The 55,262-nt window shown below is 69.9% G+C and carries 56 protein-coding genes and 10 pseudogenes (2 of these 66 running past the window's edge); 33 read left to right on the forward strand and 33 right to left on the reverse strand.

The window, feature by feature from the left end; all coding sequences use genetic code 11:
* Both nadA and QUE79_RS20360 read right to left on the reverse strand, forming a co-directional pair.
* Positions 1-123, reverse strand: the 5' end (the start) of a protein-coding gene (nadA, locus tag QUE79_RS20355) for a quinolinate synthase NadA (RefSeq protein ID WP_286344655.1). Its footprint begins 1,188 nt before the window's first position; the window shows 123 of its 1,311 coding nt (coding positions 1-123); its start codon is at positions 121-123; its stop codon lies beyond the left edge, outside the window.
* A gap of 34 nt (positions 124-157) precedes the next feature.
* Positions 158-874 carry an NUDIX hydrolase gene (locus QUE79_RS20360; protein WP_286344656.1) on the reverse strand — a complete coding sequence of 239 codons (717 nt, stop codon included), beginning with the start codon at positions 872-874 and terminating at the stop codon, positions 158-160.
* A 241-nt stretch (positions 875-1,115) separates the two neighbouring features.
* Between QUE79_RS20360 and QUE79_RS20365 the strand changes: the two genes are divergently transcribed.
* From QUE79_RS20365 to QUE79_RS20400, 10 genes and pseudogenes are all read left to right on the forward strand, one after another.
* The gene (locus tag QUE79_RS20365; RefSeq protein WP_286344657.1) at positions 1,116-2,063 is read left to right on the forward strand and encodes an LLM class oxidoreductase; all 948 of its coding nucleotides are present in this window, start codon (positions 1,116-1,118) and stop codon (positions 2,061-2,063) included.
* On the forward strand, positions 2,060-3,394 hold the full coding sequence (locus QUE79_RS20370; protein ID WP_286344658.1) for an NtaA/DmoA family FMN-dependent monooxygenase: 1,335 nt from the start codon (positions 2,060-2,062) through the stop codon (positions 3,392-3,394). The genes QUE79_RS20365 and QUE79_RS20370 overlap by 4 nt, the downstream gene beginning before the upstream one ends.
* Positions 3,391-4,743, forward strand: coding sequence for an O-acetylhomoserine aminocarboxypropyltransferase/cysteine synthase family protein (locus QUE79_RS20375; RefSeq protein ID WP_286344659.1), 1,353 nt, complete (start codon positions 3,391-3,393; stop codon positions 4,741-4,743). Before QUE79_RS20370 ends, QUE79_RS20375 begins: the two co-directional genes overlap by 4 nt.
* Positions 4,744-4,798: 55 nt before the next feature.
* Complete coding sequence (locus QUE79_RS20380; RefSeq protein ID WP_286344660.1) at positions 4,799-4,972, forward strand: hypothetical protein; 174 nt, start codon at positions 4,799-4,801, stop codon at positions 4,970-4,972.
* Positions 4,969-5,328 (forward strand): annotated as a pseudogene (locus QUE79_RS25905) (alpha/beta hydrolase fold domain-containing protein); the annotation flags it as partial. The gene QUE79_RS20380 and the pseudogene QUE79_RS25905, both read left to right, overlap by 4 nt.
* A 44-nt stretch (positions 5,329-5,372) precedes the next feature.
* Positions 5,373-5,678 carry an alpha/beta hydrolase gene (locus QUE79_RS20385; protein WP_286344661.1) on the forward strand — a complete coding sequence of 102 codons (306 nt, stop codon included), beginning with the start codon at positions 5,373-5,375 and terminating at the stop codon, positions 5,676-5,678.
* A 116-nt stretch (positions 5,679-5,794) separates the two neighbouring features.
* Positions 5,795-6,631: a shikimate dehydrogenase gene (locus QUE79_RS20390; protein ID WP_286344662.1), complete on the forward strand. Its 837-nt coding sequence runs from the start codon at positions 5,795-5,797 to the stop codon at positions 6,629-6,631.
* 115 nt (positions 6,632-6,746) lie between these two features.
* Positions 6,747-6,881: pseudogene (locus QUE79_RS25910) on the forward strand (type I 3-dehydroquinate dehydratase); the annotation flags it as partial.
* A gap of 37 nt (positions 6,882-6,918) precedes the next feature.
* Positions 6,919-7,454 (forward strand): annotated as a pseudogene (gene aroD / locus QUE79_RS20395) (type I 3-dehydroquinate dehydratase).
* Between the two features lies 1 nt (position 7,455).
* The gene (locus QUE79_RS20400) at positions 7,456-8,364 is read left to right on the forward strand and encodes a cation diffusion facilitator family transporter (RefSeq protein ID WP_286344663.1); all 909 of its coding nucleotides are present in this window, start codon (positions 7,456-7,458) and stop codon (positions 8,362-8,364) included.
* 53 nt (positions 8,365-8,417) lie between these two features.
* Here QUE79_RS20400 and QUE79_RS20405 read toward each other — a convergent pair whose 3' ends face one another.
* From QUE79_RS20405 to QUE79_RS20450, 9 genes and pseudogenes are all read right to left on the reverse strand, one after another.
* The gene (locus QUE79_RS20405; protein ID WP_286344664.1) at positions 8,418-9,554 is read right to left on the reverse strand and encodes a Gfo/Idh/MocA family protein; all 1,137 of its coding nucleotides are present in this window, start codon (positions 9,552-9,554) and stop codon (positions 8,418-8,420) included.
* A 126-nt stretch (positions 9,555-9,680) separates the two neighbouring features.
* Entirely contained in the window at positions 9,681-10,745 is a 1,065-nt protein-coding gene (locus QUE79_RS20410) for a GNAT family N-acetyltransferase (RefSeq protein WP_286344665.1), read from the reverse strand.
* Positions 10,746-10,856: 111 nt separating this feature from the next.
* Positions 10,857-11,633: an HpcH/HpaI aldolase family protein gene (locus QUE79_RS20415; RefSeq protein ID WP_286344666.1), complete on the reverse strand. Its 777-nt coding sequence runs from the start codon at positions 11,631-11,633 to the stop codon at positions 10,857-10,859.
* A 26-nt stretch (positions 11,634-11,659) separates the two neighbouring features.
* Positions 11,660-12,576, reverse strand: a pseudogene (locus QUE79_RS25915) (aldo/keto reductase).
* A gap of 65 nt (positions 12,577-12,641) precedes the next feature.
* Complete coding sequence (locus QUE79_RS20430) at positions 12,642-13,472, reverse strand: ATP-binding cassette domain-containing protein (RefSeq protein WP_286344667.1); 831 nt, start codon at positions 13,470-13,472, stop codon at positions 12,642-12,644.
* Entirely contained in the window at positions 13,465-14,337 is an 873-nt protein-coding gene (locus QUE79_RS20435; protein ID WP_286344668.1) for an ABC transporter ATP-binding protein, read from the reverse strand. The genes QUE79_RS20430 and QUE79_RS20435 overlap by 8 nt, the downstream gene beginning before the upstream one ends.
* Positions 14,334-15,293, reverse strand: coding sequence for an ABC transporter permease (locus QUE79_RS20440; RefSeq protein ID WP_286344669.1), 960 nt, complete (start codon positions 15,291-15,293; stop codon positions 14,334-14,336). The genes QUE79_RS20435 and QUE79_RS20440 overlap by 4 nt, the downstream gene beginning before the upstream one ends.
* Positions 15,290-16,222, reverse strand: a complete 933-nt coding sequence (locus QUE79_RS20445) for an ABC transporter permease (protein ID WP_286344670.1) — start codon at positions 16,220-16,222, stop codon at positions 15,290-15,292. Before QUE79_RS20445 ends, QUE79_RS20440 begins: the two co-directional genes overlap by 4 nt.
* A 3-nt stretch (positions 16,223-16,225) precedes the next feature.
* Positions 16,226-17,800: an ABC transporter substrate-binding protein gene (locus QUE79_RS20450; protein ID WP_286344671.1), complete on the reverse strand. Its 1,575-nt coding sequence runs from the start codon at positions 17,798-17,800 to the stop codon at positions 16,226-16,228.
* 122 nt (positions 17,801-17,922) lie between these two features.
* Between QUE79_RS20450 and QUE79_RS20455 the strand changes: the two are divergent.
* The 4 genes and pseudogenes from QUE79_RS20455 to QUE79_RS20470 all read left to right on the forward strand — a co-directional run.
* Positions 17,923-18,258 (forward strand): annotated as a pseudogene (locus QUE79_RS20455) (four-carbon acid sugar kinase family protein); the annotation flags it as partial.
* 80 nt (positions 18,259-18,338) lie between these two features.
* Complete coding sequence (locus QUE79_RS20460) at positions 18,339-18,722, forward strand: hypothetical protein (protein ID WP_286346873.1); 384 nt, start codon at positions 18,339-18,341, stop codon at positions 18,720-18,722.
* Entirely contained in the window at positions 18,719-20,242 is a 1,524-nt protein-coding gene (gene pdxA / locus QUE79_RS20465) for a 4-hydroxythreonine-4-phosphate dehydrogenase PdxA (protein ID WP_286344672.1), read from the forward strand. The genes QUE79_RS20460 and pdxA overlap by 4 nt, the downstream gene beginning before the upstream one ends.
* A pseudogene (locus QUE79_RS20470) lies at positions 20,239-21,038 on the forward strand (DeoR/GlpR family DNA-binding transcription regulator). The gene pdxA and the pseudogene QUE79_RS20470 overlap by 4 nt, the downstream one beginning before the upstream one ends.
* 30 nt (positions 21,039-21,068) lie before the next feature.
* Here the strand turns inward: QUE79_RS20470 and QUE79_RS20475 are convergent.
* The 7 genes and pseudogenes from QUE79_RS20475 to QUE79_RS20505 form a co-directional block, all read right to left on the reverse strand.
* Positions 21,069-21,341, reverse strand: a complete 273-nt coding sequence (locus tag QUE79_RS20475; RefSeq protein WP_286344673.1) for a hypothetical protein — start codon at positions 21,339-21,341, stop codon at positions 21,069-21,071.
* Positions 21,342-21,397: 56 nt separating this feature from the next.
* Complete coding sequence (locus tag QUE79_RS20480; protein ID WP_286344674.1) at positions 21,398-21,556, reverse strand: hypothetical protein; 159 nt, start codon at positions 21,554-21,556, stop codon at positions 21,398-21,400.
* Between the two features lie 65 nt (positions 21,557-21,621).
* Positions 21,622-21,939, reverse strand: a pseudogene (locus QUE79_RS25920) (ABC-2 transporter permease); the annotation flags it as partial.
* A 102-nt stretch (positions 21,940-22,041) separates the two neighbouring features.
* Positions 22,042-22,926 carry an ABC transporter ATP-binding protein gene (locus tag QUE79_RS20490; protein ID WP_286344676.1) on the reverse strand — a complete coding sequence of 295 codons (885 nt, stop codon included), beginning with the start codon at positions 22,924-22,926 and terminating at the stop codon, positions 22,042-22,044.
* Entirely contained in the window at positions 22,923-23,297 is a 375-nt protein-coding gene (locus tag QUE79_RS20495; protein WP_286344677.1) for a GntR family transcriptional regulator, read from the reverse strand. The genes QUE79_RS20490 and QUE79_RS20495 overlap by 4 nt, the downstream gene beginning before the upstream one ends.
* A 109-nt stretch (positions 23,298-23,406) precedes the next feature.
* Positions 23,407-24,444 (reverse strand): medium chain dehydrogenase/reductase family protein, encoded by a 1,038-nt coding sequence (locus QUE79_RS20500; RefSeq protein ID WP_286344678.1) that lies wholly within the window; start codon positions 24,442-24,444, stop codon positions 23,407-23,409.
* Positions 24,445-24,520: 76 nt separating this feature from the next.
* The gene (locus QUE79_RS20505; RefSeq protein ID WP_286344679.1) at positions 24,521-25,093 is read right to left on the reverse strand and encodes a TetR/AcrR family transcriptional regulator; all 573 of its coding nucleotides are present in this window, start codon (positions 25,091-25,093) and stop codon (positions 24,521-24,523) included.
* Positions 25,094-25,359: 266 nt separating this feature from the next.
* Here QUE79_RS20505 and QUE79_RS20510 point away from each other — a divergent pair, with 266 nt between their 5' ends.
* The 7 genes and pseudogenes from QUE79_RS20510 (at position 25,360) to QUE79_RS20540 (ending at position 34,608) form a co-directional block, all read left to right on the forward strand.
* Positions 25,360-26,349, forward strand: coding sequence for a LacI family DNA-binding transcriptional regulator (locus QUE79_RS20510; RefSeq protein WP_286344680.1), 990 nt, complete (start codon positions 25,360-25,362; stop codon positions 26,347-26,349).
* A 145-nt stretch (positions 26,350-26,494) separates the two neighbouring features.
* Positions 26,495-27,754: a glycoside hydrolase family 99-like domain-containing protein gene (locus tag QUE79_RS20515; RefSeq protein WP_286344681.1), complete on the forward strand. Its 1,260-nt coding sequence runs from the start codon at positions 26,495-26,497 to the stop codon at positions 27,752-27,754.
* Positions 27,751-29,382 (forward strand): DUF5060 domain-containing protein, encoded by a 1,632-nt coding sequence (locus QUE79_RS20520; protein ID WP_286344682.1) that lies wholly within the window; start codon positions 27,751-27,753, stop codon positions 29,380-29,382. The genes QUE79_RS20515 and QUE79_RS20520 overlap by 4 nt, the downstream gene beginning before the upstream one ends.
* An 86-nt stretch (positions 29,383-29,468) precedes the next feature.
* Entirely contained in the window at positions 29,469-30,971 is a 1,503-nt protein-coding gene (locus QUE79_RS20525; RefSeq protein WP_286344683.1) for an ABC transporter substrate-binding protein, read from the forward strand.
* Between the two features lie 54 nt (positions 30,972-31,025).
* A complete protein-coding gene (locus QUE79_RS20530) occupies positions 31,026-31,970 on the forward strand; it encodes an ABC transporter permease (protein ID WP_286344684.1) in 945 nt (314 codons plus the stop codon).
* A 91-nt stretch (positions 31,971-32,061) separates the two neighbouring features.
* A complete protein-coding gene (locus QUE79_RS20535; RefSeq protein ID WP_286344685.1) occupies positions 32,062-33,774 on the forward strand; it encodes a dipeptide/oligopeptide/nickel ABC transporter permease/ATP-binding protein in 1,713 nt (570 codons plus the stop codon).
* Positions 33,767-34,608 (forward strand): annotated as a pseudogene (locus QUE79_RS20540) (ATP-binding cassette domain-containing protein). Before QUE79_RS20535 ends, QUE79_RS20540 begins: the two are co-directional and overlap by 8 nt.
* A gap of 55 nt (positions 34,609-34,663) precedes the next feature.
* Here the strand turns inward: QUE79_RS20540 and QUE79_RS20545 are convergent.
* Together QUE79_RS20545 and QUE79_RS20550 are read right to left on the reverse strand one after the other, a co-directional pair.
* Positions 34,664-35,212 carry an HAAS signaling domain-containing protein gene (locus QUE79_RS20545; protein WP_286344686.1) on the reverse strand — a complete coding sequence of 183 codons (549 nt, stop codon included), beginning with the start codon at positions 35,210-35,212 and terminating at the stop codon, positions 34,664-34,666.
* On the reverse strand, positions 35,209-35,541 hold the full coding sequence (locus QUE79_RS20550) for a PadR family transcriptional regulator (RefSeq protein WP_286344687.1): 333 nt from the start codon (positions 35,539-35,541) through the stop codon (positions 35,209-35,211). The genes QUE79_RS20545 and QUE79_RS20550 overlap by 4 nt, the downstream gene beginning before the upstream one ends.
* Positions 35,542-35,701: 160 nt before the next feature.
* On the opposite strand from QUE79_RS20550, the gene QUE79_RS20555 reads away from it, so the two are divergent.
* The gene (locus QUE79_RS20555; RefSeq protein ID WP_286344688.1) at positions 35,702-36,139 is read left to right on the forward strand and encodes a VOC family protein; all 438 of its coding nucleotides are present in this window, start codon (positions 35,702-35,704) and stop codon (positions 36,137-36,139) included.
* An 88-nt stretch (positions 36,140-36,227) separates the two neighbouring features.
* On the opposite strand, the gene QUE79_RS20560 is transcribed toward QUE79_RS20555, so the two are convergent.
* The gene (locus QUE79_RS20560) at positions 36,228-36,851 is read right to left on the reverse strand and encodes a superoxide dismutase (RefSeq protein WP_286344689.1); all 624 of its coding nucleotides are present in this window, start codon (positions 36,849-36,851) and stop codon (positions 36,228-36,230) included.
* 103 nt (positions 36,852-36,954) lie between these two features.
* On the opposite strand from QUE79_RS20560, the gene QUE79_RS20565 reads away from it, so the two are divergent.
* The 6 genes from QUE79_RS20565 to QUE79_RS20590 are packed head-to-tail and all read left to right on the forward strand — an operon-like array spanning position 36,955 to position 39,779.
* Entirely contained in the window at positions 36,955-37,272 is a 318-nt protein-coding gene (locus QUE79_RS20565) for a MerR family transcriptional regulator (RefSeq protein ID WP_286344690.1), read from the forward strand.
* A complete protein-coding gene (locus QUE79_RS20570) occupies positions 37,224-37,403 on the forward strand; it encodes a MerR family transcriptional regulator (protein ID WP_286346794.1) in 180 nt (59 codons plus the stop codon). Before QUE79_RS20565 ends, QUE79_RS20570 begins: the two co-directional genes overlap by 49 nt.
* A 41-nt stretch (positions 37,404-37,444) precedes the next feature.
* Positions 37,445-37,879 (forward strand): acyl-CoA thioesterase, encoded by a 435-nt coding sequence (locus QUE79_RS20575; RefSeq protein ID WP_286344691.1) that lies wholly within the window; start codon positions 37,445-37,447, stop codon positions 37,877-37,879.
* Positions 37,880-37,935: 56 nt separating this feature from the next.
* Entirely contained in the window at positions 37,936-38,298 is a 363-nt protein-coding gene (locus QUE79_RS20580) for an antibiotic biosynthesis monooxygenase family protein (RefSeq protein WP_286344692.1), read from the forward strand.
* A gap of 40 nt (positions 38,299-38,338) precedes the next feature.
* Entirely contained in the window at positions 38,339-39,025 is a 687-nt protein-coding gene (locus tag QUE79_RS20585) for a GAF and ANTAR domain-containing protein (RefSeq protein WP_286344693.1), read from the forward strand.
* A gap of 40 nt (positions 39,026-39,065) precedes the next feature.
* Complete coding sequence (locus QUE79_RS20590) at positions 39,066-39,779, forward strand: GAF and ANTAR domain-containing protein (RefSeq protein WP_286344694.1); 714 nt, start codon at positions 39,066-39,068, stop codon at positions 39,777-39,779.
* On the opposite strand, the gene QUE79_RS20595 is transcribed toward QUE79_RS20590, so the two are convergent.
* Complete coding sequence (locus QUE79_RS20595; RefSeq protein ID WP_286344695.1) at positions 39,776-41,113, reverse strand: glycosyltransferase family 39 protein; 1,338 nt, start codon at positions 41,111-41,113, stop codon at positions 39,776-39,778. The genes QUE79_RS20590 and QUE79_RS20595 overlap by 4 nt on opposite strands.
* Positions 41,114-41,438: 325 nt before the next feature.
* Here QUE79_RS20595 and QUE79_RS20600 point away from each other — a divergent pair.
* Positions 41,439-42,610 (forward strand): annotated as a pseudogene (locus QUE79_RS20600) (N(5)-(carboxyethyl)ornithine synthase).
* Positions 42,611-42,646: 36 nt separating this feature from the next.
* Here QUE79_RS20600 and QUE79_RS20605 read toward each other — a convergent pair.
* Positions 42,647-43,762 carry a MalY/PatB family protein gene (locus tag QUE79_RS20605; RefSeq protein ID WP_286344696.1) on the reverse strand — a complete coding sequence of 372 codons (1,116 nt, stop codon included), beginning with the start codon at positions 43,760-43,762 and terminating at the stop codon, positions 42,647-42,649.
* 187 nt (positions 43,763-43,949) lie between these two features.
* Here QUE79_RS20605 and QUE79_RS20610 point away from each other — a divergent pair, with 187 nt between their 5' ends.
* From QUE79_RS20610 to QUE79_RS20620, 3 genes are all read left to right on the forward strand, one after another.
* Positions 43,950-44,432 (forward strand): SUKH-4 family immunity protein, encoded by a 483-nt coding sequence (locus QUE79_RS20610; RefSeq protein ID WP_286344697.1) that lies wholly within the window; start codon positions 43,950-43,952, stop codon positions 44,430-44,432.
* Between the two features lie 125 nt (positions 44,433-44,557).
* Entirely contained in the window at positions 44,558-46,798 is a 2,241-nt protein-coding gene (locus tag QUE79_RS20615) for a hypothetical protein (protein WP_286344698.1), read from the forward strand.
* Entirely contained in the window at positions 46,783-47,091 is a 309-nt protein-coding gene (locus QUE79_RS20620; RefSeq protein WP_286344699.1) for a hypothetical protein, read from the forward strand. The genes QUE79_RS20615 and QUE79_RS20620 overlap by 16 nt, the downstream gene beginning before the upstream one ends.
* 7 nt (positions 47,092-47,098) lie before the next feature.
* Here the strand turns inward: QUE79_RS20620 and QUE79_RS20625 are convergent, their stop codons facing one another.
* The 9 genes and pseudogenes from QUE79_RS20625 to QUE79_RS20670 all read right to left on the reverse strand — a co-directional run bounded on the left by QUE79_RS20625 (position 47,099) and on the right by QUE79_RS20670 (position 54,203).
* Positions 47,099-47,506: a hypothetical protein gene (locus QUE79_RS20625; protein ID WP_286344700.1), complete on the reverse strand. Its 408-nt coding sequence runs from the start codon at positions 47,504-47,506 to the stop codon at positions 47,099-47,101.
* 80 nt (positions 47,507-47,586) lie between these two features.
* Positions 47,587-49,245: an alkaline phosphatase family protein gene (locus QUE79_RS20630; RefSeq protein WP_286344701.1), complete on the reverse strand. Its 1,659-nt coding sequence runs from the start codon at positions 49,243-49,245 to the stop codon at positions 47,587-47,589.
* Positions 49,242-50,002, reverse strand: a pseudogene (locus QUE79_RS20640) (RibD family protein). The gene QUE79_RS20630 and the pseudogene QUE79_RS20640 overlap by 4 nt, the downstream one beginning before the upstream one ends.
* On the reverse strand, positions 49,999-50,946 hold the full coding sequence (locus QUE79_RS20645) for a lysylphosphatidylglycerol synthase domain-containing protein (RefSeq protein ID WP_286344704.1): 948 nt from the start codon (positions 50,944-50,946) through the stop codon (positions 49,999-50,001). The pseudogene QUE79_RS20640 and the gene QUE79_RS20645 overlap by 4 nt, the downstream one beginning before the upstream one ends.
* Entirely contained in the window at positions 50,943-51,599 is a 657-nt protein-coding gene (locus QUE79_RS20650; protein ID WP_286344705.1) for an SAM-dependent methyltransferase, read from the reverse strand. The genes QUE79_RS20645 and QUE79_RS20650 overlap by 4 nt, the downstream gene beginning before the upstream one ends.
* Positions 51,600-51,893: 294 nt before the next feature.
* Entirely contained in the window at positions 51,894-52,835 is a 942-nt protein-coding gene (locus tag QUE79_RS20655) for a glycosyltransferase family 4 protein (protein ID WP_286344706.1), read from the reverse strand.
* Entirely contained in the window at positions 52,832-53,230 is a 399-nt protein-coding gene (locus QUE79_RS20660) for a 6-pyruvoyl trahydropterin synthase family protein (RefSeq protein WP_286344707.1), read from the reverse strand. The genes QUE79_RS20655 and QUE79_RS20660 overlap by 4 nt, the downstream gene beginning before the upstream one ends.
* Complete coding sequence (locus QUE79_RS20665; protein ID WP_286344708.1) at positions 53,230-53,526, reverse strand: MDR/zinc-dependent alcohol dehydrogenase-like family protein; 297 nt, start codon at positions 53,524-53,526, stop codon at positions 53,230-53,232. The genes QUE79_RS20660 and QUE79_RS20665 overlap by 1 nt, the downstream gene beginning before the upstream one ends.
* Positions 53,523-54,203: a zinc-dependent alcohol dehydrogenase gene (locus QUE79_RS20670; RefSeq protein ID WP_286344709.1), complete on the reverse strand. Its 681-nt coding sequence runs from the start codon at positions 54,201-54,203 to the stop codon at positions 53,523-53,525. Before QUE79_RS20670 ends, QUE79_RS20665 begins: the two co-directional genes overlap by 4 nt.
* 95 nt (positions 54,204-54,298) lie before the next feature.
* Here QUE79_RS20670 and QUE79_RS20675 point away from each other — a divergent pair, with 95 nt between their 5' ends.
* Positions 54,299-55,033 (forward strand): CDP-alcohol phosphatidyltransferase family protein, encoded by a 735-nt coding sequence (locus tag QUE79_RS20675; protein ID WP_286344710.1) that lies wholly within the window; start codon positions 54,299-54,301, stop codon positions 55,031-55,033.
* On the opposite strand, the gene QUE79_RS20680 is transcribed toward QUE79_RS20675, so the two are convergent.
* Positions 55,021-55,262, reverse strand: the final stretch of a protein-coding gene (locus QUE79_RS20680; RefSeq protein WP_286344711.1) for an amino acid ABC transporter ATP-binding protein. It continues 520 nt past the right edge of the window; only the last 242 of its 762 coding nucleotides appear in the window; its start codon lies beyond the right edge, outside the window; it ends in the stop codon at positions 55,021-55,023. The two genes, QUE79_RS20675 and QUE79_RS20680, sit on opposite strands and share 13 nt — an antisense overlap.

Raw genomic sequence — 55,262 nt, forward strand, 5'->3', positions numbered from 1 at the left:
CGGGCCGTAGGAGGGAATGCCGACGTCGAATGTCCACGGCGCCTCCCGGAGGTCGGTGGTGCAGACGTCGCCCGGCGCTTCACCGTTGGTGATGCGACGGATCGTGGTGTCGACGGAGGTCATGGCTTCCGGCTTTCTGTCGTGACGGTCGTGCTGGTCAGGCTCGGGCGAGAGGGCTCGGGTCGGGGTCGATGGCGGAGTTGTACCGGTAGAGCCGCGGTGGCCGGTGCTTGGTGCCGGTGAGGTACTCGCCGGTCGGCACGACGGCGTCGCTCGACTCGACCATGCGACGGAAGTTGGCCGGGTCGAGCTCGCGACCGAGGACGGCCTCGTGGACCTCGCGGAGCTGGCTGAGCGTGAAGGTCGAGCCGATGAAGGCGCCCGCGATGCGGCTGTACTCCATCTTCGTGCGGAGGCGCCAGAGGGCGTAGTCGACGATCGTGCCGTGGTCGAACGCTAGCGGCGGGAGATCGTCGGCGTCGAACCAGCACACGTTGGGGTCACCCTGCACCAGAGCGTTGGCCGGCCCCTCGACGGCGTTGGATCGCGAGACGAGAGCCCAGTAGACGATGGAGACGACGCGCTCGGCGAGGGAACGACCTCGCGCGCCGAAGGCGTAGAGCTGCTCGAGGTACGTCGGCGAGAGCGCCGTCGTGTCGAGGAGGTGGCGCCTGGCCGCCTCCGAGAGGTCTTCGTCGGCGCCGAGCGGGCCGCCGGGGAGGGCCCAGAGCCCGCGGTACGGCTCGCGGATGCGGCGGACCAGCGGGATGTGCAGGGCCATGCGGCCCGTCGAGTCGGACGCCATCAGCGAGAAGATCACCGTCGACACGGCGAGCGCCGGTGGCACGCCGACGCCGCCAGGCGATACTGCCATCGGGTGCTGCTCGGTCACGGGTGCCTCTCTCGGCTTAAGGTCAGATTGACTCTAACCCTTAAGGTCATTTAGACCTAGTACTTTTTCTCCCCGCTCGTCGTCGTCATTCTCGGACGCACGTGACACGGGGAGTAACTCGGAGTCGCCCGGGGTTCCCTTCGCCCGGAAGAAGGCAGCATGGAAGCCACCGCCGCCGACACGATCGGCGGAGCGGTCGCGACCACGAGGAGGGTGACACGAAGTGACCGACACGACACGGTTTCCGGCCATCGGCCTCCTGCTCGACGACGAGGCAGTGCTCGAGGCCGTCGCCCCGCGAAGCACCGGCGTCGGCACCACCGCCCGCGCAGCGCTGGCCCGCCTCGTCGCGCACGGCGTCTCGTTCGTCGTGCTCGGGCACCGCGACCCGTCGTCGCCACGCCGCGTCGAGCCCTCGGTGGCGGCCGGCGAGGTGGCCCGGCTCCACCGAGACCTCGGGGTGGTCGTCGCGGCCGACCCCGACCGCGACCACCCCTACAACCTCGCCAGACGGCTCCTCTCGATCGACAGCCTGACCGGCGGTTTCGCCGGCCTGCTGCTGGATCCCGCCCCGGTCGCGACGCCTCACGCGCGCCAGACGCACTGGGCGGGCGATGTCACCCGCGACGACGTCGCCGAGTACGCCGATCTCGTCACGACGCTGTGGGGCACATTCGCGCGCGAATCCCTCGTCGGCGACCGAGCGACGGGGCTGTTCGCTCGTTCCGAGCTCCTGCGCCGAGCCGATCACGAGGGCCGTTGGCCGGTGCGCGGCGGCCTCGGCACCCCGTCCAGCGTTCAGGGGCTCCCGCCCGTGCTGTGGTGGGCGGTCGACCCGTCGCGTGGCGGCGGTGACGTGCCCGCCCAGGCGGACGCCGCGATCGTCCGGCACCTGTCGCAGACACCGGTCCTGCCCGAATACCTCCTCACCGACGTCGCGGGCGTGAGGCGCGACCTGTCGACCGTGTCCGACGGCGTCGTCGTCCGTCTGCGCAGCGGCGAGTGGGCCGCGGCAGTCGAGGCGGTGCTCGAGGCCCGGCCGGCGTCGACGGCACCTCCGGCGCCGTCACTCCGCGCCGCACTCGGCCTGCCGCCGCGCAGCGCCGACATCTCCGGGCTTTCCCCGGCGTTCCCCGCCGCGGCACCGACCCCGCAGGGAGTCCGCTCATGAGCCCCGGCAATCAGCTCGTCCTCGGCGTCAACCTGCAGGGCTTCGGCCAGCGGCCTGCCGCCTGGCGCGTACAGGACGTCGCGCCCGCCGATCTGATCGGCCCCGATTTCTGGCAGAACCTGGGCCGTATCGCCGAGCGCGGGCGGCTCGACGCCGTCTTCTTCGCCGACAACCCCAGCGCCGGAAACCCCAACCTCCGCGCCCTCGGCCTGCTCGAGCCCTTCACCGCCCTGCAGTCGATCGCACAGGCGACCGAGCACCTCGGACTCGTCGGCACCGCGTCGACCACGTACAACGACCCCGTCGAACTGGCGGAGCGACTGCTGTCGCTCGACCTCGTCACGGGCGGGCGGCTGGCGTGGAACGCCGTGACGACCTACAACCCGGCCGTCTCGGGCAACTTCGGTCTCGACGGCAACCCCGACCGCCCCAGCCGGTACGCCAGGGCGGCGGAGTTCGTCGACGTCGTCACGCGGCTCTGGAGGAGCGCAGGATCCGGCGCCACGGTCGACCACGTCGGCGACCAGCTCGAGGTGCACGCGCGGCTCGACCAGCCGCCGTCGGCTCAGGGGCACCCCGTCGTCTTCCAGGCCGGAGGCTCCGACCAGGGACGCGATCTCGCCGCCCGCTTCGCCGAGGGCGTCTTCAGCGTGGAGCTCACCCTCGACGCGGCGGTCCAGAACCGCCTGGCGCTCCGCGACGCGGCAGCCCGCATCGGCCGTCACCCCGACTCGGTGAAGGTCGTGCCCGGCCTGTCGGTGGTGCTGGGCAGCACCGAGCGAGAGGCGACCGCGCTCTACGACAGGCTCGAGGAGCTCGCTCCCGAGGGCTACGCCGAGGCGACCCTCGGCTCGTACCTCGACGTGGACGTGACCACGCTCGATCCTGCTCGCCCCGTCCCGGACCACGTGCTCGACCGCACCATCGACGAGGCGTCCTACTCGAAGTCGCTCGGCTACCGCCGCACCGTCGTCCGCTGGGTCCGGGAGAACAACACCTCGGTGCGCGACCTCGTGCGCGCCTTCGGCGGGTACGGCGCGCGGATCGTCGTGGGCACGCCCGAGCAGGTGGCCGACTCGATCGAGCAGTGGTTCCTGGCCGGCGCGGCCGACGGCTTCAACCTGATGATCGACCGCTTCCCCACCGGGCTCGAGGAGATCGTCGACCACGTGATTCCGATCCTGACCGATCGCGGGCTGTTCCGCCGCGAATACGGCGAGAGGACGCTGCGCGGTCGCTTCGCCGAGACCCACCCCGACTCCCCGCACCCCGACACGGACTCCGTGTCCGTCTCGCTCTCCGTCTCCGAACGGGAAAGGTCCGCCCGATGACAGGCTTCAGTACCGATCAGATCCACGCCGGCGCAGGCCCGGAAGGAGAGTTCGGTGCCCGCATCACCCCCATCTACCTGAGCGCCGGATTCGTGTTCGACGACTTCGACCACGCCGAGGCGCGCTTCGCAGGCACGGAGGCCGGCTACGTCTACTCGCGCATCAACAACCCGACGAACGCCGCCGTCGAGAAGAAGATCGCACACCTCGAAGGCGGCACCGGCGCGATCCTGGTCGGCAGCGGTCAGGCCGCCGTCACGGTCGGACTCCTCGGGGTGCTGAAAGCGGGCGATCACTTCCTGTCCGCCCCGAGCATCTACGAGGGCACGCGTTCCCTCTTCCGCGACAACTTCGGGCGGTTCGGCATCGAGGTGGAGTTCATCGAAGACCCACTCGACCTCGACGAGTGGCGGGCGAAGATCCGCCCGGCGACGCGGCTGCTGTACGGCGAGGCGATCCCGAACCCGAAGAACGACCTGATCGACTTCGAGGCCATCGCGGGCCTCGCGCACGAGCACGGCCTTCCGTTCGCGATCGACAGCACCGTGCCGACCCCGTACCTGTTCCGCCCCATCGACTTCGGGGCCGACATCGTGGTGCACTCGGCATCGAAGTTCCTCGCCGGGCAGGGCGCCTCGCTCGGCGGCGTGGTCGTCGACGCCGGACGCTTCGACTGGGCAGCCCGACCCGACCTCTTCCCGCACCTGGCCGAGTCGGTCGACGGCGCCGACGGGCCGAGCTTCACCGAGAAGTTCGGCAAGCAGGCGTACTTCGCCTTCACCCGCGGGGTCATCGCGTCCCGTCTCGGACCCAGCCTGTCGCCCTTCAACGCGTTCCTCCTGCAGCAGGGACTCGAGACGCTCTCCCTGCGCCTCGAGCGGCACGCGAGCAACGCCCTCGCGATCGCCCGCTGGCTCGAGTCGCGCCCCGAGGTGGAGTCGGTCGACTACCCGGGCCTCGAATCGAACCCCTCGTACGCGCTGGCTCAGAAGTACCTGCCGCGCGGCGCCGGAAGCGTCTTCGCCTTCACCCTCGCCGCCGGAAAGCCGGCAGCCAGGGCGGTGATCGACAGCGTCGAGGTGTTCACCCGCATGACGCACATCGGTGACGTCCGGTCGTTGATCCTGCACCCCTCGACGACGACACACCACCGACTTCCGCGCGAGGAGCGCGAGAGCGCCGGAATCACCGACGGCCTGGTGCGCCTCTCGGTCGGCCTCGAGGACGCCGACGACCTGATCGCCGACCTCGAGCAGGCCCTCGACGCGCTCGCGACCGGCTCGACCGGTGCGAAGGCGCCGACCGGGCGCAGGATCACGACGACGGACGAAGCGGTGCCGGTCCTGTGACCGAGGAGACCGCAGGCTCCGTCCGACAGCCGTAGGCATGCCCTAGGGTCGGACCATGTCGCTCCTGCTGACCGCCACGCGCCGGCTGCTCGTGCTCCGCAGGCGGACGACCACCAGCGAGGGCTCCCTGCTGAAGGCGATCGAGAAGCGCGGGAACCCCGCACCGGTCAGCCGGGGGTCAAGCGGGTCGCCCACGTCGACGAGCGCCTGGTCGACGGACGCCGCGTGATCCGGCTCACTCCCCACCGACGGGCTACCGGCAACCACCTGATCTACACGCACGGCGGCTGTTACACCTTCCCGATGATCGGGGCGCACTGGGGCATCCTGGCACGGCTCGTCGCGCTGAGCGGAGTCAGCGTCGACGTCCCGCTCTACGGTCTGGCACCGGAGCACACGGCCACCGAGGCGTCCGAGTGGCTCGAGAAGGTCTACGACGAGGCCGTCGCCGAATTCGGCCCCCGCATTTATCTGGCCGGCGATTCGGCGGGCGGTGGCCTGGCGCTCGGACAGGGTCAGCGCTACCGCGACCGCGGGCTCGCGCAACCCCTGGGGATCCTGCTCGTCTCCCCCTGGGTCGACGTCACCATGACGAACCCGGGCGTCGGAGCCCTCGCCCCCTCGACCACATGCTCGGCGCCCCGGGCCTCGCAGCCGCCGGCCGGCTGTGGGCCGGCGACCTCGACCCGCGCGACCCGATCGTCAGCCCGCTCTTCGGCGACCTCTCCGGGCTGCCGCCGGTCCACACGTACCAGGGCGACCACGACCTCCTCTACGCCGACGCCGAAGAGCTGACCCGCAGGATCCTGCGCACCGGCGGCCTCACGGAACTCCGGGTCACGCGCGGCGGCTTCCACGTCTTCCCCGGAGCCCCGTGGATCCCCGAGGCGCGGCTGACCCTGCGCCGCATGTCGCGGGTCCTCCGCCAGCCCTGACCGTCTCCCCCCCGGAAATCGAAGGGGATTTTCGGCGGAAGGCCCCGCGATCCGCATGCGTGCAGGCCGGCTGGGCGAATCCCCTTCGATTTCGGGACAGGCAATAGGGTGGGCTCGTGCACCATCTCGCTGTACTCGGCTCGCCCATCGCCCACTCGCTGTCGCCCGTGCTGCAGAGCACGGCCTACCGCCTGCTCGGGCTCGACTACGAGTACGGGCTTGCCGACGTGTCCAGCGGCGGCCTGCAGGCCTTCGTCGAGAACCTCGACGACAGTTGGATCGGCCTGAGCCTCACCATGCCGCTGAAGCGCGAGGTCGTCCCGCTCCTCGACGAGGCCTCGCCGCTGGTCGAGAGCCTCGGAGTCGCCAACACGCTCGTGCTGTCCTCCCGTGACGGGAGGCGCACCCTCGCCGGACACAACACCGACGTCGACGGCATCGTGCGCGCCATCGAGCGCGGGCACGACGTCCGCCACGAGCACGCCGCCATCATCGGCGGCGGCGCGACGGCCGTCTCCGCTCTGGCCGCCGCAGCCGACCTGGGCGCGACCCGCTGCTCGGTGTTCCTGCGCGACCCCGCGAAGGCCGGTGCGCTCACCCAGCTCGCCGACCGGCTCGGGGTGACGCTCGAGGTCAGCGGGCTCGACTCCCTGGACGACGCGGAGCCGCTCGACTTCGTCATCAGCACGCTGCCCGGCGGAGTCGCGTTGCCGCCCGTCCTCCCGTCGTCGCCCGAAGCGGTCCTGCTCGACGTCGCCTACGACCCCTGGCCGAGCCCGCTCGCCGCCGGCTGGGAGGACGCGGGAGGCGCTGCGGTCAGCGGACTGGACATGCTCCTGGAGCAGGCGATCGGGCAGATCCGACTCTTCACCGGGCGCGCGCAGGACGAGCCGCTGCCCGACGAGGCGACCATCCGCGCGGCGATGCGCGAGGCCGTCGGGCTGCCCGAGTAGGTCGCCGGAGCACTCGCTGCGCGCGGATACGGGTAACCTCGCAGTCGTGACCGAGACCTTCCGCCCCGCAGTGATTCGCGGCGTCGAGTTCGGAACGGGCCGCCCGAAGATCTGCGTGCCGCTGACCGGCAACACCGTCGACGCCCTTCGCGAGGGCACCGCCGCGCTCGACGTCGACATCGTCGACCTCGTCGAGCTCCGCATCGACCACTTCGACGCCGTCGACGACCACGACGAGGTGCTCCGCGCCATCGAGACCGTGCGCGAGGGCTCTCCCCGCGACGCCGCTGCTCTTCACGTTCCGCTCGAAGCCCGAGGGCGGCAAGCGCGATATCGAACCGGGCGACTACGAGCGCCTCCTGCTGCTGGCCGCCCGCTCCGGGGCCATCGACGCGCTCGACGTCGAGATGTTCACCGAGCTGGGCTCGCTCGAACGCCTGGTCAACGGCGCCCACGAGCTGGGCATCGCCGTCATCATGTCGTCGCACGACTTCGAGCACACGCCTCCGCTCGAGCAGATCGTGGCACGGCTCACGCTCCAGCAGGATCTCGGCGCCGACATCGTCAAGATCGCCGTCATGCCGGAGGCCCCTCCGACGTGCTCACGCTGCTTCAGGCCACCGAGGTCTTCGCCGAGAAGTCGTCCCGACCCGCCATGACGATGTCGATGGGTCCGCTGGGCGTCGTGAGTCGCCTCGCCGGCGAGACCTTCGGATCCTGCGCGACCTTCGGGTCGGTGGGCGAGGCGAGCGCCCCCGGTCAGGTCGAGGCCGGAGCCCTCCGGGTCACCCTCGATCTGCTGCACGACGCGCAAGAGGTCTGAGATGTCGCACGATCACGCCGGTCCGTCGTCGTCGACCGCGCGCCTCGGCATCGCCCTCGGCATCACCTCGCTCATCCTCGTCGCCGAGATCGTCGGCGCCGTCGTCACCGACAGCCTCTCGCTGCTGGTCGACGCCGGCCACATGCTCACCGACGTCGGCGGCCTCACCGCCGCTCTCGTGGCCGCGTGGCTGATCCGGCGACCGGCGACCTCCTCCCGTACCTGGGGCTACCGCCGCGCCGAGGTGCTGGCCGCGCTCGGACAGGCGACGGTGCTCCTGGCCGTCGGCATCTACGCGTTCGTCGAAGGGATCCAGCGCCTGTTCGCGCCGCCGTCGGTGCCGTCCGGGTCGCTGCTCGTCTTCGGTCTGATCGGCCTGGTCGGCAACGTCGTCTCGATCGCGGTGCTCTCGGCCTCCCGCGATCACAACCTCAACCTGCGCGCGGCCTTCCTCGAAGTCGTCAACGACGCGCTGGGCTCGGTCGCCGTCATCGTCGGCGCCCTCGTGATCAGCGCCACCGGCTGGCTGCAGGCCGACGCCGTGGCCGGCATGGTCATCTCGGTGCTGATCGTTCCCCGCACCATCGCTCTCCTGCGCGAGACGACCGGAGTGCTGCTCGAGTCGACGCCGAAGGGCCTCGACCTCGACGCCGTCCGCACGCACATGCTCGAACTGCCGCACGTGCGCAGCATCCACGATCTGCACGCGTCTCAGATCGCCACCGGGCTCCCCATCATCAGCGCGCACGTCGTGATCGAGCAGGGCTGCTTCGAGGACGGTCACGCGCCCCGGATCCTCGACGACCTTCAGAACTGCGTGCTCGAACACTTCGCCGTGCAGATCGAGCACTCGACGTTCCAGCTCGAGCCCGAGACGCACCAGCAGCACGAGCACGTCGAGCACGTCTGAGGGGCGACCCGACCGCATCGGCGGTCACTCGGCGCCGAGGTGCGGATGGGGAGTCAGTCCTCCTGGATGTCGACCCAGGACGACGACGACGCGCTCTCGAGGACGGCGTCGATGATGCGCGCGGCACGAAGCCCGTCGGCGAAGGTCGGCAGCCCGTCGGGCGCCTCGCCGCGCACGGCCGCGTAGGTGTCGGCGAGGAAGGCCGAGAAGGCGTCGCGGTAGCCCATCGGGTGCCCGGCCGGCACGAGGTTGAGGCGCGCCTGGTCGGACGAGACGTCGCCCTCGCCGCGGTTGAGGATCGTCGACCCCCGGTCGTGCCCGAGCCACACCGTCTCCGGAGCCTCCTGGTCGAAGACCGCCGAGCCGCGCGACCCGTCGACCTCGACCCAGAGCCGGTTCTTGCGGCCGGCCGAGACCTGCGAGATCACGGTGTTGCCGACGCCGCCGGAGGCGGTACGGAAGGTGGCGGTGGCGGTGTCTTCGGTGGTGACCTCGAGTCGAGGGGCGTCGGCCGATGATCCTGCTCCCCCGAACGACGGCCCGCTCGGAGCCGGGCGGGTCGGATACGCGATCGTGGTGACCGCGCTGACCGCCGTGAAGCGCTCGCCCGAGATGAACTCTGCGAGGTCGCACCAGTGGGAGCCGACGTCGGCGAACGCCCGCGAGGGGCCGCCGAGAGCGGCGTCGACGCGCCACGACGAGGCCAGCGGATCGAGCAGCCAGTCTTGAAGGTACGACCCGTGCACCAGGTGGATGTCGCCGAACTCGCCGGCGATGCGGCGGGCCCGGAGCTCGCGGACCAGCGGGTGGTAGCGGTAGGCGAAAGGGATGGTCGCGACGACGCCGGCGGCCTCGACGGCCTCCACGAGCTCGAGCGCCTCGGAAGCCGTGATCGCCAGGGGTTTCTCGCACACGACGTTGAGTCCGGCGCGGATCGCGCGAAGGGCGTAGTCGTGATGGCTGCCGTTGGGAGTGCAGATCTGGACGACGTCCGGACGATCGGCGAGGACCTGCTCGAACGAGCCGTAAGCGGAGGCCGTGCCCCAGCGCTCGGCGAAGTCGGCGGAGCGGCTCGGCGAGGATCCCAGGACTCCCACGACGTCCGCTCCGGCATCGCGCGCGGCCCGTCTGTGCACCGCACCGATCATGCCCGTGCCGACGATGGCGACGCGCAGAGGCGTGTGCTCCATGGAACTCCCTAGCGGTTCAGGATCTCTCCCGAGTCGATCTAACCGAGGCTTTTGACGAGTGTCAAACAAAAGTCCGACCAGCCATGTCAGAAGTAGGTCACGACAGCAGAGAAGAAGGAGAAGGAGTCAGGGAACCCGCACGAAGCGAAGCGCCGGTCGCTTGCGCTGACGGAAGCCGAGGTGCTCGTACAGGCGGACGGCGCCGGTGTTGGTCGCCGCGGCGTGCAGGAGCGGGAGATCGCCGCGCTGCCGGATGCCGTGGACCACGTCGAGCACGAGCCGGGTCGCCAATCCGCGCCCCCGGTGCTGCGCATCCGTGGAGACGGCGCTGATCTCGGTCCATCCCGGCGGGTGAAGGCGTTCTCCGGCCAGGGCGATGAGACGGCCGTCCTCGCGGAAGCCGACGTAGCGACCGAGCTCGATCGTGCGGGGCAGGTATGGCCCGGGTTTGGCGTGGGCGACGAGGTCGAGGATGTCGGGGACGTCGTCCGGCGTGAGCTCGACGGCCTCGGGATCCGGCCGCCCCTCGACCGCTTCGCCCGTGAGCTGGAAGCCGCCGCCGCCCTCGAGCTCCGTCCATCCCTCGGGAAGGGTCGCGCCCGCTCCGACACCGGCGAAGGCGCCCGAACCCAGGAGCGCTGCGGCATCGACCCAGTCGATTGCGGTGGGCGCGTCCGGGAACCCCGTCCACGGCGACACATCGGGCTGGTAGCGGACGATCTCGCCGCGGCGCTCCGCGAAGCGCGCGTGGTGCCCGTTGAGGGAGGCCAGCGCGGGGTTGTCGAGAACGCGGCTGCGGGTCCCGTCGGCGGCGAGCGTCAGGTCGCGGATGAACACGGCCGGTCCGCGGCTGGTCTCGGGCCGGAAACCGAGCTCTCTCAGCAGGAGACGAAGTCCGTCGGACGCGCCGGCCGTGTCGAGGATCACACCGGACGCGTAGCGCGCCGTGGCGCGCACGACCACGTTCTCGAGCAGCGTGCGCGTCACGTCGGCGCCGACGACCGCGATGTCCGGCGCCACGACGTCGACCTCGCCGGGAGCGGCGAGTCGGGTGAGTCGTTCTCCCGGAGCGGCCGCGTCGATTGTGCCCAGCACGGCGCGGGTCTCGGCGTCCACCGCCTCGATGCGTTCCGCGCCGTCGGGCGCTTCGATGTCGTGCAGGTCGACGGCGGCGTGGGTTCCGATGGTCATACCAGCAATCTTCGGACGCGATGCCGGCCGGATCGGCGAATGTTGCGTCCGAAGACGTCCCGGGCGGCCTCGGAAGCGACGGCCGTCGAGCTGCCGGATCGGCCGCACGCCCTACGCGCCGGCCCGCGCCCTCGTCAGGTGGTCGGCGGCGGCCTGCTCCAGGTGGTTGAGGTCGCCCGCGACGGTCGCGAACGTGTAGCCCTCGCCGAGGCGGCGTGCGGCCACGTCGCCGTGAGGCGTGTGGATTCCCGCGGCGACTCCTGCGGCGGCTGCCGCGGCCGCGACCCGGACGAGCGCCGCCTCGAACTCGGTCTCGACGGCGGGATCGCCCGGGAACGCGGCCCCGACGGCGATCGCGAGATCGGACGGGCCGACGTAGACGCCGTCGAGCCCCGGGGTCGCCGCGATCGCCTCGACGTTCGCGAGTCCCTCGGGGGTCTCGATCATGGCGAAGACGAGCGTGGTGTCGTTCGCCTCGGCCGGAACGGGACCGACCCGCAGGGTCGAGCGCATCGGGCCGTAGGAGCGGCGCCCCACCGGCGGGTACTTCGCGCTGGCGACGGCGGACGCGGCGTCGGCGGCACTGTCGACGAGCGGAACGATGATGCCCGAGGCGCCGGCATCGAGAGCCTTGCCGATCGGCGTGATGTCGTTCGCCTCGACGCGGACCAGCCCGACGGAGGTAGCACCCGCGTCGATGGCTGTCAGGCCGCCCAGCATGCCCGAGTAGCCGAACAGGCCGTGCTGCGCGTCGAGGCAGACGTAGTCGTAGCCGAGGCGCGCGATGCGCTCCGTCGACGGCGGTGAATCGAGGGTGATCCAGTAGCCGACGATGCGCTCACGGGCTCGGATCGCTCGGGCGAATTCGGTGGCGACGGGGGAAGTCATGGGTTCTGCTTTCTGAGGTGGGTCGGTCAGCGGTTGTAGGCGGGCATCGGGCCGCGAAGCCCTGAGCCGACGTCGTCGAGGGCCTGCACGAGATCGGCGGGGAGCGGTCCGCGGCGGATGGTCTCGATGTTGGCCGAGACCTGAGACTCGCGCGACCCTCCGAGCAGGATGCTCGTCACTCCGGGCCGGTAGGCCACCCAGCGCAGGGCCGCTTCGACGAGCGGGATCCCCGCATCGCCGGCGAGCGCGTTCATCCGGTCGATCGCGTCGAACAGCTGCTCGTTCCAGTACCGCTGCGTATACATCGCTGCCAGTCGTGAGTCGCCGAAGCGCCCGTCGGACGGCGCCTCCGCGAAGCGGTGCCGACCGGTGAGGAGTCCTCCCCGAGCGGGTTGTAGACCATCGTGTCGATCCGGTGCGTGCTGGCGAACTCGAGGTACTCCTCCTCGATCCGGCGGGCGACGAGGTTGTAGAGCTGCTGCGCGACGACAGGGGTGGGCGCCCCGGCGACGGCTGCCTCGCGCTCGACGTCGGCGATCTGCCAGGCGGCGAAGTTCGAGACGCCGAGTGACAGGATCTTGCCTTCGGAGACGAGTTCGGCGATGGCTCCGAGCGTCTCCCCGAGCGGGGTCCGCCGATCGGGCTGGTGCAGGTAGAAGAGGTCGAGGCGGTCCGTGCCGAGGCGTCGGAGGCTGCCCTCGACCGAGGCCCGCAGGGCGGAGGAGGACAGGGGGCCGGCGGAGCCCGCGTCGGGATGCGGCATCCCGGCCTTCGAGGCCAGACGGACGCGATCCCGTCTCCCGTCGAGAAGGGTCCGGAGCAGCTCCTCCGTGGCCCCGCCGGCGTACGCGTTGGCCGTGTCGATCTCGGTGATCCCCGCGTCGAGCGCGACGTCGAGCATGCGGCGAGCGCCCTGCTCGTCGACGGTGTCGGCGAAGGTCATCGTGCCCAGGACCAGCGCGGGGACGACCGCGGGTCGCGTCGCCTCCGCGGTGCCTTCGGCGACGGTCACGACGCCTCCCCCAGAGCCAGCGAGGAGACCAGGTAGCGGGGTTTCAGTCCACGCATGCCGGCGGGGTCCAGGGCCGCACGTCGCAGTCGTCTCGTGTAGTCGGCCGTCGGCGCGGTGAGGACGTCGCCCGTCTCGCCGGTCTCGACCACGGCACCCCGGCGCATCACCATGACCGTGTCGCTGATCTCCTGGACGACACCGAGGTTGTGCGAGATGACGACGTAGGTGAGCCCGGTGTCTCGCTGGATCTCGCGCAGGAGAGCCAGCACCTGCGCCTGCACCGAGACGTCGAGGGCGCTCGTCGCCTCGTCGCAGATCAGCAGCTCCGGCTTGGACGCGAGAGCTCTGGCGATTCCGATCCGCTGGCGCTGGCCGCCGGAGAACTCGGACGGGCGACGCTCGAGGGCGGTCGACGGCAGGCCGACCCGGTCGATCAGGCGTGCGGCCTCGACCCTGCGCTCGCTCGACGACCGGACGCCCTGCTGCCGGAGCGGCTCGCCGACGATCTCGCTCGCGGTCAGATGAGGGTCGAGCGAGCCGTACGGATCCTGGAAGACCATCTGGAACGTGCGGCGAAGGGGCCGCAGGCGACGCTCGGAGAGGTGCGCGAGATCGGTCCCGTTGAGCAGGATCCGGCCCGACGTCGGCTCGAGCAGCCTCATGACCGCTTTGGCGATCGTCGACTTCCCGCAGCCCGATTCGCCGACGATGGCGAGGGTCCCGCCTCGAGGCACGTCGAACGACACGTCGTCGACGGCACGCGTGGTGCCGCCCTTGACGCCGTAGTCGACGGTGAGGTTCTGGACGGAGAGGATCGGTTCAGGCACGCTCGTGCTCCTTGTCGTGCGCGGGGGCCGAGAGGGTGTCGACGGCGTGGGCGATCGTCTCGTCCCAGTCGCCCAGCGTCGGGACGGCCCCGAGCAGGTTCTTGGTGTACTCCTCGCGCGGGTTCTCCACGATCTGGCGGACGTCACCCGACTCGACGAAGGTTCCGTCCTTCATCACGTGGATGCGGTCGGAGACGAGGCGCGCGACCCCGAGATCGTGGGTGATCATCAGGATCCCGATGCCCCGCTGCTCCTGCAGCTCGAGCAGCAGGTCGAGGATTCCGGCCTGCACGGTCACGTCGAGCGCCGAGGTCGGCTCGTCGGCCACGAGGAGCTGCGGTTCGCACGCGAGGGCGGCGGCGATGAGCACGCGCTGGAGCATGCCGCCGGAGAGCTGGTGCGGGAACTTCGCAAGGACCGCCGTCGGCTCCGGGATGTGCACCTGTTCGAGCAGGCGGACGGCCCGGGCCTGCACGGCGGTGCGCCCGGAGGCCGCACCCGCGATCCTGATCGCCTCGCCGAGCTGCCCGCCGATGGTGTGCACGGGGCTGAGCGCGGTCATCGGATCCTGCGGGATGAGAGCCGTCGTGCGGCCGCGGATCTTCCGGATGGCACGGCGGTCGCCGAGGACGTCGAGCCCGGTGATCGAGACCTTCCCGGTGAGCACGGCGAGGTCGTCCGGCAGCAGCTGGAGGATCCCCATGGCGGTCGTCGACTTGCCGGAACCCGACTCGCCGATGATCGTCACGGTCTCGCCGCGATCGATGTGGAGCGAGACGCCGTCCACGGCGCGGACGATGCCGCTCGTGGTGATCAGCTCGATCGTGAGGTCCTCGACGTCGAGGAGTCGTTCGGTGTCGGTCAACGGTTCTTTCCCTTCGAGAGGAGGGCGACGAGGCCCTTCGTCCGGCGTGGCCGGTCGCGCAGCCCGTCACCGAGGAGGTTGACGCCGATGACGAGCAGCACGATGAAGATGCCGGGGACCGTCACCATCCACCACGCCGTCGTGACGTAGTCCTGTCCGTCCGAGATGATCCGGCCCCAGGTGGCGAACGGCCGCTGGGGTCCGGCGCCGAGGAAGCTCAGGGCGCTCTCGAGCAGGACGGCCTGCGCGAGCAGCAGCAGGATCACGAGGCTGGCCTGTTTGAAGACGTTGGGGACGACGTGGCGGAGCAGGATCAGCATCCGGTGCAGACCGAGGGTCCGGGCCGCCGCGACGTACGGCTTCTCGCGCTCGACCAGCACCAGGGATCTCGTCAGCCGCGCGACTTCCGGCCACTGGGCGATGGCGATCACGAAGGTGATCACCGGGATGCTGGGGCCGAAGAGCGCGACCACGAGCAGGAGCATCATCAGCAGCGGGAGCGACATCTGCGCCTCCAGCAGGCGCGAGATGACGACGTCGACCCATTTTCCGTAGAAGCCGGCGATCGATCCGAGGACGACTCCGATCAGGCCCGACACGATCACGGCCAGGATGCCGATGGTCAGCGAGATCTGGCCGCCGTGCAGCACGCGCGAGAGGAGGTCGCGTCCGAGCTGGTCGGTGCCGAACAGGTGGCCGGCCGAGAACGGTGCTTCGAGGCGGTTGCCGAGATCCTGCGCATTGGGATCCGGGAGCGGGAGCAGCTGCGCGAGGAGGATCGGGATGATCACGACCAGGGCGCTGATGGCCCCGATCCACAGTTTGAGCCGCGAGGCGGAACGGCGTCGTGCCGCCTCCGACCGCTTGATGCGGCGGCGGTCGAGAGTGCTCGCCCGAGCCGAAGGGGTGTCGGACCCGTGGGGGCCGGAACCGAGGGTGACGCTGGGGGTGCTCATGAGGCACTCGCCTTTCCGAGTCGCACGCGGGGATCGAGGAGGGGGTAGGCCAGGTCGACCACGAGCTGCACGGCGACCGCGAGGAGAGCCGTGATGAGCACCGTGGCCTGGATGAGCGGGTAGTCGCGAGTGGCGAGGGCCCGGACGATGAGGGATCCCACACCCGGCCACCCGAAGACGACCTCGACGACGACGACGCCGTTGAGCATCGCGGCGAACCGGGTTCCGAGGGCGGTGAAGACCGGGATCGCCGAGTTGCCCATCGCGTACTTCCAGGTCAGCGCCCGCTCCGAGACGCCGCGGGATCGGGCGATCGTCAGATAGGGCGCCGCGAGGTTGGCGGCCATCTCGCGCCGGACGAGCCGCGAGATCAGCGCGACCTGGAGGATGGCCACGGTCACCGTCGGGAGGACGAGGCCCGCCCAGGTGGCGAAGCCCGACGCCGGCAGGATCGGAAAGACCACCGCGAAGACGCTGAGAAGCAGGATCCCCGTCCAGAAGTCCGGCATCGACTGCCCGGCGATCGACACGACGTTGACGCCGAGCTCCTTCTTGGTGTCGGTTCGACGGGCCATCCACACACCGAGCGGGATGGAGACGATCGCCGCGAGCAGGATCGACGCGAAGGCGAGCGTCAGAGTGAACGGGAGCCGCTCGAGGACGACCTGGATCGCCGGCGCCTGGAACGAGTACGACGTTCCGAGGTTGCCGCTCAGGAGCTGCCTGATGAAGGTGCCGTACTGGACGATCAGCGGTTGATCGAGTCCGAACTGCTTCCGCACCTGGGCGAGCTGGGCGCTCGTGGCGAGAGGACCCGCGTAGGCGACTGCCGGGTTGCCGGGTGCCAGTCGGATCAGGATGAAGACGGTCGAGACGGTGAGGAAGACCGTGAGGACGCCCTGCCCGAGTCGTTTGACGATGTAGGTCATGCGTCAGCCCTCCAGGTGCACGTCGGTGAGCGGGTACGAATTGGAGTCGCTGAGCGCGAGATCCTGCACGCGGGTTCTGCGCGCGAGAATCGATTTGGGGACGAACTGCCACACGCACGGCCAGGTGTCCCAGGCGGCCTGCTGAGCCTTGACGACGATGGCGTCTCGAGCTTTCTCGTCGGGTTCGCTCGAGGCCTGGGCGATCAGCGATGCCACGGCGGGCTGCACGTAGCCCTGGTAGGTGTCGCGCGTGCGCTCCTTCTCGGCCGTGCCCGCGTACATGCCCTGCAGCACGTTGATCGCCTGGCCGGTCGGACCGCCGAAGCCGTTGCCGAGCAGGTCCCACTCGCCGCCCCTGCCCTGGCGCCAGGTCGAGATGTCGCCGCCGGCCTCGAATTCCTGCAGGGTCGTCTTGACGCCGACCTGGCCGAACATCTCCGCGAGAGCCTCCATGATCGAGGCGTCGCTGGCGAACTCACCGGTCTCCCAGATGATCTTCAGCGTGAGGCCCGTGGCCCCGAGCGACGCGAGACGGCGGCGCGCTTCGGCCGGGTCGTAGACGTACTCCCCGGTCTTGACATAGCCCTTGGTGCTCGGCGGCACGACGCCGTCGGCCTGGATGACGCTGCCGACGAGGACGTCGTGGACCAGCGCGTGTCCGTCGACGGCCATGGTCAGCGCCTCGCGGACCTTCGCGTTGGCCAACGGATGCCCGGCGGGTTTTCGGAAGTTGAAGAAGATCTGATTCATCCGAAGAGCGGAAGCGCGCTGGATCGTGATGTTGGGAAGTCCCTGGAGCTGCGTGGCGGAGTCGGGCGTGATGGAGTCGATGACGTCGACCGCGCCGCTCCGCAGAGCGATGACGCGGCTCGACTCCTCCGCGAGGAACTGGACCTCGACCCGGTCGACACCCGCCGCCTCGCCCCAGTAGTTCTCGTTGCGGCGGAGACTGTACGTCCCCGCGCCGCGATTGAACTTCGTCACCAGGAAGGGGCCGCTGCCGACGCCGCCCTGCAGCTCCGCCGGCTTGTTGGCGGCCGCCGGGGTGATGAGGATGTTGGCCATGAGCGCGTCCAGCACGGGCAGCGGCTTCTTCGTGTCGAGCGTGAAGGTGCTGTCGTCGATCTTGCCGACCGTCGGGAACTCCGGGAAGAAGCTGGCGACGAACCCGCCCTGCACCTTCGAGTACATCTCGAGAGCCGTCGCGACGTCCTCCACGGTGACCGGGGTCCCGTCGGAGTAGCGGATGCCGGGCCGCAGGTGCACCGTCCACTGCGTGGGCGCTGTCAGCTCGAACCGGTCGGCGAGCACGAGTCGCGGTGTGATGTCGGGCCCGATCTCGGTCAGGCCCTGGCGGACGGCCCGTTGAACGGTCACGGCCGCATCGAACTGGTTCAGCTTGTTGTCCAGGCTCACGAGCGACCGGTTCAGGGCGAGCGTGAGCGTGCCCTTTCCGGGAAGCCCGGTCGGGCCGGCACAGGCCGTGAGCGAAGTCACGGCGACGAAGGCGCCGGCCGCTGCACCCCATCGGAGGAGGCTGCGCCGGGACACCTGGTGGTCCGCAAAGGGAACGGTCATCGTTGACCTCTCGTACGTCGAGTCGTGGGCCCACGAGCGGGCTCCGTGGACCACTGTGGCACGGCTGCGTGTTTCGCGCAATAAGAATGGCGCGAATCACGCAGACGTGACAGGATGGCCTCATGATCACCGTCATCGCCGACGACCTCTCCGGCGCCGCCGAGACTGCCGAGCAGTTCCGGCTGCGCGGTTTCGCCGTGGTCGTCCGGCTCGCCGGGCAGGCTGGATCGCACCTCGCGAGCGAGCCGGCCACGATCGCTGTCACCGTGATCGACACCGATTCGCGCGGCCTCGACGCCGCCGAGGCCCAGGCCGCCGTGCGTGCGCACCTCGATGCGACCGCGCGCGTCTCCGATCCGAAAAATCTGCGCGTAACGCGCGATGTGGTGGTCAAGAAGATCGACTCGCTCTGGCGCGGCAACATCGCGGCCGAAGTCTCGGCCCTTCGTGCGGCGGGATTCGACCTCGTCGTCGCCGGGGCGCTTCCCGCTCTCGGCAGGAGCGTCGTCGGAGGTCTCCCCTCGCTGACGGTGCACCGTTGCACGAGTCGTCGCACTGGCGACTCGAACGACGGCCGGCGCCTCGATCGGTCGCCGAGGCCCTCGGGCTCGCCGGGTCGAGCCACATCGGCCTCGACATCGTCCGCGGCCCTGAGCTCGCGGCCGCGCTCCGGAGCGGCCTGGTCGCCGGCGGAGCCGCGGTGGTCGACGGCGAGAACGACGCCGACCTTCTGGCCACCGTCGCCGCCGCCGACTCCCTCGCTCTCGAAGCTGCCCGTGATCGTCCCGTCGCCTTCGTCGGGACCGCAGCGCTGGCCGCCGCCGTCGCCAGGCACCACGCCCCCGGGGCCGGGAACCTCCCCGGCGACACCCCTCTCACTCTCGACCGACGCCGGCCGGCCACACCGGGCCCCTCGTCGTGATCGGCTCCGGATCGGCGCCGGCCGAGCGGCACGCGGCTGCCCTCCGAGCGTCGGGAGTCGAGGTCGTCGACCTCGACCCGGGTGACGGAGCAAGCGGGATCGACGGCACGTCGCGTCGCCTCTCCGCCGCGCTGCACCGGGGATCACCCGCGGCGCTCGCCCTGCGAAGCGCCCGACGCGCCGATCCGCGCGACGCCCTCCGATCGATTCGCGAGGTCGTCTCCCGAGTGCTCGGACGCGATCCCGGCCTCGATCTCGTCATGACCGGTGGCGAAACGGCCCGGGTCGTGCTCGACCACCTGGGCATCGACTCCCTGACCCCGCTGGGGCAGGTCGAACACGGCGCGGTCGTCTGCCGCGCCTCCGACGGCCGTCTCGTGGCCACCAAGCCGGGAAGCTTCGGTGGCCCGGACGTCCTCGTCAAGCTCGTGGCACGCGTCTCCGAGCTTCGCCCGCCCAGCCTTCCCGTTCCCCCGACTCCAGGAGACCCCATGGACACCGTGCCCGCCGCCGCCAGCGACAACCGCCCCTACATCGCCGTCACCATGGGTGACGGGGCCGGTGTCGGACCCGAGATCACCGTCGGAGCGCTGGTCGACGAGGCCGCCTACCGGGACGCGCGTCCGGTGGTGATCGGAGACGCGCACCGGCTGCGCCTCGGCGCCGAGGCGCTCGGGATCACCGTCGAGGTCGTCGAGGTGAACGACCCGTCCGAGGGCGTCTTCGTCCCCGGCCGCATCAACGTGATCGATCCGCACCTGCTGTCGACGGACCTGCCGTGGGGACAGGTGTCGGCGGAGGCCGGCAACGCCGCATTCCACTACGTCCGCATCGCCAGCGAGCTCGGGATGGCCGGCAAGGTCCAGGGCATCTGCACGGCTCCGCTCAACAAGGCCGCGCTGCACGAAGCCGGACACGTCTTCCCCGGGCACACCGAGCTCCTCGCCCACTTCATGGGCGTCGGCGAGGTCTCGATGATGCTGTCCACCCCCAAGATCAAGGTCATCCACGTCACGACGCACATCGGCCTCATCGACGCGATCGCCAAGATCGAGCCCGGCCTCGTGGAACGGACGGTCCGCCGCGGCTGGGAGGCCCTCCGCCGGGCGGGCGTCGAGAACCCGCGGATCGGCGTCTGCGCGATCAACCCGCACGCCGGCGAGAACGGTCTGTTCGGATACGGGGAAGAAGCCGAGAAGATCACGCCGGCCATCGAGATCCTGCAGGCCGAGGGGATGCTCGTGGCCGGTCCGCTCCCCGCCGACACGGCGTTCTTCCTCGGCGGCCGGGGTGACTACGATCTGATCGTGGCCATGTATCACGACCAGGGACACGGTCCCGTCAAGGTTCTCGGCATCGAAGCCGGAGTCAACATCACCGTCGGCCTGCCCGTCATCCGCACCTCGGTCGACCACGGCACGGCCTTCGACATCGCAGGCACCGGCACCGTCGGCGTCGGCAGCATGATCGAGGCGCTCCGCCAGGCCGTCGAGATGTCTCCGAGGCCGGTCGCCGCATGAGCGGTGGCGCCACGGCCAGACGGCTCGACATCGTCGAACTCGCACACACCTCGGGGCTCGCGAGCGTCGAAGAGCTGTCGGCGCGCTTCGACGTCACCGCCTCGACGATAAGGCGCGACCTCGCGATCCTCACCGCCGACGGCAAGATCGCCCGCACCTACGGCGGGGCCATGGCGATCAACCCCACCGGCGGCGAGTCGTCCCTCAGCCAGCGGAACCACGAGCAGGCCGAGGCGAAGGCGGCCATCGCCCGGTACGCGCGGAGCCTCCTCCGCGACGGCGAGACGATCCTGCTCGACGCCGGTTCGTCCGTGGCCGCCCTCGCCCGAGAGATCCGCTCGGACATCTCGCTCACGGTGGCGACCACGTCGGTCGCGGTCGTCGTCGAACTGGCCGAGAGCGATCTGCTGCACGTCGAGTGCCTCGGGGAACCCTCCGGCAGACGTCCAGCGGCTTCGTCGGCCCGCTCACGGAAGCGGCCCTCGAACGGTTGACCTTCGACAGCGTCTTCCTCGGAGCGGACGGGGTGACCACGGTCGGCGGCGGAGAGATCTGCGAGGCCGACCTCCAGCAGACCCGGCTCAAAGAGCTCATGTGCCGACGCGCCGACACCGTCTACGTCCTCGCCGACTCGTCCAAGCTCGGCCGCGAGCTCTTCCACGCGCGCGCCCGACTGCCGCGCGGGTGGGTGCTCGTCACCGACTCCGAGGCGTCCGTGTCGTCGCTGGCGGAGTTCGCCGCCGCCGACGTCGACGTCCGGGTCGTCGGAGCCGGTGGACGGCTCGTCGGCGACTGACTCGTCGGCAGGCCGGGGCGCCCACCGGCCTCAGCGGGGTGCTCGCCAGACGGCCGTGTAGCGCCAGAAGAGGCGCCGGCGCACGACCACCCCGGGGAGTTCACGCCTCATGGTCCGGGCGATCTCGACGAGAGTCTCCTGCGGGAGAGCCGTCGGCGCCGACATGTTGGCGGGCGACGACGTCGCGACGCGCGGATGCGCCAGGAGCCCGACGAGCGGGTTCAGGAACAGGGAGACGAGAGCCGCCGGCAGGTCGCCGCGAGTCTCGCGGGCGAGCCCGACCACGACCCCGAGAACCGACACGCCTCGAACAGTAGCCGAGGGTGCGCTCCGCGGGAGGATCTCCGGCCTTCGGTCGGTCAGAGTTCTCGGCGCCGGTAGAGGGCGACCGCGACCGCCGCCGAAGCACCGACCAGCGCCACCCCGAGAACCAGGACGACCACGGTGAGCGCCCCACCGGGCGCACTGCCGACGGCCACCGCAGAGGTGCCGTCGAGCACGCCGGCCTGCGCCGCCACGAAGCCCCCACGCTGAGCGCGGCGACCGGGAGGAACATCATCGGCCGAGCGCGCGTGAATCCGAGGGCGAAGAACCAGGGCAGTTGGACGGCCACGCACACGACGACGACACCGAACGCGATCAGGAGCATCACCGCGGTCAGCGGCCAGCCGAACCCGTGGTGGCGGGCCGCTCCGGCAACGACCGAGACGACGAACCCGAGGCCGACGTAGACGGCCGACAGGACGAGGAGCATCGCGTACCGCCCCAGGACCACGTCGCGCCGCGAGATCGAGCTCGTCGCGTAGAGCGTGTCGAGCACGCCCCGTTCGTCGGCCTGGAAGGGATACGACACCGAGGCCGCGGCGACGACCGCGCCGACCACGATCGACGCTCCGGGCACGGGGCGCGGCCCCGACGACCAGGATGAACAGGAGCGGGATGAGCACTCGGCGGGCCTGCGTGGTGGCGACGTTGCCGATGTCGAAGCGGACGAACGTGGCGATCATGCCCGCACCAGTCCCCGCTGGTCGCCGCGAACCCTGGCCTGCTCGGCGAAGTGCACCACCACGTCGTCCGTCGAGGCGTCGTCGATGACGACGTCGGCGTCGAACAGCGCGGTGTCCGCCGACCGGATGAGGACCTCGTAGCCGCCGCTCGAATCCGAGAGGAGGCCGATGCCCGACGCGCGGGCGCGCTCGGAGAGAGCACCGGAACCGCGCGCGACCGCGAACCGCTCGTGGAGCTCGTGGAGCATTCCGTCGTAGGCGACCGTGCCGTCGTTCACGACGATGATCCGGTCGGCCAGGTCGTCCAGCTCTGCGGTGATGTGCGTGGAGAACAGGACGGTGTGCCCCGGATCGAGCATGAACTCGCGGACGATGTCGGCGAGCTCCCGACGAGCCACCGGGTCGAGCCCGCTCGTGGGCTCGTCGAGGACGAGGAGCTCGGGGCGTCTCGCGAGCGCCATGGCGAGCGACAGCTTCACGGTCTGGCCGCGCGAGAGCGCGTCGACACGGTTCCGCTCCGGGAGGCCGAACCGGGCGACGAGAGTCCGGAAGAAGGTTTCGTCCCAGCGATGGTAGAGACGTCCGATCCGGCGCCCGACCGACCGGACGCGCCATTCGGGCGCGGCCGAGATGCGATCGAGGACGACGCCGACGCGATTGTTGACGGCATCGCCGCCCGCGGCATCGCCCAGCACGGTCACGTCGCCGGTGTCCGGGGCGAGGAGGCCGAGGACGCTCTTGAGGAGCGTCGTCTTGCCGGCCCCGTTCGGCCCGACGAGCCCCGTGACGTACCCGGTCGGAACGCTAAGGTCGACGTCGCGGAGCGCGAACGAGTCGCGCCGGATCGAGAGCTGCCGGATCACGACGGCGTCGTCGGTCATTCCTGATTCCATTGTCGTTCCACTCTCCTCAGGAGGTCGTCTCGGCTGACCTGGGCCGCTCTGGCCGCCGTGACCACCTCGTCGATGCCTCGATCGACCCGCTCCTGCAGAGCCGCTGTCGCGACCGCCCGGTCGACGGGAAGCACGGCGAACCCTCGGCCGTGCTCGTTGGCGACGAGCCCCTCGGCGACGAGGTCGTTGTAGGCGCGCGTCACCGTGATGATGCTGACCCGCAGCTGCGCCGCGAGCTGTCGGAGCGACGGCAGCAGCGCCCCGTCGCGGAGGTCTCCGCCGTGGATCGCGGCGCGGACCTGCGTCTTGATCTGCTCGTACAGCGGCACGCCGCTCGTCGTCGACACGATGATCTGCACTCTGCCCCGAACCGTTCACTGTTCATGTACACCGGTACAGTAGGCGCATCGTATGCCGCGGTCAAGGCCGCTTCGCCCGCGTCGCGGACGCCAGACGGCCCGACGCGGATCACGGGAGCAGGATCACCTTCCCGTTGAGAGTGCGCGACTCCGCCAGTTCCATCGCCGCCACGACCTCCGTGAGCGGGAACCGCGCGGCGATGTTGGCGGTGACGGTGCCGTCCCGGAGGAGCTCGAAGAGACGGCCGAGGTCCGCCTCGAGGTGCCGGCGGAACCGGGCCGGGCGGAACCGGTGGCCGGCCCACAGGTCGTAGAACGTGGCCCGCTTTCCGTTGGGGAGGGCCGACCAGAGCAGCGCCTGACCGATCGCCGTGGCGAACGGGAGGAGGAGACCTCCGGGGCCTCCGACGACGCTGATGATCGAATAGGTGACCAGGGTGCCGCCCCGCGCCAGCAGGGAGAAGGCCGTGCGCGTCGTGTCGCCGCCGACGTTGTCGAAGACCGCGTCGACTCCGGCCGGCGCGAGTTCTCGGACGCGGGCCGCGAGGTCCGGGTCGGCGTAGTCGACCGGGATCACGCCGGCCGCTCGAAGCGCGTCGTGGTGGCGAGGCGACGCGGCCCCGATGACGCGGACGCCGTGATCCTGCGCGAGTTGGATCAGGATCCCTCCGACGCCTCCGTTCGCCCCGAACAGGAGGACGGTCTGACCGGGTTTCACCCGCGCCGCACGATGCAGCATCTGCCAGGCGGTGACGCCGTTGACGACGACCGTCTCGGCGTCCTCCGGGCTGACCCCGTCGGGCACGACGACGCTGTCGCGCGCCTCGACGACGGTCTGCCCGGCCCAGGCGCCGGTCTTGGTCAGCGTCGCCACGCGGCGACCGACCAGCTGCGAGTCGGCGCCCTGCCCCACCTCGAGGACACGCCCGACGAGGTCGTACCCCGGCGTGAACGGGAAGTCCGGCTGCCCGAAGTAGCGGCCCTTGCGCATCGACTGCTCGGCGAAGGAGATTCCGGTCGCCTCGACGCGGACGAGGAGCTGCCCGGGGCCGGGTGCGGGAATCGGCGCGGTGCCGACCTCCAGCCCGGACGGCTCAACGAGACCGGGGAGGACGACGCGGGTGGTGGACTCGGGTGACGCTGTCATGAGAGGTTCCCATCTTGTTGTTTGTGACTGGACAGTCACTTGTGTGGACATGAAAAAGAGCGGACACCGGCCGCGGTCAGTCGTGACGGATCCCGTGATCGACGAGACGAGCCCAGGACGAGTCGACGTCGCCGAGCCCTGCCTGGACGATCAGGTGGCACAGTTGGCCGTACGCCAGGAAACGCTGGACGGCATCGTCATCCGCGCCCGACGCGGCCGACACCGTGCGGACGACCTTCGCGATGCCCCGCCGCACGGCCTCCTGGATCTCGGGGACGTCACAGGCGCTCTGCGCGTGCACCTGGAGCGCGATCAGGCTGCGATCGTGGATCAGCGCGACGTAGGCCGTCGACATCGCATCGAGCAGCTCGGCCGAGCCGGTGCCGGCGCTCTTCTCGGCACCGGCCGTCATGGCGGCGGCGATGCGCTCGTAGCACTCGTCGACCGCGGCCACGAAGAGGCCGAGCTTGCCGTCGAACAGCCGGAACACGTAGGCGGTCGAGACGTTCGCCTCGAGCGCGACATCGGTCACGGGCGTGGCCCGATACCCGGAGCGGGCGAACACCTCGACCGCGCGGGCGAGGATCCGAACCCGCTGAGCCTCGGCCGTCGACCTGACCCCGCGGCTCCGGACCTCTGGCTTCGTCATGTGACTGATTGAACACTAACAAACGTGATCGGTCAAGGGCTCCGGCTCGGGAACGGCCCCTACAAGCGCTGTTCGTGGCGGACGGGCTTCAGACGGTCGGGCGCGTCGGCCGCCGACGGGAACTCGACGGTGAACCAGCCCCTCCTGCACGGGAAAACCCGCCTCCCGGAGGGCCGTGACGATCGTGTCGCGCCGACGACCGTGACATGCTCTCGGTGTCAGGCGTCGCAGAACAGGCGTGCCGTAATCAGTCGCAGAGGGGAACCGTGCCTGAACGTCCAACCGTCCGCGAGGTCGCGCATCGAGCCGGGGTTTCCGTCGGGACCATCTCGAACTACCTGAACAATCGAAAGCCGATCGCCGAGCCCACCAGGCTGCGGATCGAATCGGCCATCGAAGACCTGCGGTTCGTCCCCAACACGGCAGTCCGAGTCATGCGCGGCGCCAGGAGCCGCGTCATCGCGTTCCTCGTCCCCGACAGCGGAAACCCCTACTTCGCCGAGGTCCTGCGCGGGATCGAAGACGTCGCCGTGCAACACGACCACGTCGTCGTGACGTGCAATACGGGAGGCCGACAGGATCTCGAGCGGCACTACGCGCGCACCCTCGCCGAACTCCGCGTGCGAGCCACCATCGTCGTGCCCTCCGCATCGAGCGGCCAACAGCTGGCCTTCCTGCGAGAGTCGGGCTCGCACGTCGTCGGCCTCGGTCTCGGCGACTCCGCGACAGGCCACTCCGCCGTCGTCGTGGACGATGTGCACGGGGGCCGACTGGCCATGACGCATCTCCTCGAGGGCGGCCACCGCGACATCGCATACTTCGGCGGCCCCGCTGCAGAACGGCAGATCTCCGGACGTCTCGCGGGCTGCCACGCGGCAGCCGAAGAGTTCGGCGTGGATCCCGCTCGCCTCGTCCGGTACGACGCCGCCAGCAACCTTCCGGTGGATCGCTCCGCAGCAGCGCGGCAAATCCTCGACGCGCGGCCGGGTCCGACTGCGGTGGTGTGCGCAAACGACGTCCTCGCACTGGCGCTCGAGTTCGAAGCACTGCGGGCGGGCCTGCGCGTGCCGGAGGACATCGCCATCGTCGGCTACGACGATATCGAGGGCGCTTCGACGGCGCCGGTTCAGCTCACCACGATCAGACAGCCCGGCTACGAGCTCGGTCATCTCGCCGCCGAGATGGCGCTGCGAGCACCGGAGGAGACCGAGATTGCCCGATTCACGCCGGTACTCGTCATTCGCGAGTCCGCGTAACTCCACCCCGGACGCACACTCGACTCCTGAGAACCTTGACAGTCTCACCCGAGCGGAGCAGGATCACTAGTGAATCGGTTCACCGCAGGCTTTCCAAGCAAAAGTGAACTGGTTCACCGCTCACCGAAGAGAAGAGAGAAAGCCAGTGACGCAGCGACCGAAGGTGTTCGCCTACTACTTCCCGGATTGGCATAAGGATCCGCGAAACGCCTCCTGGTTCGGCGACGCGTGGGACGAATGGCAGCTGGTGAAGTCGGCCACACCGCGCTTCGACGGGCACCGGCAGCCACGGCAGCCCGCGGCAGGCTACTTCGACGAGTCCGACCCCGAGATCGCCTCGGAGCAGATCAGTCTCGCGCGCTCTCACGGAGTGGACGGTTTCCTCGTCGACTTCTACTGGTACGACGACGGCCACTACCTCAACGCGGCACTCGACCGGGGGCTGCTCGCGGCCGAGAACAGCTCCGACGTCACGATCGCTCTGATGTGGGCCAACCACGAACTCGTCGACATCTTCCCGCTCTCCGTGTCGTCCGACGAGAGGCCACGTCGGTTGCGCGACGGCGCCATCGACCGAGCGGCATTCGAAAGGATGGCGCGACACGTCGTCCAGAATTACTTCACGCAGCCGAACTACTACAGGGTCGAGGGCAAACCGTGGTTCTCCATCTACGAGATCGGCAACCTCGTGACCGGGCTCGGAGGTATCGACGAGACCCACGATGCCCTCCGGTGGTTCGACGACCTCGCCCGAGCGGCCGGTTTCGCCGGCGTACACCTCGACGCCGTCATCTGGGGCGTCGACCTCCTCCCGCGCTCGGTCGCGACCATCGGCTCCGAGTCGACGGACGTCGACCCCGTCGATCTGGTCCCCTCGCTCGGCTTCTCGTCCGTCACGTCGTACGTCTGGGTGCACCACGCGGAGATCGCCGAGTTCGACTTCCCCCGAGCCGACATGGCGGCTCTGCGCGAATCGGCCTTCGACGAGTACGAGGACTACGCCGGCCGCCTCGCCGTCCCCTTCCACCCCAACGTCACCGTCGGATGGGATTCCTCCCCTCGCCTGGCCCCCGCAGTGCCGTTCGTTCCCGGCGACTATCCTGCGTATCCGGTGTGGGACTCCACTCCGGAAGAATTCGGCGAGGGATTGCGCCGTGCCCGCCGATTCGTGAGCGAACACCCGACTCCGCACCCCATCGTCACGATCAACGCCTGGAACGAATGGTCCGAGGGATCCATGCTCCTGCCCGACACGCACCACGGAGACGGCTTCCTCCGACAGGTGCTCGAGGTGTTCGGGCCGGTCGAGAACGCGGATGCGACCGATCGCGTTCTCGACGCCGAGGACGAAGGCCGTGAGCCTCTCGAGCCGGTGTCCGCATCCGGATCCGAGGAAGTGCGATGACGCCGCGACTCCCCCATCCGTCTCCACGGACCGTCGAGACCTGGATGACGATCGAGATCGAGGTGACCGCCGAGCAGGATCACCCGGACCCGACGGAGATCGACGTGGACGCGGTCTTCACCTCGGACGACGGCCGAACGATCCGTCGCCCGGCGTTCTGGGACGGCGATGGGATCTGGCGGATCCGCTTCGCTCCGACCGGCCCCGGCGACTGGGCGATGGTCACGTCCTCGAGCGTGGCCGATCCGGGGCTCGAGGGCGTCACGGAGATCGTTCGAGCCCTCCCGTACGCAGGTGGGCTCGAAATCTACCGGCGAGGCTTTCTGCGGGTGGCGCCGTCGGGCCGCCATTTCGAATACGCGGATTCGACCCCGTTCTTCTACTTGGGCGACACGCACTGGATCCTGCCGCACGAGCGGTTCGAGACCTCCAACGCACCCGGTGTCGACTCGCAGTTCCGCCACCTGGTCGACGTCCGAGTCGGGCAAGGCTTCACCGTGTACCAGTCGGAGCCGATCTGGCAGCCTCACGCGGACGACCCTCGCCCCCACGATGCCGCCGACGAGGAGCACGTCGCGAACCTGACGACGGGCTTCGACGAGTTCGACCTCCCCGGCTTCCGGAACCTCGACCGCAAGTTCCGATACATCGCCGAGCAGGGCCTCGTCCACGCCAACGCCCAGATCACCTGGGTGCTCGACCCGGTCAAGCACCCCGAGATCTTCACGGCCGCGTTCATGGCGCGCATGGCCCGGTACTGGGTCGCGAGGTACGGCAGCTACCCCGTCATCTGGACCATCGGTCAGGAGATCGACCCGGACATGTACCACCAGTACTCAGCCGACGCGTTGGAGGTCTGGTTCGCCGTCGGGCGTGCGATCGAGCAGAACGACGACTACGGCCACGTCATCATGCCCCACATGGAGAACACGGCGTCGGCCACGGCGTCGACGTCGAGTTGGAAGGACCACAGTTTCCATCACGCCTTCGGAGCACAGGTCGACACCTGGAACACCGCGGCCATCCGCGACTTCTGGGAGCAGCCGTCGCCGAAGCCCTCGGTCGTCTACGAGACGCGGTACGACGGCTTCTGGACGGACGACGCCGGAGCCGTGGCAGCCGGGTACAACGCGTTTCAGCTCGGGCTCTTCGGCTACGGCTACGGAGCCTCCGGCATCTGGAACGACGTCTACTCCCGACCGGGTGAGGCGGCCGACTTCGGCACGGACTACGAGCTCCCCGAGCGCTACTCATGGTGGTTCGACAGCGTCTCCAAACCAGCCGGAACCCAGCTCGGTCTCCTTCGGACGTTCTACGAGTCCTTGGACTGGTGGCGCCTGGAACCCCGGTTCGACGACCCCGCCTGGGGCGTCCTCGAAGACGGTCACTACGTGGCGACGATCGCCCACGACACCTACGTCGTCGCTCTCGCCCACCCCAGCGCGCTCGCGACCAACGGTGTCATCAGAGGCCTCGAAAACGCTGCCTACGACGCCTCGTGGTTCGACCCGCGCTCCGGTCGATCGCTCGCAGCCTCTTCCGGCTTCGTCTCGGCGAGCGGGGAGTGGCGACTCCCTCCCGCCCCCAGCTCCGCGCTCTGGATCCTTCTCGTCACCCGATCGAACTGAACACCGCCCCGGCTCCCGCCGGACACCGCAGCATGGTGAACCCCGTCACCAGCTCGCCCCATCACAATGAAGTGGAAGGAAGCTCCATGTACACGGCAAGTCTCCTCAGGCGCCCGAACCGGCGCGTACGACTCCTCGCGGCCTGCGCCGTCCTCGCATCCGGCGCACTCGTGCTCAGCGGATGTTCCTCGACCACCAGCGCGAGCACGAAGAAAGAGGTGAGCGTCGGAGTCGACGACACCAGCTTCTCGTTCAGCCCCAGCAGCCAGGATCGGATGGCCACGTCGCTGGTCTACGACTTCCTCTTCAGTCACGACACCTCGGGTTACCACGCGCGCGCGGCCACATACTCGTACAACACGGGCAACACCGTTCTCAGCATCACGCTCCGCAAGGGCCTCACCTTCGCGGACGGTTCGGCGATCGACGCCGACGTGATCAAGGCCAACATCCTGTGGGCGAAAGACAACGGCGCCTTCTTCAGTTCGATCACCGGTGTCGACGTCACCGGCGACCAGACGCTCGTCGTCCACCAGTCGCACGCCGATCAGAACGTCATGCTCTCGCTCTTCGCGATGCCGATCGTGTCGACGGACACTCTCAAGGACCCCAAGAAATTCGCCGACGAGCCGGACTCGTCCGGCCCCTACCGGTTGGAGAAGAAGGGCACGACCTCCGGAGCGACGTACGCTTTCTCGCGCAACCCGCACTACTGGGACGCGAAGCACTTCCCGTACGACAAGGTCTCGGTCAAACTGTTGTCCGACGAGACGTCCAGGATCAACGCGCTCAAGAGCGGTCAGATCGACGTGGCGCCCGTGGGTGCGACGACCGCGGCCGACGCGAAGGGCTCCGGGTTCACGCTCAACCAGTTCTACTCGGGCACCGCCGGAATGATCCTCGGCGATCGAGCGGGCAAGATCCTGAAGCCGCTCGGCGACGTTCGCGTGCGGCAGGCGATGAACATGGCGTTCGACCGCAAGGCCATGGTCAAGTCGATCTACGCCGGCTACGCCAAGCCCAGCAGCCAGCCGTTCCAGGAGGGAACCCCGGGCTACCAGTCCGACGAGGCGAACAAGTACGCCTACGACCCCAAGGGCGCCAAGAAACTCCTGAGCGAGGCGGGCTATCCGAACGGCTTCGCTCTCACACTGCCGACGTACGAGCCGATCACCGGCAGCGTCCAGTCCTACATCAAGCAGGCTCTCGGCGACATCGGCATCCGAGTCACCTTCCAAGCGTTCAACGACGACACCTGGGTCGGAGCCTTCTCCGGCGGCAAGTATCCGGTCGCAACGCTCGGCCTGCCGTTCAGCCAGACCGCCGATACAGCCGACCCGAGCTTCTTCTGGAATCCGTGGCACAACAGCGACCCCAAGGCCGTGTCGCTCCTCGGCCAGATCAACGCCGGGACACCGGCGCAGGCAGCCAAGGCCACCGACGCCCTCGGAAAGCTGCAGCTCGACGACGCTTGGTGGGTCGTCTGGGCCACCCCGGCCACGATCTGGGCGTCGACCACCGACGTGAAGGTCAATGCCCCGCAGTACGCCGACTGGGTGTCCATGTACGACATCCAGACAGCGAAGTGATCGCATGAGCAGCCCAATCGCAGACCTCCCTCGCACGTTGCGGGGAGGCCCACGGTGATCGTCTACGTCCTGCGACGGCTCGGCGCCGGCGTCGTCGTCTTCCTCTCCGTGACCGCTCTCACCTACGCCCTCTTCCACGCCCGCGGAGGTGACGCGCTCGCGCGCCACTTCCTGCCGGTGAACGCGAGCGCCGAACAGGTGCACCGCACGGCAGGATCACTCGGGCTCCTGCGTCCGCTGCACGTGCAGTACCTGGAATGGCTGGGAGATCTCCTCCACGGGAGCCTCGGCTTCTCCTTCGACTCCGACCAGTCCGTTCTCGGCATCCTGGCGAACCGCCTGCCGGTGACCCTCAGTCTCGTCGTGATGAGCCTGATCATCACCATCGTCATCGGGGTGCCGCTGGGTGTCCTCGCGGCCACCCGCGGCGGGGTGCTCGACCGGGGTCTCCAGGTGCTGACGGTCGTGGTCCAAGCGGTGCCCGGATACTGGCTCGCACTGATCCTGGCCATCGTCTTCGGGCTCGTGCTGCGGCTCGTGCCGGCGACCGGTTACGTGCCGCTCAGCGTCTCGCCGACGGGGTGGTTCTCGACGATGATCCTGCCGGCGCTCGCCATCGCGCTCGGTGCGGTCGCCTTCGTCGCGGCCCAGATTCGCGGGACGATGCTGGACGTCCTGCAGCAGGACTACATCCGAACCATTCGCTCCCGCGGAATCTCCAGTCGATCGATCGTCCTGAAACACGCCCTTCGGAATGCAGCACCACCGATGCTGACCGTCCTGTCCCTCCAGGTCATCTCGCTCCTCGGTGGAGCCGTCATCGTGGAACGGATCTTCGCCCTGCCCGGTCTCGGTTCGATCTCCGTGTCAGCCGGCCAGCAGGGCGACGCACCGGTCGTCCTCGGAACGGTCATGTACATGGTGATCGTCGTGGTCGTCGTCAATCTCGCCACGGACGTCCTGAACGGATTCCTCAACCCGAAGGTGAGGATCCGATGACCGCCGACGTCCTCCTGACGACCTCGCAGCCGCCGATGGCCCGCCGAGGAGTCTTCAAGCAGCTTCTGCGCAACCCCTGGCAGCGGCCGCGATGATCATCCTCACCCTCGCGGCCGTCGTCGCCGTGATCGAGCCGTGGATCCTGCCGTTCCCGCCGGAACGTGTCCAGATCCAGCTCACGAATGCGGCACCGTTCACCACCGAGTACCTCCTCGGCGGAGACAAGTTCGGCCGGGACATCCTGTCCGAGCTGATCGCGGGCACTCGCGACGCAATCCTGGCCAGCCTGATCCTGACGTCGATCGCCGTCGGCCTGGGCACCGCCTTCGGTCTCGTGGCCGGGTACTTCGGCGGCATCATCGACACCGTCTGCACGTGGGTCTTCGGCGTCCTGATCGCCGTGCCCGGCATCATTCTGCTCATCGCGCTGTACACGCTGATCGACATCTCGATGCCCGTCGCGATGGCGGCGCTCGGCGTGCTGTCGTCGACAGGCATCTTCTACCTCGTACGGAGTCTGACAAGGAACGTCCGGAACGAACCGTACGTCGACGCCGCGCGGGTCTCCGGGCTGTCGAACCTCCGGATCGTAGGGCGGCACGTGCTTCTGGCAATCCGAGGACCGATCGTGATCCTGGCCGCGTTCCTCGCCGGCGGAGCGCTCGCGGTCTCGGCTGGGCTCGACTTCCTCGGACTCGGCGACAGCAGCAAGGCGAGCTGGGGCAGCATCCTCAACGACGCCTTCGGCAACTACTACATCGCACCGTGGCAGCTGATCTGGCCGGGACTCACCCTCGGGCTCGTCATGGCGAGCTTCGTGATCCTCGGCAACGCGATGCGCGATGCCATGGAAGGCACGTACATCAAGCCGAGCGCTCGGGCTCGCCGCAGGGAGGTCGCCGAGGCGCTCCGGCACGCGGGCATCCGCGAACAGGATCGCGAGGCCGGAGGCAGCGCCCCGACGGAACGCTCCGATGCGCTCCTCGACGTCTCCGACCTGCGCGTCGGCTACCGCAACGGCGACTCCCTGCGTTCCGTCATCCGAGGCGTGTCGTTCCAGGTCCGAACCGGCGAGGTGCTCGGCCTGGTCGGCGAGTCGGGGTCGGGCAAGACGCAGACGGTCTTCTCCGCTCTGGGACTGCTGCCCGAGAGCGCAATCGTCATCGGTGGCAGCATTCGGCTCGACGGTCACGAGTTGCTCGGGCGATCGGAGCGCGAGCTGTCCCGGTTCCGGGGCGCGCAGATGGCCTACGTCCCCCAGGAGCCGATGTCGAACCTCGACCCGTCGTTCCGCGTCGGGCCACAGATCGTCGAGGGCATCCGCGTCCAGACGGACCTCGGCCGACGCGAGGCGACCAGCCTGGCGCTGGACATGCTCGAGAAGGTGGGCATCCGCGATCCCCGACGGACCTTCCGCTCGTATCCGCACGAGATCTCTGGCGGCATGGCCCAGCGCGTCCTGATCGCGGCCGCGATCGCGTGCAAGCCGAAGCTGCTGATCGCCGACGAGCCGACCACGGCCCTGGACGTCACCGTCCAGGCCGAAGTCCTCGACCTCCTGCGCGATCTCCAGCAGGAATTCCGGATGGGCGTCCTGATCGTCACCCACAACCTCGGCGTGGTCGCCGACCTGTGCGACCGGGTCATCGTCATGCGCGAGGGCGAGATCGTCGAAACGGGCGACGTCGGCGACGTCCTCAAGCGGCCGAGCCACGAGTACACGAAGACCCTCCTCGACTCGCTCCTCGACGAGGCGGAACCGAAAACCGAGTCACCCTCTCGAGAGGAGAGCGCCCGTGTCTGAACCGGTACTCGACGTGAAGGGGCTCAGGGTCAGCTACGGCCGGGGGCGTTCGACGAAAGAGGTGCTGAAGGACGTCGACGTGCGAATCGACGCCGGTGAGACCCTCGGCCTCGTTGGAGAGTCCGGCTCCGGCAAGACGACTCTGGGCCGTGCCGTTCTCGGCCTCGCCCCCGTGTCCGGTGGGACGATCCGCTTTCTCGGCTCCGACATCACGCGCGCCTCGCCGCGCGAACGACGTGCCATCGCGCCGAACCTGCAGGTCGTCTTCCAGGACCCGTACGCGTCTCTGAATCCGGCGATGACGATTCGGAACATCCTCACCGAACCGCTGATCGCGCAGGGCATGCCGTCGAAGCAGGCGGGTACCCAGGTCAGAGAGCTCCTGGATCGCGTCGCGATGCCGACGGACTCGCTCGACCGTTACTCGAGGAGTTCTCCGGCGGCCAACGCCAGCGCGTCGCCATCGCTCGAGCACTGGCACTCGATCCGAAGCTGATCGTCTGCGACGAGCCCGTGTCCGCTCTCGATCTCACGACGCAGCTGAGGGTGCTGGACCTCCTGTTCGAGATCCAGGAGCGGACCGGCGTCGCCTACCTGTTCATCTCCCACGACCTCGCGGTCGTGCGGCACATCTCGCATCGCGTCGCGGTCATGAGCCAGGGCGAGATCGTCGAGACGGGTTCGGCGGTTCAGGTCACCCAGCATCCGCAGCATCCCTACACGCAGCGGCTGTGGGCGGCGAACCTCGTGGCGGATCCGGTGGCCCAGGCGAAGCGGAGGGCGATCCGGCGCGGCCTGGCCGAAGCGGATCCGGGAGTCGGGCTGTCGGCGTGACGGCGGGGCCGTCCACCGACGCGTCGCCGCGCCGCACCGGAGCCCCGACCCTGGGTCAGGCGCGTGCGCGCCAACCGCGACCGCGCGCGCGGACGGCGAGCACGATGCCCTCGATCGGGAACACGAGGTACGCGAGCAGGAAGCTGAGGTGCGACCCGTTCGCGGAGTGGTCAGAGGCCGCCAGGATCAGCAGGACGACGATCACGACGATGGCGACGGCGATCGGCACGAGCCACGCGACGAGCTTCTCGGTGCGCGACCAGGCCCTCGCGATGCTCACCCAGACCAGGCCGACCAGGGCACCGACTCCCGGCACGACGATCGACCCGAGGATGAGCACGAGCACCGCGGCGATCGACAGCGTCCGCCCGGGGGCGGTGGTTTCTGACACCGGGGTCGGACTGGCCGCTCGGGCCTCAGCGGCGATGAACGCCGGGTCGCCGAGAGTGGCGATGCGGGCTTCGGATTCGGTCTGGTCGAGACCCTGGAGCTCTTCGCGGATGCCGGCCACGATGTCGGTGCTCACCTCCGGCGGGACGTCGGCCAGCTCGGTCTGGAGCCGGGCCAGGTAGTCGGTGACGTTCTTCGGGGTGGTGTCGGTCATGATTCGTCCTCTCCGACGAGTTGCTGAACCGTGGCGGTGAACGGACCCCACTGGCGCCGAAAGGCGTCGAGCTGAGCCGTGCCGGCTGCGGTCAGGCGGTAGTACTTTCGGACGGGGCCGGCAGCCGAGGCCTCGTCGTAGGCGGTTGCGAGCCCCTGACCGCGCAGGCGTGACAGGATCGGATAGAGCGTGCCGATGCTCGCGATCATGCCCGCCGAGACGAGCCGCTCGGACAGCTGCCAGCCGTACATCGGTTCGCGAGCGAGCAGCCCGAGCACGCAGTATTCGACCACTCCCTTGCGGAGCTGAGTCGCCACGTCGGCTGTCATGCACTACAAGGTACCTTGCACTGCCGACTACCGCAAGGTCGCCCTCTCCGGCGCTCGCGACGCACGCGGCCTTCGGGAACTCCGCCAGGCGTTCGCGCCACCGCGGGCGTGAGTAGCATGCGCGGTGGAACACCTCGGCAGGCGAGAGAGCGGAGAGACCGTGGCCATTCAGCGCATGGACAACGTGGGCGTCGTCGTCGACGACCTCGACGCGGCCGTCGCCTTCTTCCTCGAGCTCGGCATGGAGCTCGAGGGCAGGACGACGATCGAGGGACCCTGGGCGGACGACACGGTCGGACTCGCAGGCGTCAGGAGCGAGATCGCGATGGTGCGCACTCCCGATGGCCACGGCAAACTCGAGCTGAGCACCTTCTCGTCGCCCGCTCCGGCCGCCCGGCCCCAGGATCCGCCGCCCAACACCATCGGCCAGCACCGCGTCATGTTCGCCGTCGACGACCTCGACGCCACGCTCGAGCGGCTGCGCCCGCACGGAGCGGAGGTGCTGGGCCGCGTCGCCGACTACGAGGGCGTCTTCCGGCTCTGCTATCTTCGCGGCCCGTCGGGGATCATCGTCGCCCTAGCCGAGGAGGTCGGCTGACTCCGCCGCCCCGGCGCCGCGACCAGCGGGATCGCCGAAGCGCCCGCCACCGCAAGGTGACGGGCGCTTCTCGGGCGGGCCTTCCGCCTCAGAGGACCAGGAGCCCCTGGGTCTTCGACGTGGCGGCAGCGAACCGGGCCTGGACGTTCTCCCAGTTGACGACGTTCCAGAAGGCCTTGACGTAGTCGGCGCGGACGTTCTTGTAGTCGAGGTAGTAGGCGTGCTCCCAGACGTCGAGCAGCAGCAGCGGCACGAGGCCGAACGGGATGTTGCCCTGCTGGTCGAACAGCTGGAACGTGGTGAGGTTCTGGCCGATGACGTCGTACGCCAGGACGGCCCAGCCGGAGCCCTGCACGCCGAGGGCCACGGCGGTGAACTGCGCGACGAACTTGTCGAACGACCCGAACTGGTCGTCGATCGCGCTCGCGAGGTCGCCGGTGGGCTTGTCGCCGCCGTCGGGGCTGAGGATCGTCCACCAGATGGAGTGGTTCACGTGGCCGCCGAGGTTGAACGCCAGGTCTTTCTCGAGCTTGTTGATGTTCGCCAGGTTGCCGGACTCGCGAGCTTCCGCGATCTGCGCCAGCGCCGTGTTCGCACCGGTGACGTAGGTCTGGTGGTGCTTGTCATGGTGCAGCTCGGTGATCTGGGCCGAGATGTGCGGGGCGAGTGCCGCGTAGTCGTAGGGCAGGTCGGGAAGAGTGTATTCAGCCACGTTCAGTCGCTTTCTGTCGAAATTTCCGTGTTGTGCGGATTCAGGTCAAGCGTAGGATCTCAAGTGCGCTTGAGGTCAAGCCAACTCCCAGATTGGACGCCATTTGACAAAGAAGTCCGTCGATGTCCTCACGATCGGTGAAGTCGCCAAGCGCTCCGGCGCCTCGGTTCCGACGATCCGCTTCTACGAGGGCAAGGGCCTCGTCTACTCGACCCGGACCGTGGGCGGCACGCGGATGTTTCCGCGCCACACCCTCCGGCGCGTCTCGATGGTCCGCCTCGGCGTCCAGTTCGGCATCCCGCTCAGCGACATCGCCACGATCTTCGCCGAGCTCCCGACCGACCGTCCCCCTCGCGCGACGACTGGCAGCGCATCTCCCACGCCTGGAACGCCCACGTGGAGAGCAGGATCGAGACGCTGACCAGGATGCGAGACCAGCTGTCCGACTGCATCGGCTGCGGCTGCCTGTCGCTGGGCACCTGCTCGCTCCTCAACCCCGACGACGAGCTGGGCACGGACGGCACCGGCCCGCGGAGGGTGCTCCCGACGTAACGCGGGTCGCGGATCCTGCATGCTCCCCTATCGTGAGACCCATGTCAGAACAAATACCCGGGGACGATTCGGAGTCGATCAACTTCCGGACCCGCAAGTGGGTGCGCCCGGAGGACCTGAACGCGAACGGGTCGCTCTTCGGCGGCAGCCTGCTGCGCTGGATCGACGAGGAGGCGGCGATCTACGCGATCCTGCAGCTCGGCAACGGATTCGTCGTGACGAAGTACATCTCCGAGATCAACTTCGTCTCGAGCGCCAAGCAGGGCGACCTGATCGAGATGGGCCTGCGTGCGACCCACTTCGGGCGCACCTCCCTCACGATGCGAGCCGAGGTGCGCAACATGGTGACGCGGCACAGCATCCTCACCATCGACAAGATCGTCTTCGTCAACATGCACCAGGACGGCACGCCGAAGCCGCACGGGTACACCGACATCACGTACGACCGCGACCGCATCCCCGACTCGATGAGCTGACAGGCTTCGCCGCTAGCCTCGTCAGCGAACACCCGTCGTCAACGAAAGAGAGAGCGATGTCCGTCGTCAAGATCAACGCCATCCACGTCCCCGAAGGCCACGGCGCCGAGCTCGAGAAGCGCTTCGCCGCTCGCAAGCACTCGGTCGACGGCTCGAAGGGCTTCGAGGGATTCCAGCTGCTCCGCCCGGTGAAGGGCGACGATCGCTACTTCGTCGTGACGACGTGGGACACCGAGGAGAGCTTCCAGGACTGGGCGGCGAACGGCGCCAAGGCCGCGCACGGCGGGTCAGCCCACGGCGCCGCCCCGCACGGCACGCCCGCCGACGCCGCGGCGGCGTCGCACCACGGTGGCGACGGCGCACCGAAGCCCGTCGCGACCGGGGCCGACCTGCTCGAGTTCGAGGTCGTCGAGCTCTAGCGAGGAGCTCCGGACACCGCTCGAGGGCTACTCTTCAGGGGTGAGTGATCGCGCGGTGTTCCTGTCTGCCCTGCAGTCGCTGTCGAGCCGGAAAGTCGGCTCGACAGACCTCTGCGGTCCCTTCCTACGGGCTCTGCCGGTGGCCGGAGCGGCCGTCTCGACGCTCGGCGATCCGCTCGGCTCGGCCACCGTCTGCGCGAGCGACGCGCGGGCGGCCCGGCTCGACGAGATCCAGATCGACCTCGGCGAGGGCCCCTGCTGGGATGCCCTGATCTCGCGCGAGCCCGTCCTCGCGCACGACTTGCAACGCTCCGCGAACGAGCGCTGGCCGATCGCCTCGTCCGCCCTCCGCGAGACGGGGCTCGAAGCCGTCTTCGCGTTCCCACTCGCGTACGGCAGGCTCGGCCTGGGCGCGGTCGACCTCTACGCCGACGAGGCCACGGCCCTGAGCAGCGACGACGTCGACGACGCCTCGGCCCTGGCCGGGCTCGCCGCTCGCCACGTCCTGCACCGAGCCATTCGCGCGATGGACACCGCGGTCGACGACCAGGTCGACTCCTTCTCCCGTCGCGAGGTGCACCAGGCCTCCGGGATGGTCTCGGCGCAGCTCGACATCACCGTCGAGGACGCCCTTCTCGTCTTGCGCGGACACGCCTTCGCCACGTCGACGCCGCTGCGAGAGGTCGCGGCCGACGTCGTCGGCCGACGACTGGACTTCAGCGAATGACTCCCGCAGACGGCCAGAGGGCCCTGCGTAGGATGACGTCGTGACCGGCTCGACTCGCGAGGCCCAACTGCTCGACACGTTCGTCACCCTCGCCGACACGCTCGTGGTGGGCTTCGACACGATCGATCTGCTCCAGATCCTGGTCGAGCGCTGCGTGGTGCTCTTCGACGCGACCGACGCCGGCATCATGCTCGACAACGGCGCAGGCGAACTCGAGGTCATCGCCTCCACGAGCGAGCGCAGCCACCTCATCGGGCTCCTGCAGCTCGGCGCCGGCGAGGGGCCCTGCGTCGAGGCCTACTCGACGGGGCGGGCCGTCTCGGTGTCCGACGTGGAGCAGATCGCCGACCGGTGGCCGACCTTCGCCGCCCGCTCCACCGAGTCGGGCTACGCGGCCGTCGACGCCGTGCCGCTGCGCCTGCGCGACACCGCCCTGGGCTCGCTGAACCTGTTCCGCGAGGCGCCGGGCGCTTTGAACCCCGACGACGCGAGCGCCGTTCAGGCCCTGGCCGACGTCGCCACGATCAGCATCCTCCAGGAGCGCGCCGTTCGGCAGACCGACGTGGCGCGCGATCAGCTGCAACGAGCCCTCGACAGCCGCGTCATCATCGAACAGGCGAAGGGGATCGTCTCCTACACGCGCGACGTCGACATGGACGACGCGTTCAAGCTGATCCGCGACTACTCCCGCTCCAACCGGCGCCGGCTCTCCGACGTGGCCGCGGCTGTCGTCGACCGCAGCATCCGTCTCTAGCGCGTCAGTTCGAGAATGCGCGAGCGGTGGGCCGAGTAGCTCTCCGCGACCGTGAAGCCGGCCGCTCGAAGCTCGGCCAGTCCGTAGTCGTCACCGCCGTCCTCGACGACCCACACCCTCGTGACGCCGTCGAACCGTCCCTTCGCGAGAGCCTGCTCGACCGGGTAGGCGTCGGAGTACCACCAGTCGGAGTCGACGAAGGAGGTCTTCAGCGTGACATCGTTGAGCCCTCGGAATCCGTCGGGGTAGGTGAGGGCCGCCAGGCGCGTCCGCCGCGACGGACCGGTCGACTCGTCGAAGACGACGGCGTCGCCCGGGGTCGCATGCGCGCCCACCACCTGGCTGACGGACTGCCAGCCGGTGCCGTTCTTGGCGTACGGCGTCCGCTGCGCCGCGAAGACGGGTGCCGCGAGGCCCGCCACCAGCGCCAGCCCGAGCATCGAGGCGACGAGGGATCCCCGTCGTGAGTCCGCGAGCAGCCCTGCCAGTCGGACGATCCCGGTGGCGACCAGTATCCCCGCGGCCGGCGCCGAAGACGACAGGTAGCGGGGGCTGAAATCGGCCACGGCGACATTGCCGAGCAGCAGGATCCCGAGAGGCACCAGCAGCCACGCCAGGGCGAGCGTCGTCAGCGAGACCGGCCGGGCGCCCCGTGCGGCGAAGCTCCGGCCGCGGAGCAGATCGGCCGCGACGAAGACCGCGGCGACCCCGATCATGACCCAGCCGGCGACGGCGAGCGGGACGCTGCCGAACCAGGTCGAAACCAGCACGGACGTCGGTGTGACGGAGTCGCGCGCCGCCAGAAAGGACACCTGGCCGTGCTGCGCCAGCCCGTACACGAGCACGGGCGCGGCCAGCACGATCCCGACCCCGGTCGCCTTCGCCCAGCGCGCGAGGGTCGAGCGAGGAACCCGCGCCGCCAGCAGCACGACGGCGTGGACGGCGATCAGCAGCCCGACGTAGAGGAACGTGTAGATACCGGCCGCCAGCAGCATCGAATAGAGCATCCACCAGCGCATCCCGGCCATCGGCCGCTCGGCCAGCCGGACCACGAGCACGAGGAGCCAGACGGCGATCATCGCGCCGAACGCGTACGACCTGGCCTCCTCACCGAAGGACGTGACACGAGGCAGGATCGCGACCACCAGCGAGGAGACGACTGCCAGACGCCGCGTCCCGAGCCGGCGCACGAGCACGGAGACCCCGACGACGAGGACCCCGCTGGCCAGCGCCGACGGAAGCCGCACCGACGCGGGGGACGCCCCGAACACCTGGATCCAGAAGTGGAGACCCAGGTAGTAGGCGCCGTGTACCGCGTCGACGTGGCCGAGCATCCGGAACAGGCTGGGCAGCGGTCGCTCGGCCGACAGGATGCTGGCGGCCTCGTCCCCCAGAAGGACGGGATCCAGGAACCCGCGAACGACACCAGTGCGGCGAACAGACCGAGACCCGACGTGATCCTGCGGTCGCCCCTGCGACGGCCGAGCCGCGGAGCGACGATCCCCTTCGAGGCCGGCCTCTGGACGGGGATGGCTGCGGTCGTGCTCACTCGGAGAAGTCCATCGCACCGCGCCGAACGGACGCTTTCGGCAACCGGTGGATTCGCTGTGCGGCTCGACAGGAGGAGCGGGCCCGCCTCGACCGCGCTTAGAGTCCAGTATGAGCGAATCGAATTCCGCGCCCGGCCTGCTGCGCCTCGGCGTGCTGGCCACGTCGCGCAAGGCCGACGAAAGACGCCTGCCGATCCACCCCACCCACCTCGAGCGCATCGACGCCGACCTCCGGGCGAACATGATCCTCGAGCGCGGCTACGGCACTCGCTTCGGCATCCGTGACTCCGAGCTCGAGCCCCTGGTCGGCGCGATGGCCGACCGCGACGCCATCATCGCGCTCGCCGACGTCGTCCTCCTGCCCAAGCCGCAGGCGTCCGATCTCGAAGACCTCCGCGACGGCCAGGTGCTCTGGGGTGGCCGCACTGCGTGCAGGATCGCAGGATCACGCAGCTCGCCATCGACAAACGCCTCACCCTGATCGCGTGGGAGGCCATGAACCACTGGCAGGCGGACGGCGGGTTCGGGCTGCACGTGTTCCACAAGAACAACGAGCTGGCGGGGTACTGCTCCGTGCTGCATGCGCTGCAGCTCTGCGGTTCCACCGGCGACTACGGCCGCCGGCTCAGCGCCGTGGTGATCGGCTTCGGCGCGACGGCGCGCGGAGCGGTGACCGCCCTCAACGCCCACGGCATCCACGACGTGCGGGTGCTCACCAACCGCGGGATCGCCGCCGTCGGCTCGCCGATCCCGTCGGTCGACATCATCACCTTCGAGCACGACGCCGAGGCACCCTTCGACAGCACGGTCCACTCGGAGGACGGTCCGGTGCCGCTCGCGCCGTACCTGGCCGAGAGCGACATCGTCGTGAACTGCACCCTCCAAGATCCGAACGCGCCGCTGACGTATCTCCGCACGGACGACCTCGACGCCTTCCGCCCGGGCAGCCTGATCGTCGACGTGTCGATCGACGAGGGCATGGGGTTCAGCTGGGCCCGGGCGACGTCGTTCGCCGAGCCGATGTTCACCGTCGGCGACTCGACCAACTACTACGCCGTCGACCACAGCCCCTCGCTGCTCTGGAACTCGACGACCTGGGAGATCAGCGAGGCTCTGATGCCGTTCCTCCGGACCGTCATGGAGGGCTCGTCGTCGTGGTCGGCGTCCGAGACGATCCACCGGGCCATCGAGATCGAGGACGGTCGCATCCGAAACGACGCGATCCTCACCTTCCAGGGCCGCTCGGCCGAGTACCCCTATCCGGCGGCCTTCGGAGGGTAGAGCGCCAGCCGGCGCGCGACACGCTGAACCGTGCGGTCAGGCGACGCGCCAGACCAGGGACCCCTGCATGCTCGCGGGATAGGCGGACGCGATCCTGGTGACCGCCTCGCGCAGGGTGTCGGGCGAACAGGCGAGATTGAGACGGGCGAAGCCGCGGCCCTGGTCGCCGAAGCCGAGGCCGGAGTTGAGGGCGACGTACGCGTGCTCGCGGAGGGGCAGAGCAGGATCGTCGCCCAGGCCGATCCCCCGGAAGTCCAGCCAGGCGAGGTACCCGGCGCGCGGCCGATGGTAGACGACTCCCGGGAGGTGCTCGGTGAGAAGCTGCGACAGGAGGCGGTCGTTGGCGACGATCTTGTCGATGGCGTCGTCGAGCCAGTCGGTACAGCTCAGCGCGCGGACGTTGGCGTGCAGGCCCAGGATGCTGGTGCGGCAGGCGACCTCGTCGTTCAGCCGGTCGAGCAGCTCGGCCGTGCGGTCGTCGCCCGCGACGACGATGGAGCACTTGACCCCGGCGAGGTTCCAGCCCTTGCTCGCGGAGGTCACCACGACCGACCGGGCTCCCCTGGCCTCGGCGATCGGCGCGAACGGCTCGAAGCGCACGCCCGGATGCGTCAGCGGCCCGTGGATCTCGTCGCTGACGACCAGCACGTCGTACCGGGCGGCCAGGTCGGCGAGCGCCTCGAGCGTCTGCCGGTCGTGGACCAGGCCGACGGGATTGTGGGGATTGCAGAGCAGGAACACGCCGGCGCCGGCGGCGAAAGCGGCCTCGAGGCCCGGGAGGTCGAGGCTCCAGGTGCCCCAGGTCTCGAGGAGCGGGACCTCGGCGATCTCGGCGCGGGCCTCCTCGACCAGTTCGAAGAACGGCGGGTAGACCGGCGGCGTGATGGCGACGCGCCCGCCGTCGGGGAGGGCGAGCCGGAGGGTCTCGACGATGCCGACACTGACGTCGGTCGCCAGGTGGATGCGCGCCGGGTCGACCTTCCAGCCCCAGCGCCGATCGGCGAAGGCGGAGAACGCCGGTGCGAGCGGGCCGGGCCCGTCGAGATAGCCGAGGTCGGAGGACCGGATCCGCGCGACGAGGCTCGTCGGCGATCTCGGGCGCGATGCCGTAGTCCATCTCGGCGACGAACAGGGGCAGGACCGCAGGCGCATAGCGCGTCCACTTGATGCTGGTGCGCTCGCCGCGGATGCTCGACGTATATTCGTCGGTATCGGTGTCGTAGCTGTCTCCGGCCATGCCGACACGATCCTCCCGTTTCGTCTCGCGCGCCAGTTCCCTCGTCACACGCGTTCACGCCCGCGGCTCGGAGCGGCGAGCACAGGGCGCTACGCTCCGAGGATGGTGAGCGACGCGCGGTTCGGGATCGAGTTGTACGACGGGCCCGACCGAACGCAGGTCGTCGACGGGAAGCCGGCCACGGTCGTGGGGCACGTGTGGAGCCCCGACGCCGAGCGGATCGTCACGACGGGAGACGGCCGGGTGCTGATCGTCGACCCCTCGGGCGCGAACCCGACGCCGCTCAACGCGAACCTCGACTCCACGGAGGCGTTCCTGGAAGCGTTCCGCGTCTTCTACCTCGGCGACCGCCCGCCCGTCGCCCCGAAGATGACGGTCGCCGAGGCGCGAGCGCGGCTGGCCGCCCTCCAGCGGAACGAGACGCTCCCCGAGAGCGCTCCCCCGGCCGCCGCCCCGCGTGCCGAGCGCGTCGCGACACTGCGAGCGCGCCTCGAGGCGCAGGATCCCGACGCGGTCGTCCTCGGGACCTGGTGGTCTAGGATCCTGCAGCGCCCCGAGTTCGACACGAACACCCCGGGGCGGTGACCGGCTCTCCGTGACGCCGTGCGACGGCGGCGCACACAGGTGGATCACAGGTTCGGCTACACTGGGCGCATCGTCGGGGGGCGAGGCGTGACGATCGCCAGGTGACCTCGGCTCGAGAGGACACCATGAGCGACACCGTCGGCCCACCGCCGCCCATCCAGCCCCAGCCCCAGCCCTTCCCGGCTCCCGCCGCGTCCGGTCCGGCCCCGTCTCCGGCCCCGGCACCGGCACCGGCACCGGCACCGGCCGGCCAGAACAGGTTTCAGCGCGCCGCGGGCTCGCTCCGTCCGATCGACTGGGTCACCGCCGCCCTGACCGGTGTCGGCGCTTTCGTCGTCGCCTACCTCGTCGCCGTCATCTCCCTCCTGCTCACCACCGCGTTCGTCGTGGCGGGAACGCACGGGGCGGCTTCCAGCGGCGGCGACTCCCTCGGAGGCGACTCGAGCGCGGTTCCGTCGGTGTCCGACCTCGTGACGGCCGTGACCGTGATCCTGGGCGCCCCCGCGCAGCTCGTCGTGCTCGGCGACCTCGGTCGCCTCTCCGTCCACGGCAGCGTCACCATCCTGCAGACGGTCAGCGGCTCGATCCACTTCGGCTTCGTGCCCGTCCTCGTCGCCGCAGCGCAGCTCCTCGCGATCGTGTTCGGGGTCCGCCTGTTCCGCAGCCGTCGCCTCGACCTCGTCCAGAACGGCATCGTGTCCGTGATCACCGGCGCGACCCTCGCCGCGGTGACCGTGCTCGTCGGTCTGGCGCTGGCGATCCGTCTCCCCGACTCGTCCGGCCTCGACATCGGCGGCATCACGGCCGTGAACGCCGTGGCGGTGATCGTGGCCCTCGTCGTCGGGTCCGCCGTCGCCCTCGCAGCTCGCCCGAGCTGGCTCGCGGGGCTCCACCCGACCGCGACCCGCGTGCTCGGCACCGTCCGTGTCGCGACGGTGCACCTCGGTGTCGTCCTGGCCGTCGTCGCGATCGCGGTCGTCGTCTACGGGCTGATCGCACGCCCGTCGGGTGGCGCCGCCTACCCGCTCGTGCTCGGCAACATCGCGGTGCTCGGTACGGCCCTCGGCTTCCTCGGTGGCGCCTCGCTGTCGGAGTCGGCGGGATCCCTGGCTTCCACCATCGGCAACACCGCGTCGCCGGCGGGCACCCTCACCGTCTTCTCCGCCGGATCGGTGTGGGCGTGGCTGCTCGTGGTGCTGGTCGTCCTGACGGCGTTCGCCGCCGGGCTGGCGCTCGCCCTCCGCCGCACGACTCGCAACCGCACCACCGTCGACTGGATCGCTTCGGTCCTCGCCTATGCCGGTGCCGGGCTCCTGCTGCTCGTGCTCGGAACGGTCGTCTTCTCGGTGCAGATCGCGGCGATCGGTGGCTCCGGTTCGGCCGGTGTGACGCCGTGGAGCATCGCCGTCCTGGCCGCCTGGGGAGCCGCGATCGAAGCCGTGGCCCGCTTCGTTGCTCCGCGGGTCGTACCGTTCGCCCCTCCCGGGCTGCTGCGCTTCGCCGGCCGCGTCGTCGGTCGGGACGCCGTGGTGGGCCGCGCGGAGGCTCCCGCCGGGCCTGCCGCCGAGACTCCCGCGGGGGCTCCCGCGTGGGCGCCGACGCCAGCAGCCACCGCGACGGGCGTCGGCGCTGCCGACGCCGCCGGCCGACCCGCCGAACCCTTCGCAGCGGCCGCGCCGATGTCGCCCCGGGCGCGCACGATCCTGGTGCGTTCGCTCATCGCCGCCGGAATCGTCGTCGTCGTGGTCGTCGGCGGCTCGATCACCGCGTCGGCCCTCCGCTCGACCGTCTACGGTCCGGGTCACGCCGCCGAGTCCTATCTCGACGCGCTGAGCAAGGGCGACGCCGAGACCGCCGGGAAGCTGTCGGGTGCCACCGGAACCGGCAAGGGAATGCTGACGAACAAGGTCTTCGGCGCCGCCACCGATCGGATCGGCCACGTGGCGATCGGCAAGGCGACCGTCTCGGGCGACCTCGCGACGGTCGCGGTCGACTATCGCCAGGGCGGCAAATCGCACGAGACGTCCCTGCGACTCACCCGCACGGGGACGACCTGGCTGGTCCACGACACGTGGGCCGTCAGCAGCGCGCTCACCGGCAAGATCGACGTCACGACCGATGGCGCCCTGGGCGACGCCGACGTCACCGCGGGCGGCACGAAGGTCGGCACGTCGAACGACGGCACTCTCACTCTCGCCGCGTACCCGGGCACGTACGACCTCTCGGTCACCGGGTCCGCCTACGTCACTGCGAAGTCCCAGAAGGTCACGGTGTCGGGCGACAGCCTGCTCGGGCAGAGCGTGCAGTTCGAGGCGACCGCGACCCCCGGCTCACCACGGACGCCGAGAAGGTGGTCCGCGACCTGATCACGACCTGCGCGAAGTCGACGAAGGCCACGCTCGATGCGTCCTGCCCCTTCTACGGACCAGGATCGGACGCCACCGGCGTGACCTACAAGGTCACCAGGATGCCGACGCTGAAGGTCTCGCTCAGCTACTCGGGCGGCGTCCAGGTCACCGGCTCGGGCGGCACCGTCGACATGAAGTACACCGAAGACTTCGGCGGCTCTTCGTATCACGGCGACTACGAGCAGTCGCTGTACGTCTACGAGTCCCTCAAGATCGTCGACGACACGCTGGTGATCGACGACGAGGAGTGACGCCCGCTCAGACCGCTGTGCGCGCCGCTCGCTCCCCGCGGAACACCAGGACCGTCGTGAGGGCGGTGACCACGATGCCCACGGCCTCGATCACGACGGTCTCCGGGACGAGCGTGTAGCTCCACGTCTCGGTGATTCCGAACAGGCCGACGGTCAACGCGAAGACGATCGACAGGAAGCTGGCGATCAGGAACAGCAGGCTCAGGATCACGGCGACCCGCAGGAGCCGAGCGCGAAGGACGGCCACCGCGATCGCCAGGACGACGCCCGCGATCCCGTTCAGGACGAAGAGCACCCCGAGAAGGCCCCCGACGCCGTCGAAGACCAGGAAGAGGTGGATCACGCCCACCGCGAGGAGGAGGACGGCGCTGACGATGCGCATGATCCGGGCGATGATCTGAGTGTTTCCGTTCATTCGAGTTCCTGCTTCCTCTTCCGGTCGCCGTCGGTGGAGACCTTCACTCAGGACACGAGACGAACGCATCCGCGGTTCACTCACGGTCGGCGGACCCTCGCACGGTCGTATGCGGTCAGGAACCGATCCCGGAAGTCGTCCATCCGCCAGACCGGGGCGCTGGGAGAGGGCAGCATGCTCGGCTGCCAGTTCCACGACGAGATGCGGTCCAGGACGCCGGGATCCTTCGAGATGATGCTGATCGGCACGTCGTGGTTCGCCCCTTCCCCGCTCACCTCCGTGGCCGGCTGGTGGTCGCCGAGCACCACGAGGACGAGGTTCGGGTCGTCGAAGGTGTGGACGAACGAGAACAGCGAGCTCATCGAGTACTCGATCGACTGGCCGTACAGCTGCTGCACGTGATGCGGATCCTGCCAGACGGTCTTCGGCGCGAGCCCCTCGGCCGGCTGAGGGTCGAACACGCTCCCGTCACCGATCGCGGGCCACGGGACCAGGTGCGGCAGCGGGGTCCAGGGAGTGTGCGACGACACGAAGTCCACCTCCGCCATCAGCGGCGTGTGCGGCTTCGAGAGCTCGGTCTTCTGGAGGTACGACCACGTGTACTGGTCGGGGATCTTCGCGTAGCTGAAACGGGGGCCTCGGTACCCCACGTTCTCGGAGTTCAGCTCGGTGCCGAAGTGGTAGAACGATTTGCCGACCGGCCACGGCTTCGAGTCGGACGGGACGTCGCTGAGCGTCCGCCACCCCGCCTTCCCGAACGCATCGCTGAGCGTGAACCGGCTGCCGGAGGTGACCTTGTCGTACCGCTGCTGCGAGTCGATCCACTGTCCCGTCTGCAGGGTGGAATGGGCCAACCAGCTGATCCCGCCGAAGGTCGGAGAGGTCAGGAAAGCGCTCCGCTCCGAATAGCCGTCGGCGGCCAGCTGAGCGTCGCCCTGTTTCAGGACGCGATCGACTCCGGGCGAGAACGAGGAGTTCTGGACCGCGACCTGGCCGTAGCTCTCGATGAACGCCACGATGACGTCCTTCCCCGTGAGTCCGGCCAGGAGGTCACTCGACGGAACGGCGGAGAAGGGATCCTTCGCCTGCGCGCCGTCGAAGGCCGCCTCGCTGTGCGCCGTCCCGGCGGCCTGGTCGGAGCGCGAGACGATCGTGCCGATCGCGTCCGTCGCCGCGATCGGCTGTCCAGGAACGACCTGCGCGCCGACCAGCCCGACGACCGCCCAGGCGGCGACGACGGCCCCGGCCCCGAAGGCGGCCTGTCGGCGGTGACGGCGCCCCACCCCGTCGAGACGGAGCAGTGACAGCCCGATCACGATCGTCGCCGCGACGGAGGCGAGGACGAGGGCGATCAGGATCCCGAACGCGGCTGTCGATCCGGTCGAGTCACGAAGAACCCCGAAACCGTCCCGTAGCTCCGGCCAGCCGGTGATCGGGTTGAAACGGATTCCCACCGTGCTGGTGAATCCACGGTCGAGGGCCGCACTGAGGATCGTCAGCACGAAGAGGAGCGCGAGGACGCCGGCCGCGACACGGCGGACCGGTCGCCACGGCAGTACGGCCAACACGAGCAGCGCGGCCGCCGCCTCGAGCGGCACGCGCAGGAGCGCGGCGGGCGATCCCGAGGCGACGAGTCCGGGCGACAGTACCGCGGCGCCGAGCACGACTGCCGAGACCGCGGTCCTCGCGGGGTCGACGACACGGCCTCTGCGACCTCGCCCGGTCGTCCGCCGACTCACGGCAGCCTCGCCGGGACGGGCCGCATCGACTCCGAGTCGTCCCGGCGCGCTTCGCCCGCGACCGGCACGGCATCGGGCAACCGGTTCGAGAGGGCGTACCGCAGCAGCACCACGTCGCCGATCGTCCTGGACTCGGCGAGGCGAGCGCGCCTCGCCTCGTTCCACGGGAACGACCCGTCGCCGACGAACCGCGGAGCCCGGTGGTCGCCGACGAGCAACGGCGCCAACACCAGGTGCAGTTCGTCGACGAGGTCCGCGGTCAAGAACTGGGTGAGCACGCTGCTTCCCCCTCGACGAGCAGCCGACGCGCGCCACGATCGGCCAGGTCGGCGGCGAGGTCCGCCATGGTCAGCTCCGCACCGAGCCCGACGACGAGCGCCGACGAGCCGAGCCTCCGCCTGATCCGTCGGGCCTCGGAGCCCGGGCAGTACACGAGCCGGACGGCGTCGCCCTCGGTGAAGAAGGCCGATTCCGGATCGAGGTCTCCCGTCCGCGTCGCGGTCACCTTCCAGGGCGACCCGGAGCGCCCCGCAACCCGGCGACGACTCTGCCGGACGGCGCTCCGGACGAGCAGGCGGGGGTTGTCGAGCCGCACCGTGCGCGCGCCGACCAGGATCGCGTCCTGCTCGGCGCGAACGGAGTCCACGCGATCCAGGTCGGCCGGATTCGAGAGGAGGAGCCGGGGAGGATCCGCCGTGTCGAGATAGCCGTCCAGGGAGACGGCGGCGCTCAGGGTGACGAAGAGGCGTTCGATCACGGTGCTTCCTTTCGGGGACGATGGAGCAGGACGGTCGCGACGGCACCGGGGACGACGCCGACGATCGCGAGCACGCCGAACAGGGTCGAGGCGGCGACGCCGGACGACGCGCCGAGACCCGCCGCGGCGAACGCCCAGCCGGCCGCTCCCTCGCGCAGCCCCCAGCCGCCGACGTTGAGCGGAAGGGACGACGCCATCAGGATCACGACGGCGAGGGTCAGGAGCGTCGACGGCGTCGGGCTCGCACCGACGGCCGCCGAGGCGATGGCGAACACCGACACGTGGCAGCCGACGACGATCACCGAGCTGACGATCGCGGTGACGACCACCGACGGGGAAGCCAGCGCGGCGCCGGCGATGGAGAGCTCGCGGACGACCCTCGCGCGAACGCGCGAGCTGCAGACGACCACCACTGCGGCGGCGGCGAGCGCGGCGGCAGCCACGCCGACCACCTGGAGCAGGGACGCGGCGTACCGGATCCCGACGACCGCCAGGACGATCGTCGTCAGGGCGAGCTGGACGAGCTGCCCTGCCGTGCGTTCGACGACCACGGCCCGCGCAGCCGCCGCGGGATCACCGACACGACGACCGTGACCGATGGCACGACCGACATCGCCGAGGACGCCGCCGGGCAGGACCGAGTTCACGAACTGGGATCGGTAGTACAGGGCCACGGCCGTCGTCCACCTCAGGCCGGCTCCGAATCGCCCGGCCAGCACGGTCCAGCGCCAGGCGGCGGCTCCCGTGGCCACGGCGTTCAGGGCGAGCGCCGCGACCAGGGCGGCGAGATCGATGCTCATCACGCCGTGCAGGAACGGCCCGGTGCCGAGGCGGAGCACGACCGCGGTCAGGATCGCGAGGGCGACGACGAGCTGGACCACACGGCGAAGGCCCCTCGACCGGATGGCGCCGGCGATCCCGCCCGACGGTGCGACGGCGGTCATCGCGGCGAGGCCAAGACGTCGAGGTGGTGCACCACGGCGAACAGCTCGCCTCGAGATGCCTGGAGCTCGCGCCGCGCGACGTAGCTCGCTCGGTCGGCCCTCAGCGCCGGATCCTGCTCCACCGCGGCTCCGACCCACCCCGTGAACCATTCGTCGAGCAGCTCGGGCTCGCGCGGGCCCAGCCGCCAGAAGGTGTCCGCCGAAGCGACCTGCCAGCCCGCGGTCTCGAACAGATTCCGAGCGACCGACGCGCCGGTCGGTCCCAGAAGTCCGCGTCCCTGCTCGGAGCGCTGCTGGTGCGCGTTGAACGCGGCCTCGATCACGCGGTCACGAGCGTCGGGCGGATCGAGCTCGATCCGGCCGGTCACGCTGAGGCCGAAGAGGGCCGGCGTGCCCACCTCGACGCACGCCCGGACGATCGCGCTCACCTCGTCGAACGTCAGCACGTCGAGGAGGGCCGACGCCGTGACCAGGCCGGCGCCGGCGAGGTCGTCCGCGCCGATGTCCGCGAGAGATCCCGTGCTCGAGCGGAGGGAGACGGGGTGGCCGTCCCTCCCTGTCGGCGGATCGCCTTCGAGAGCGAGTCGGGTGAGCGCGTCGTTCCAATCGTGCAGCACCCAGCTCTGCTGCCCGGGGAGCAGGGGGCGAGCCACCGCATCATGGCCCCGGTGCCGCTTCCGAGATCGTGGACGACGACGCGGCGATCGCCGAGGAGATCGGCGGCGTGACGCGCGAGCTCCGTCGAGCGGGCCCTGGCGTCCTCGGCTTCACGACGTTCGAGCCAGGCGCTGCTGACGGGGAGGAAGCCGGTCATCGGAGAACCCTCTCGTCGCGCGCGGCGTCGCGGAGGGCCGCGGCGACGATGCCCGCGGTGACGGTCCACGGCCGAGCGCGGCCGCGCTCGCGACGCGCGGCCGACCGGAGGCTCTCGCGCCGGTCGGAATCGGTCAGCCAGCGCCGGAGGGCGTCGGCGAGCGCCTCGCTGTCGCCCGCCGGTACGGAGATTCCGGCGGACGAGTGCGCGACCGCCTCCGAGAGCCCCCGGCATCCGTGGTCAGCACGGGGATCGCTCGCGCCAGGGCCTCGGCCACAGCCATGCCGTAGCTCTCCACGCGAGAGGCGGCGATGACGAGGTCGGCCTCGGCGAAGGCGGCGTCCAGCGTGGCGCCCACCGCGACGCCGGTGAAGGAGATCCGGTCGGCCATCCCCCGCGCGGTCACCTCGGCCTCGAGCCTCGCGGCGAAGGCGGGCTCGGCCGTCAGCGATCCGACGAACTCGCAGGTCCAGCCCGGCACGGAGGCGAGCTCGGCCAGCGCCTCGACGACGACGTCCTGCCCCTTGTGCGGGGCGATCGCACCGACGCAGAGGAGCCGCGCAGCACCGCTCTCGGAGCCGGTCGACGCATCGGCGCTGTCCGTGCCCGGCGGAGCGACGACGACTCTCTCGGGGTCGGCCCCGAGCGTGATCAGCTCGGAGCGCGTCCACCGGCTCGTCGCGATGATCCGCCACGCCGCCGCAAGCACCGCTCTCTCGCGGGCGACGGCGCTCTGCCCTCCCTCGTCGCCCTCGATGAGACGGCTGGCGACCATGTGTGCCAGCAGAACCAGACGGAGCCGTGACGACTCGGCCGTCAGCGCCTCCGCGGCGGCGACGGCGACGGCGAGGAGACCGTCGACCAGGACGAGGGCATCGTCGGGCAGGAGCGACAGGGCGCCAGGAAGCTCCGTCGCGCCCGACACGGGAAGCGGCAGCAGGACCACCTCGAGACCGAGGCCCCGGAGGCCGTCGCGCAGGCGCCTGTCGTAGACGTTCCCACCGCTGACTCGCTCGTCGTCGTCGACGAAGCCCGGCACGACGAAGCGGACCACGAGCTCGCCGGAGTCGCTCACAGCGACCTCGAGTAGGTCGCCCACGCGATGTGGGACTCGTGGAGCGTGACCGTGATCGACGTGACGCCACCGGACACGGGGGCGGGCTGCTCGGCCAGAGCCTCGGCGAGGCGGTCGGCCACGAACGCGCAGAGGCGCTCGGTCGTCGTGTTGAGGCCGGTGAACCGCGGGTCCTCGTCGAGGTTGCGATAGCTCAGCGACCCGGTGATCTCGGCGACGGCACGCGACGCCCAGCCGATGTCGACGACCACTCCGTCTTCGTCCAGCTCGTCCGCTCCGAAGCCGGCGTCGACCACGAAGGTCGCCCCGTGCAGGCGCTGCGCCGGCCCGAAGGTCTCGCCCGCAAAGCTGTGGGCGATCATCAGGTGGTCGCGGACCGTCACCGAATAGGGCATCAGGAGTCCTCCCAGTCGATCGTGTGGCAGAGGTCGGTGCTCGACCCGTCGGTCATGCGGGTCATGACCTCGGGCAGTTCCCGCCACGACGAACGCGCCGTGAGCAGGGAGTCGAAGGCCGGATCACGAAGCAGCGCCAGGGCGATCCCGAGCCTGTCCCGCGTGGTCCTGCTGCTGCTCCGCCGAGGCGGCACCCGGCCGACCTGGCTCGAGCGGATCGTGAGCCTCCGCGAGTGGAAGTCGGCGCCGAGCATCAGCGTCGCCGGTCGGTCGCCGTACCAGCCGGCCTCGATCACCTCCCCTCCGTCACCGCGAGCTCGAGCGCGAGCTGCAGCCCGTCGGCGGATCCGCTGGCATTGATCACCACGTCGCGCCCCGTCGCGGCGTTCGAGGTCGCGAATCCCGCGCCGAGGCGGCTCGCGATCGCGCGACGCGACTCGTCGGTGTCGATCAGGATCACGTCCGAGCCGGGGAGGGCCTGCGCCAGTCGAGCGATGCAGCAGCCGATCATGCCTGCACCGATGACCGTGATCCGGTCGCCGACGAGCGGTGCGGCGTCCCAGAGCACGTTCACCGCCGTCTCCACGGCACCCGCCAGCACGGCGCGGCGGGCTGGCACGCCGTCCGGCACGGGCACGACGGCGTCGGCGGGGACGACGAACGCCGACTGGTGCGGATAGAGCGTGAACACGACGCGCCCGCGGAGGGATTGCGGCCCCTCGACGACCCGGCCGACGTTGAGGTAGCCGTACTTGACCGGTCCGCCGAACTCGCCCTCCTGGAACGGCGCCCGCATCCTCTCCCGCTCGCTCGCCGGAACGTGCCCGGTGAAGACCGTCGTCTCGGTGCCGCGGCTCACGGCCGAGTGCATCGTGCGCACGACGACGTCCCGCTCGCCCGGCTCGGGCAGCCTCTGCGCTTTCAGAGCTCCGACGCCGGGCCGCTCCACCCAGAAGGCCGTGGCCTCGTCCATGGCTTCGTCTCCTCGCAGTGAACCTTCGGGCCACGGTCAGCGTGTTAACCGTGCGTCCTCAACGGGGACACGAAACAGGACCGGGGAGGGTTCACATGACGTTCGGATCCATGATCATCGGCTTCGGGGCGATCGCCGGCTACCTCGTGGTGACGGCAGCCCTGCTCCTGCGCGGCCTTCGGCGTCGGCGCGCACGCCGCTTCGGCGCGGCCAACGTCGTCACCTCCGCGCGGGCGACGCTGGTCGGCCTGATCACGGGACTGATCGTCGCCTCGTTCTTCTCACCCGTGCCGCAGGGCCTCCTCGAGATCGTCCTCGTCCCGGCCCTTGCGCTGGACGCGGTCGACGGGTGGGTGGCCCGCCGGACGGGCACCGCGACCGAGCTCGGAGCCCGGTTCGACATGGAGGTCGACGCCTTCCTCCTGCTCGTCCTCAGCGTCGCGGTCGCGCCTCGGTTGGGAGCGTGGGTTCTGGCGATCGGGCTGATGCGCTACGTCTTCGTCGCGGCGGGCTGGATCCTGCCCCGGTTGCGCGGTGCCCTGCCGTTCCGCTTCTGGCGCAAGGTCGCCGCGGCGAGCCAGGGGTGGCCCTGGCGATCGCCGCCTCGGGACTCCTCCCGGACGGCGCCGCCGCGATCGTCGTCGCCGTGGCGCTCGGGCTCCTCGTCGAGTCCTTCGGACGGGACATCGTCTGGCTGGCACGTCACCGGGCCCTCACCGCGGACGCCGCCGACCGCGTCCGCCCGCTCCGTTCCGCCTACCGCCCGGCCCGCACCGGTTCTGGTGCCAGAACCGGCACTCGGTAGGGATCGCCGGATTCAGTCGGGGTGAACCCGCGCGAGGAACGCTCGCGTCTCGGGCTCCTGAGGATCGCCGAGGACCAGCTCGGGAGGACCCTGCTCGACGATGACTCCGCCGGACAGGAACACGACATGGTCGGCCACGCGGCGAGCGAACCCCATCTCGTGCGTGGTCATGAGGATGGTGGATCCCGCTCGCTTGAGATCGGCGACGAGGTCGAGAACCTCCCCCACCAGCTGCGGATCGAGCGCGCTGGTGA

The organism is Frondihabitans sucicola (assembly GCF_030296615.1).
Classification (GTDB): domain Bacteria; phylum Actinomycetota; class Actinomycetes; order Actinomycetales; family Microbacteriaceae; genus Frondihabitans; species Frondihabitans sucicola.

Excerpts from the sequence above, each read along its gene's own strand:
- QUE79_RS20605 (WP_286344696.1), bottom strand. The coding sequence starts at position 43,762 with ATGCGCCTGCGGTCCTGCCCCTGTTCGTCGCCGAGATGGACTACGGCA.
- QUE79_RS20385 (WP_286344661.1), top strand. The coding sequence starts at position 5,373 with ATGCTCGGCGCCCCGGGCCTCGCAGCCGCCGGCCGGCTGTGGGCCGGC.
- QUE79_RS20445 (WP_286344670.1), bottom strand. The coding sequence starts at position 16,222 with ATGACCTACATCGTCAAACGACTCGGGCAGGGCGTCCTCACGGTCTTC.
- QUE79_RS20410 (WP_286344665.1), bottom strand. The coding sequence starts at position 10,745 with ATGACCATCGGAACCCACGCCGCCGTCGACCTGCACGACATCGAAGCG.
- QUE79_RS20545 (WP_286344686.1), bottom strand. The coding sequence starts at position 35,212 with ATGACCGACACCACCCCGAAGAACGTCACCGACTACCTGGCCCGGCTC.
- QUE79_RS20450 (WP_286344671.1), bottom strand. The coding sequence starts at position 17,800 with ATGACCGTTCCCTTTGCGGACCACCAGGTGTCCCGGCGCAGCCTCCTC.
- QUE79_RS20610 (WP_286344697.1), top strand. The coding sequence starts at position 43,950 with ATGGTGAGCGACGCGCGGTTCGGGATCGAGTTGTACGACGGGCCCGAC.
- QUE79_RS20360 (WP_286344656.1), bottom strand. The coding sequence starts at position 874 with ATGGCAGTATCGCCTGGCGGCGTCGGCGTGCCACCGGCGCTCGCCGTG.
- QUE79_RS20595 (WP_286344695.1), bottom strand. The coding sequence starts at position 41,113 with ATGCTCGGCCACGTCGACGCGGTACACGGCGCCTACTACCTGGGTCTC.
- QUE79_RS20440 (WP_286344669.1), bottom strand. The coding sequence starts at position 15,293 with ATGAGCACCCCCAGCGTCACCCTCGGTTCCGGCCCCCACGGGTCCGAC.
- QUE79_RS20550 (WP_286344687.1), bottom strand. The coding sequence starts at position 35,541 with ATGACAGCCGACGTGGCGACTCAGCTCCGCAAGGGAGTGGTCGAATAC.
- QUE79_RS20370 (WP_286344658.1), top strand. The coding sequence starts at position 2,060 with ATGAGCCCCGGCAATCAGCTCGTCCTCGGCGTCAACCTGCAGGGCTTC.
- QUE79_RS20670 (WP_286344709.1), bottom strand. The coding sequence starts at position 54,203 with ATGGACGAGGCCACGGCCTTCTGGGTGGAGCGGCCCGGCGTCGGAGCT.
- QUE79_RS20400 (WP_286344663.1), top strand. The coding sequence starts at position 7,456 with ATGTCGCACGATCACGCCGGTCCGTCGTCGTCGACCGCGCGCCTCGGC.
- QUE79_RS20405 (WP_286344664.1), bottom strand. The coding sequence starts at position 9,554 with ATGGAGCACACGCCTCTGCGCGTCGCCATCGTCGGCACGGGCATGATC.
- QUE79_RS20580 (WP_286344692.1), top strand. The coding sequence starts at position 37,936 with ATGTCCGTCGTCAAGATCAACGCCATCCACGTCCCCGAAGGCCACGGC.
- QUE79_RS20675 (WP_286344710.1), top strand. The coding sequence starts at position 54,299 with ATGACGTTCGGATCCATGATCATCGGCTTCGGGGCGATCGCCGGCTAC.
- QUE79_RS20375 (WP_286344659.1), top strand. The coding sequence starts at position 3,391 with ATGACAGGCTTCAGTACCGATCAGATCCACGCCGGCGCAGGCCCGGAA.
- QUE79_RS20500 (WP_286344678.1), bottom strand. The coding sequence starts at position 24,444 with ATGACAGCGTCACCCGAGTCCACCACCCGCGTCGTCCTCCCCGGTCTC.
- QUE79_RS20525 (WP_286344683.1), top strand. The coding sequence starts at position 29,469 with ATGTACACGGCAAGTCTCCTCAGGCGCCCGAACCGGCGCGTACGACTC.
- QUE79_RS20490 (WP_286344676.1), bottom strand. The coding sequence starts at position 22,926 with ATGACCGACGACGCCGTCGTGATCCGGCAGCTCTCGATCCGGCGCGAC.
- QUE79_RS20615 (WP_286344698.1), top strand. The coding sequence starts at position 44,558 with ATGAGCGACACCGTCGGCCCACCGCCGCCCATCCAGCCCCAGCCCCAG.
- QUE79_RS20380 (WP_286344660.1), top strand. The coding sequence starts at position 4,799 with ATGTCGCTCCTGCTGACCGCCACGCGCCGGCTGCTCGTGCTCCGCAGG.
- QUE79_RS20535 (WP_286344685.1), top strand. The coding sequence starts at position 32,062 with ATGATCATCCTCACCCTCGCGGCCGTCGTCGCCGTGATCGAGCCGTGG.
- QUE79_RS20645 (WP_286344704.1), bottom strand. The coding sequence starts at position 50,946 with ATGACCGCCGTCGCACCGTCGGGCGGGATCGCCGGCGCCATCCGGTCG.
- QUE79_RS20505 (WP_286344679.1), bottom strand. The coding sequence starts at position 25,093 with ATGACGAAGCCAGAGGTCCGGAGCCGCGGGGTCAGGTCGACGGCCGAG.
- QUE79_RS20520 (WP_286344682.1), top strand. The coding sequence starts at position 27,751 with ATGACGCCGCGACTCCCCCATCCGTCTCCACGGACCGTCGAGACCTGG.
- QUE79_RS20625 (WP_286344700.1), bottom strand. The coding sequence starts at position 47,506 with ATGAACGGAAACACTCAGATCATCGCCCGGATCATGCGCATCGTCAGC.
- QUE79_RS20660 (WP_286344707.1), bottom strand. The coding sequence starts at position 53,230 with ATGCCCTATTCGGTGACGGTCCGCGACCACCTGATGATCGCCCACAGC.
- QUE79_RS20575 (WP_286344691.1), top strand. The coding sequence starts at position 37,445 with ATGTCAGAACAAATACCCGGGGACGATTCGGAGTCGATCAACTTCCGG.
- QUE79_RS20415 (WP_286344666.1), bottom strand. The coding sequence starts at position 11,633 with ATGACTTCCCCCGTCGCCACCGAATTCGCCCGAGCGATCCGAGCCCGT.